This is a genomic window from Yoonia sp. (genome assembly GCF_965660735.1).
GTDB lineage: Bacteria > Pseudomonadota > Alphaproteobacteria > Rhodobacterales > Rhodobacteraceae > Yoonia.
Genome location: NZ_CBFIBD010000002.1, coordinates 155885 through 211251, shown reverse-complemented (window position 1 = coordinate 211251; position 55367 = coordinate 155885). Strand labels below are relative to the sequence as shown.

General features: G+C 60.3%; 57 protein-coding genes (1 of these 57 cut by a window edge). 35 read left to right on the top strand and 22 right to left on the bottom strand.

The window, feature by feature from the left end; genetic code table 11:
* Both ACTG4B_RS02350 and ACTG4B_RS02345 read right to left on the bottom strand, forming a co-directional pair.
* Positions 1 to 386, bottom strand: the 5' portion of a protein-coding gene (locus ACTG4B_RS02350; RefSeq protein ID WP_439154068.1) for a transglycosylase SLT domain-containing protein. Its footprint begins 205 nt before the window's first position; 386 of the gene's 591 nt are visible here — the first part of the coding sequence; the start codon lies at positions 384 to 386; the stop codon falls past the left edge of the window.
* A 75-nt stretch (positions 387 to 461) separates the two neighbouring features.
* Positions 462 to 1343: an AEC family transporter gene (locus tag ACTG4B_RS02345; protein ID WP_439154067.1), complete on the bottom strand. Its 882-nt coding sequence runs from the start codon at positions 1341 to 1343 to the stop codon at positions 462 to 464.
* 80 nt (positions 1344 to 1423) lie between these two features.
* Between ACTG4B_RS02345 and hspQ the strand changes: the two genes are divergently transcribed.
* A complete protein-coding gene (gene hspQ / locus ACTG4B_RS02340) occupies positions 1424 to 1750 on the top strand; it encodes a heat shock protein HspQ (protein WP_439154066.1) in 327 nt (108 codons plus the stop codon).
* A gap of 13 nt (positions 1751 to 1763) precedes the next feature.
* Here the strand turns inward: hspQ and ACTG4B_RS02335 are convergent, their stop codons facing one another.
* Entirely contained in the window at positions 1764 to 2603 is an 840-nt protein-coding gene (locus tag ACTG4B_RS02335) for a fumarylacetoacetate hydrolase family protein (RefSeq protein WP_439154065.1), read from the bottom strand.
* 117 nt (positions 2604 to 2720) lie between these two features.
* Between ACTG4B_RS02335 and yaaA the strand changes: the two genes are divergently transcribed.
* Genes yaaA through ACTG4B_RS02315 form a run of 4 tightly spaced genes read left to right on the top strand, consistent with a single transcriptional unit; the run spans position 2721 to position 4849 of the window.
* On the top strand, positions 2721 to 3494 hold the full coding sequence (yaaA, locus tag ACTG4B_RS02330) for a peroxide stress protein YaaA (protein WP_439154064.1): 774 nt from the start codon (positions 2721 to 2723) through the stop codon (positions 3492 to 3494).
* 60 nt (positions 3495 to 3554) lie between these two features.
* Positions 3555 to 3791 (top strand): Lrp/AsnC ligand binding domain-containing protein, encoded by a 237-nt coding sequence (locus ACTG4B_RS02325; protein ID WP_439154063.1) that lies wholly within the window; start codon positions 3555 to 3557, stop codon positions 3789 to 3791.
* Positions 3792 to 3796: 5 nt separating this feature from the next.
* Positions 3797 to 4567, top strand: coding sequence for an aspartate dehydrogenase (locus ACTG4B_RS02320; protein ID WP_439154062.1), 771 nt, complete (start codon positions 3797 to 3799; stop codon positions 4565 to 4567).
* A 9-nt stretch (positions 4568 to 4576) separates the two neighbouring features.
* On the top strand, positions 4577 to 4849 hold the full coding sequence (locus ACTG4B_RS02315) for a hypothetical protein (RefSeq protein ID WP_439154061.1): 273 nt from the start codon (positions 4577 to 4579) through the stop codon (positions 4847 to 4849).
* Positions 4850 to 4920: 71 nt separating this feature from the next.
* Here ACTG4B_RS02315 and ACTG4B_RS02310 read toward each other — a convergent pair whose 3' ends face one another.
* Positions 4921 to 6096, bottom strand: a complete 1176-nt coding sequence (locus ACTG4B_RS02310) for an acetyl-CoA C-acyltransferase family protein (RefSeq protein ID WP_439154060.1) — start codon at positions 6094 to 6096, stop codon at positions 4921 to 4923.
* 145 nt (positions 6097 to 6241) lie between these two features.
* On the opposite strand from ACTG4B_RS02310, the gene ACTG4B_RS02305 reads away from it, so the two are divergent.
* Genes ACTG4B_RS02305 through selD form a run of 5 tightly spaced genes read left to right on the top strand, consistent with a single transcriptional unit; the run spans position 6242 to position 12965 of the window.
* Complete coding sequence (locus tag ACTG4B_RS02305; RefSeq protein ID WP_439154059.1) at positions 6242 to 6898, top strand: ABC transporter ATP-binding protein; 657 nt, start codon at positions 6242 to 6244, stop codon at positions 6896 to 6898.
* A complete protein-coding gene (locus ACTG4B_RS02300; protein WP_439154058.1) occupies positions 6895 to 9279 on the top strand; it encodes an ABC transporter permease in 2385 nt (794 codons plus the stop codon). Before ACTG4B_RS02305 ends, ACTG4B_RS02300 begins: the two co-directional genes overlap by 4 nt.
* Complete coding sequence (locus ACTG4B_RS02295; protein ID WP_439154057.1) at positions 9269 to 10294, top strand: lipocalin-like domain-containing protein; 1026 nt, start codon at positions 9269 to 9271, stop codon at positions 10292 to 10294. Before ACTG4B_RS02300 ends, ACTG4B_RS02295 begins: the two co-directional genes overlap by 11 nt.
* Positions 10287 to 10844, top strand: a complete 558-nt coding sequence (locus ACTG4B_RS02290; RefSeq protein ID WP_439154056.1) for a pyridoxamine 5'-phosphate oxidase — start codon at positions 10287 to 10289, stop codon at positions 10842 to 10844. The genes ACTG4B_RS02295 and ACTG4B_RS02290 overlap by 8 nt, the downstream gene beginning before the upstream one ends.
* Before the next feature lie 24 nt (positions 10845 to 10868).
* Positions 10869 to 12965: a selenide, water dikinase SelD gene (selD, locus tag ACTG4B_RS02285; RefSeq protein ID WP_439154055.1), complete on the top strand. Its 2097-nt coding sequence runs from the start codon at positions 10869 to 10871 to the stop codon at positions 12963 to 12965.
* On the opposite strand, the gene mnmH is transcribed toward selD, so the two are convergent.
* The 4 genes from mnmH to ACTG4B_RS02265 all read right to left on the bottom strand — a co-directional run bounded on the left by mnmH (position 12952) and on the right by ACTG4B_RS02265 (position 17705).
* The gene (gene mnmH, locus ACTG4B_RS02280; protein WP_439154054.1) at positions 12952 to 14004 is read right to left on the bottom strand and encodes a tRNA 2-selenouridine(34) synthase MnmH; all 1053 of its coding nucleotides are present in this window, start codon (positions 14002 to 14004) and stop codon (positions 12952 to 12954) included. The two genes, selD and mnmH, sit on opposite strands and share 14 nt — an antisense overlap.
* Positions 14005 to 14045: 41 nt before the next feature.
* Positions 14046 to 14819 (bottom strand): metallophosphoesterase family protein, encoded by a 774-nt coding sequence (locus ACTG4B_RS02275; protein ID WP_439154053.1) that lies wholly within the window; start codon positions 14817 to 14819, stop codon positions 14046 to 14048.
* A gap of 69 nt (positions 14820 to 14888) precedes the next feature.
* Complete coding sequence (serA, locus tag ACTG4B_RS02270; RefSeq protein WP_439154052.1) at positions 14889 to 16481, bottom strand: phosphoglycerate dehydrogenase; 1593 nt, start codon at positions 16479 to 16481, stop codon at positions 14889 to 14891.
* 81 nt (positions 16482 to 16562) lie between these two features.
* Entirely contained in the window at positions 16563 to 17705 is a 1143-nt protein-coding gene (locus tag ACTG4B_RS02265; protein WP_439154051.1) for a phosphoserine transaminase, read from the bottom strand.
* Between the two features lie 157 nt (positions 17706 to 17862).
* On the opposite strand from ACTG4B_RS02265, the gene serB reads away from it, so the two are divergent.
* The 3 genes from serB (at position 17863) to ACTG4B_RS02250 (ending at position 20311) form a co-directional block, all read left to right on the top strand.
* A complete protein-coding gene (gene serB, locus ACTG4B_RS02260; RefSeq protein ID WP_439154050.1) occupies positions 17863 to 18738 on the top strand; it encodes a phosphoserine phosphatase SerB in 876 nt (291 codons plus the stop codon).
* A gap of 112 nt (positions 18739 to 18850) precedes the next feature.
* Positions 18851 to 19126: a glucose-6-phosphate isomerase gene (locus ACTG4B_RS02255; RefSeq protein ID WP_439154049.1), complete on the top strand. Its 276-nt coding sequence runs from the start codon at positions 18851 to 18853 to the stop codon at positions 19124 to 19126.
* Between the two features lie 60 nt (positions 19127 to 19186).
* The gene (locus ACTG4B_RS02250; protein WP_439154048.1) at positions 19187 to 20311 is read left to right on the top strand and encodes a trans-sulfuration enzyme family protein; all 1125 of its coding nucleotides are present in this window, start codon (positions 19187 to 19189) and stop codon (positions 20309 to 20311) included.
* 9 nt (positions 20312 to 20320) lie between these two features.
* Here the strand turns inward: ACTG4B_RS02250 and ACTG4B_RS02245 are convergent, their stop codons facing one another.
* Both ACTG4B_RS02245 and ACTG4B_RS02240 read right to left on the bottom strand, forming a co-directional pair.
* Positions 20321 to 20695 carry a rhodanese-like domain-containing protein gene (locus tag ACTG4B_RS02245; protein ID WP_439154047.1) on the bottom strand — a complete coding sequence of 125 codons (375 nt, stop codon included), beginning with the start codon at positions 20693 to 20695 and terminating at the stop codon, positions 20321 to 20323.
* 191 nt (positions 20696 to 20886) lie between these two features.
* Positions 20887 to 21573, bottom strand: coding sequence for a response regulator transcription factor (locus ACTG4B_RS02240; RefSeq protein WP_439154046.1), 687 nt, complete (start codon positions 21571 to 21573; stop codon positions 20887 to 20889).
* A gap of 156 nt (positions 21574 to 21729) precedes the next feature.
* On the opposite strand from ACTG4B_RS02240, the gene ribA reads away from it, so the two are divergent.
* The 3 genes from ribA to ACTG4B_RS02225 all read left to right on the top strand — a co-directional run bounded on the left by ribA (position 21730) and on the right by ACTG4B_RS02225 (position 24065).
* On the top strand, positions 21730 to 22806 hold the full coding sequence (gene ribA / locus ACTG4B_RS02235; RefSeq protein WP_439154045.1) for a GTP cyclohydrolase II: 1077 nt from the start codon (positions 21730 to 21732) through the stop codon (positions 22804 to 22806).
* Positions 22807 to 23018: 212 nt separating this feature from the next.
* Positions 23019 to 23513, top strand: coding sequence for a L,D-transpeptidase family protein (locus tag ACTG4B_RS02230; protein ID WP_439154044.1), 495 nt, complete (start codon positions 23019 to 23021; stop codon positions 23511 to 23513).
* A gap of 69 nt (positions 23514 to 23582) precedes the next feature.
* Entirely contained in the window at positions 23583 to 24065 is a 483-nt protein-coding gene (locus ACTG4B_RS02225) for an RNA pyrophosphohydrolase (protein WP_439154043.1), read from the top strand.
* 40 nt (positions 24066 to 24105) lie between these two features.
* On the opposite strand, the gene ACTG4B_RS02220 is transcribed toward ACTG4B_RS02225, so the two are convergent.
* The 3 genes from ACTG4B_RS02220 to dapE all read right to left on the bottom strand — a co-directional run bounded on the left by ACTG4B_RS02220 (position 24106) and on the right by dapE (position 28857).
* Positions 24106 to 25293, bottom strand: a complete 1188-nt coding sequence (locus ACTG4B_RS02220; RefSeq protein ID WP_439154042.1) for a lytic murein transglycosylase — start codon at positions 25291 to 25293, stop codon at positions 24106 to 24108.
* Positions 25294 to 25391: 98 nt separating this feature from the next.
* Entirely contained in the window at positions 25392 to 27647 is a 2256-nt protein-coding gene (gene rnr, locus ACTG4B_RS02215; RefSeq protein WP_439154041.1) for a ribonuclease R, read from the bottom strand.
* 67 nt (positions 27648 to 27714) lie between these two features.
* On the bottom strand, positions 27715 to 28857 hold the full coding sequence (gene dapE / locus ACTG4B_RS02210; RefSeq protein ID WP_439154040.1) for a succinyl-diaminopimelate desuccinylase: 1143 nt from the start codon (positions 28855 to 28857) through the stop codon (positions 27715 to 27717).
* Positions 28858 to 29042: 185 nt separating this feature from the next.
* On the opposite strand from dapE, the gene ACTG4B_RS02205 reads away from it, so the two are divergent.
* Positions 29043 to 29669, top strand: a complete 627-nt coding sequence (locus tag ACTG4B_RS02205; protein ID WP_439154039.1) for an exopolysaccharide biosynthesis protein — start codon at positions 29043 to 29045, stop codon at positions 29667 to 29669.
* On the opposite strand, the gene ACTG4B_RS02200 is transcribed toward ACTG4B_RS02205, so the two are convergent.
* The 4 genes from ACTG4B_RS02200 to dapD all read right to left on the bottom strand — a co-directional run bounded on the left by ACTG4B_RS02200 (position 29666) and on the right by dapD (position 31497).
* Positions 29666 to 29911: a zf-TFIIB domain-containing protein gene (locus ACTG4B_RS02200; protein WP_439154038.1), complete on the bottom strand. Its 246-nt coding sequence runs from the start codon at positions 29909 to 29911 to the stop codon at positions 29666 to 29668. The genes ACTG4B_RS02205 and ACTG4B_RS02200 overlap by 4 nt on opposite strands.
* Positions 29912 to 30024: 113 nt before the next feature.
* On the bottom strand, positions 30025 to 30351 hold the full coding sequence (locus ACTG4B_RS02195; protein ID WP_439154037.1) for a hypothetical protein: 327 nt from the start codon (positions 30349 to 30351) through the stop codon (positions 30025 to 30027).
* Complete coding sequence (locus tag ACTG4B_RS02190) at positions 30348 to 30623, bottom strand: hypothetical protein (RefSeq protein ID WP_439154036.1); 276 nt, start codon at positions 30621 to 30623, stop codon at positions 30348 to 30350. Before ACTG4B_RS02190 ends, ACTG4B_RS02195 begins: the two co-directional genes overlap by 4 nt.
* 46 nt (positions 30624 to 30669) lie before the next feature.
* A complete protein-coding gene (gene dapD, locus ACTG4B_RS02185) occupies positions 30670 to 31497 on the bottom strand; it encodes a 2,3,4,5-tetrahydropyridine-2,6-dicarboxylate N-succinyltransferase (RefSeq protein ID WP_439154035.1) in 828 nt (275 codons plus the stop codon).
* 85 nt (positions 31498 to 31582) lie between these two features.
* Here dapD and ACTG4B_RS02180 point away from each other — a divergent pair, with 85 nt between their 5' ends.
* Both ACTG4B_RS02180 and ACTG4B_RS02175 read left to right on the top strand, forming a co-directional pair.
* Positions 31583 to 32428: a TIGR00730 family Rossman fold protein gene (locus tag ACTG4B_RS02180; protein ID WP_439154034.1), complete on the top strand. Its 846-nt coding sequence runs from the start codon at positions 31583 to 31585 to the stop codon at positions 32426 to 32428.
* The gene (locus ACTG4B_RS02175; RefSeq protein WP_439154033.1) at positions 32425 to 32907 is read left to right on the top strand and encodes a gluconokinase; all 483 of its coding nucleotides are present in this window, start codon (positions 32425 to 32427) and stop codon (positions 32905 to 32907) included. Before ACTG4B_RS02180 ends, ACTG4B_RS02175 begins: the two co-directional genes overlap by 4 nt.
* Here the strand turns inward: ACTG4B_RS02175 and ACTG4B_RS02170 are convergent.
* Positions 32890 to 33933 carry a LacI family transcriptional regulator gene (locus ACTG4B_RS02170; protein ID WP_439154032.1) on the bottom strand — a complete coding sequence of 348 codons (1044 nt, stop codon included), beginning with the start codon at positions 33931 to 33933 and terminating at the stop codon, positions 32890 to 32892. The two genes, ACTG4B_RS02175 and ACTG4B_RS02170, sit on opposite strands and share 18 nt — an antisense overlap.
* A 208-nt stretch (positions 33934 to 34141) precedes the next feature.
* On the opposite strand from ACTG4B_RS02170, the gene ACTG4B_RS02165 reads away from it, so the two are divergent.
* From ACTG4B_RS02165 to ACTG4B_RS02135, 7 genes are all read left to right on the top strand, one after another.
* Positions 34142 to 35368 carry an ABC transporter substrate-binding protein gene (locus tag ACTG4B_RS02165; RefSeq protein ID WP_439154031.1) on the top strand — a complete coding sequence of 409 codons (1227 nt, stop codon included), beginning with the start codon at positions 34142 to 34144 and terminating at the stop codon, positions 35366 to 35368.
* A gap of 90 nt (positions 35369 to 35458) precedes the next feature.
* Complete coding sequence (locus ACTG4B_RS02160) at positions 35459 to 36376, top strand: carbohydrate ABC transporter permease (protein WP_439154030.1); 918 nt, start codon at positions 35459 to 35461, stop codon at positions 36374 to 36376.
* On the top strand, positions 36369 to 37265 hold the full coding sequence (locus tag ACTG4B_RS02155) for a carbohydrate ABC transporter permease (protein WP_439154029.1): 897 nt from the start codon (positions 36369 to 36371) through the stop codon (positions 37263 to 37265). The genes ACTG4B_RS02160 and ACTG4B_RS02155 overlap by 8 nt, the downstream gene beginning before the upstream one ends.
* Positions 37262 to 38341 carry an ABC transporter ATP-binding protein gene (locus tag ACTG4B_RS02150; protein ID WP_439154028.1) on the top strand — a complete coding sequence of 360 codons (1080 nt, stop codon included), beginning with the start codon at positions 37262 to 37264 and terminating at the stop codon, positions 38339 to 38341. The genes ACTG4B_RS02155 and ACTG4B_RS02150 overlap by 4 nt, the downstream gene beginning before the upstream one ends.
* A complete protein-coding gene (locus ACTG4B_RS02145) occupies positions 38338 to 40713 on the top strand; it encodes a beta-mannosidase (protein WP_439154027.1) in 2376 nt (791 codons plus the stop codon). Before ACTG4B_RS02150 ends, ACTG4B_RS02145 begins: the two co-directional genes overlap by 4 nt.
* 17 nt (positions 40714 to 40730) lie before the next feature.
* A complete protein-coding gene (locus tag ACTG4B_RS02140) occupies positions 40731 to 41477 on the top strand; it encodes a sugar phosphate isomerase/epimerase family protein (RefSeq protein ID WP_439154026.1) in 747 nt (248 codons plus the stop codon).
* A gap of 12 nt (positions 41478 to 41489) precedes the next feature.
* Complete coding sequence (locus tag ACTG4B_RS02135; RefSeq protein ID WP_439154025.1) at positions 41490 to 42608, top strand: Gfo/Idh/MocA family protein; 1119 nt, start codon at positions 41490 to 41492, stop codon at positions 42606 to 42608.
* Between the two features lie 8 nt (positions 42609 to 42616).
* On the opposite strand, the gene ACTG4B_RS02130 is transcribed toward ACTG4B_RS02135, so the two are convergent.
* The 3 genes from ACTG4B_RS02130 to ACTG4B_RS02120 all read right to left on the bottom strand — a co-directional run bounded on the left by ACTG4B_RS02130 (position 42617) and on the right by ACTG4B_RS02120 (position 44670).
* Entirely contained in the window at positions 42617 to 42787 is a 171-nt protein-coding gene (locus ACTG4B_RS02130; protein WP_439154024.1) for a hypothetical protein, read from the bottom strand.
* A gap of 50 nt (positions 42788 to 42837) precedes the next feature.
* Positions 42838 to 44013: a 23S rRNA (adenine(2503)-C(2))-methyltransferase RlmN gene (gene rlmN / locus ACTG4B_RS02125; RefSeq protein ID WP_439154023.1), complete on the bottom strand. Its 1176-nt coding sequence runs from the start codon at positions 44011 to 44013 to the stop codon at positions 42838 to 42840.
* Between the two features lie 129 nt (positions 44014 to 44142).
* On the bottom strand, positions 44143 to 44670 hold the full coding sequence (locus ACTG4B_RS02120; RefSeq protein WP_439154022.1) for an invasion associated locus B family protein: 528 nt from the start codon (positions 44668 to 44670) through the stop codon (positions 44143 to 44145).
* Positions 44671 to 44868: 198 nt separating this feature from the next.
* On the opposite strand from ACTG4B_RS02120, the gene ACTG4B_RS02115 reads away from it, so the two are divergent.
* From ACTG4B_RS02115 to ACTG4B_RS02075, 9 genes are all read left to right on the top strand, one after another.
* The gene (locus ACTG4B_RS02115) at positions 44869 to 45858 is read left to right on the top strand and encodes an asparaginase (protein WP_439154021.1); all 990 of its coding nucleotides are present in this window, start codon (positions 44869 to 44871) and stop codon (positions 45856 to 45858) included.
* A gap of 9 nt (positions 45859 to 45867) precedes the next feature.
* Positions 45868 to 46656 carry an exodeoxyribonuclease III gene (locus ACTG4B_RS02110; protein ID WP_439154020.1) on the top strand — a complete coding sequence of 263 codons (789 nt, stop codon included), beginning with the start codon at positions 45868 to 45870 and terminating at the stop codon, positions 46654 to 46656.
* Positions 46657 to 46665: 9 nt separating this feature from the next.
* Entirely contained in the window at positions 46666 to 47691 is a 1026-nt protein-coding gene (locus ACTG4B_RS02105; protein ID WP_439154019.1) for an alcohol dehydrogenase catalytic domain-containing protein, read from the top strand.
* A 193-nt stretch (positions 47692 to 47884) separates the two neighbouring features.
* Positions 47885 to 48241 carry a ribosome silencing factor gene (rsfS, locus tag ACTG4B_RS02100; RefSeq protein ID WP_439154018.1) on the top strand — a complete coding sequence of 119 codons (357 nt, stop codon included), beginning with the start codon at positions 47885 to 47887 and terminating at the stop codon, positions 48239 to 48241.
* Positions 48241 to 48711, top strand: coding sequence for a 23S rRNA (pseudouridine(1915)-N(3))-methyltransferase RlmH (gene rlmH, locus ACTG4B_RS02095; RefSeq protein WP_439154087.1), 471 nt, complete (start codon positions 48241 to 48243; stop codon positions 48709 to 48711). Before rsfS ends, rlmH begins: the two co-directional genes overlap by 1 nt.
* A gap of 102 nt (positions 48712 to 48813) precedes the next feature.
* Positions 48814 to 50328, top strand: coding sequence for a 2,3-bisphosphoglycerate-independent phosphoglycerate mutase (gpmI, locus tag ACTG4B_RS02090; protein ID WP_439154017.1), 1515 nt, complete (start codon positions 48814 to 48816; stop codon positions 50326 to 50328).
* Positions 50325 to 51404 carry a murein hydrolase activator EnvC family protein gene (locus ACTG4B_RS02085; RefSeq protein WP_439154016.1) on the top strand — a complete coding sequence of 360 codons (1080 nt, stop codon included), beginning with the start codon at positions 50325 to 50327 and terminating at the stop codon, positions 51402 to 51404. The genes gpmI and ACTG4B_RS02085 overlap by 4 nt, the downstream gene beginning before the upstream one ends.
* A 9-nt stretch (positions 51405 to 51413) precedes the next feature.
* Positions 51414 to 52760 carry a S41 family peptidase gene (locus tag ACTG4B_RS02080; RefSeq protein WP_439154015.1) on the top strand — a complete coding sequence of 449 codons (1347 nt, stop codon included), beginning with the start codon at positions 51414 to 51416 and terminating at the stop codon, positions 52758 to 52760.
* A gap of 123 nt (positions 52761 to 52883) precedes the next feature.
* Positions 52884 to 54089 (top strand): PLP-dependent aminotransferase family protein, encoded by a 1206-nt coding sequence (locus ACTG4B_RS02075; RefSeq protein WP_439154014.1) that lies wholly within the window; start codon positions 52884 to 52886, stop codon positions 54087 to 54089.
* On the opposite strand, the gene ACTG4B_RS02070 is transcribed toward ACTG4B_RS02075, so the two are convergent.
* The coding region (locus ACTG4B_RS02070; protein WP_439154013.1) for a glycine cleavage T C-terminal barrel domain-containing protein at positions 54086 to 55367 on the bottom strand (1282 nt) is incomplete at its 5' end. The genes ACTG4B_RS02075 and ACTG4B_RS02070 overlap by 4 nt on opposite strands.

The following is a 55367-nucleotide window of genomic DNA, read 5'->3' as shown; positions in this document are numbered from 1 at the left end:
ATGAAATCCGATGCGTCGTCGATGTTGTCGCGCCGCGCGCGCCGGCCACCAACGCTGTCCTGATATTCTTCCCATGTGCCATCCAGCGCCTGGCTATAGCCAAAGGCCGAAGATTGCCGCCCCACCGGGATCACCCCCAACGCATAGCGATGCGGCGTGCGGTTATTTCCGATGAATTTGCTTTCCTGATAGATGATCGCCATCAGGGACGGAACCGGAACCCCGTATTTCCGCTCGACCTTGCGGAAGGCCCGCAGGTATTCGGGCCGTTCTGACACGATGCTGCATGCGTCATCCAGCTGTCGCGGGGCAGAGTTGTATCCACTCCCGCCACTACAGCTGCCCAAAACCAGCACGGCAATCATCGCGCGAAAGATACTGCTCATCTGCCTCTCGCTTTTGTTTGTTTTTTTCGACCATAGCCGATCATGCCCGATCTGGGAATCCCAAAGAACGGCGGATCAGATCACAAATGCAAGGATCACCGGCAAAGCGAGAACGGCCAGCAGGGTAGAGGCCACAACAAGCCCTGCAACGGGTTGCGCATCTGCCCCGTATTTTTCGGCAAGCAAATAGGATGTCACTGCCACAGGCGTGGCGACCTGCACGATCAGGACCGCAGCCGCGACCGGGTCCAGCCCGAAAAGCCGCGCCGACGCCCAACCTGCGCCCAGACAGATCAGCAGCTTGGCCGCCGACAGCCAGACCGCCTGTGTCATGGCGCGCGTTTCAAGCCGCGCCACAGCCACGCCAAGCGTGATCAGCATCATCGGGATCGCCATCTGTCCGATCAATTCCAGCGCATTCGTCAGAAAGACGGGCGTTTCCCAGCCCTGCCACAAAAACACCGCGCCCAGAACCGTGGCGGCGACCAGCGGTTCCTGCACGACCCGTTTCAGCGATCCGCCCCCTGCCACGATCCAGATCCCAATGGTGAAGGACAAGATCGCCATGACAGCGAAAACAACCACGGCATAACCAAGCCCGATATCGCCAAAGGCGAACAATGCCAGCGGCAGGCCAAGGTTGCCGGTATTGCCGAATACCAACGGTGCCAGATAAGTCGGCACATCAAGACGTGCCAGCTTCACCAGCGCAAAACTGCCAGACATTACAAAGACATAGGCAGCAAGTGATGCCAGTGACAGGGCCGCCAATGCCTCTGGGTCGATTTCGGTTTTCATCAGGGCGACGAAAATCAGGCATGGCACCGAAAGGGTCATCGCCAGTCTGGTAACGAATTCGACCCGGTATTCGAAGCCAAGTTTGACCCAGGCGAAACCAACAGCCGCCAGCAGAAAGACCGGCGCGGTGATATTCAAGACTGTCAGTATGATGTTCACAGACTGTTTCCCTTATTTCTTTGCCCTGCCGGTAGACATCTACGCTGAAAAACCCATATGCTGGACGGGGGTGTAACGTAATGTTTCAGACGCGCGCAAAATATCATTTGGGTCAGGTGGTCCGCCATCGAAAGCATCCTTTCCGGGGTGTTGTGTTCGATGTGGACGCCATGTTTTCCAACACTGATGAATGGTATAACGCCATTCCCGAGGACAGCAGGCCCAAGAAAGACCAGCCGTTCTATCATCTTCTGGCCGAAAATGAGCAGAGTTTTTACGTTGCCTACGTGTCCGAACAAAACCTTGTCGCCGATTATTCGGGTGAACCGGTAGATCACCCTGACCTGGATGACCTTTTTGGTCCGTTCGAGGATGGTCTTTATCCGCTGCAGGTTCAATTGAACTGACCAGCCGCAGGCGTCAGCCTCCAAACGACCGGACCTCCTGCTGCATCTGTCCCAGTCCCGTGATTTGTGCGGTGACAGTATCTCCCGGCTTAAGAAACTCTTTTGGTTTGCGCCCGACACCCACACCGGGCGGCGTGCCCGTGATGATCACATCACCCGGCTGCAAGGTCACGAACCGGCTGACGAAGGCCACGATCTGCGGCACCGTAAAGATCATCGTGGATGTGTTTCCCGACTGCTTGGTGACGCCGTTCACCTGCAACAAAAGCTCCAGCGCCTGCGCATCGGGGATGTCGTCCTGTGTCACCAGCCACGGACCCAAGGGGGCAAAGCTGTCGCAAGATTTACCCTTGACCCACTGCCCGCCGAAATTCATCTGAAAATCCCGTTCAGACACATCGTTGGCGATGCAATAACCCGCCACATGATCCAGCGCCTCCGCCTCGGCTATGTGCTGTGCGGTGCGGCTGATCACGATGCCCAGTTCGATTTCCCAATCGGTCTTGGTCGATCCCTTGGGAATGATGATCGGGTCATGTGCGCCGGTGACCGGGCAGGCCTTCATGAATAAAACCGGGTGTTCCGGGATCGGCATATCCATTTCGGTGGCGTGGTCATGATAGTTCAGCCCGATGCAGAACAACCGGCGGATATCGCGCAGGATCGGGGCATAGTCCCCCTTGATTTCGGGCAGCTGCGAAACGTCCAGCGCGGCTAGCTTTTTCAGCATTGCGGGTGATATCTCGGCCTCGCTCAGATCGTCGACATGGTCGCTCAGATCGCGCAGCGCGCCGTTTTCGTCAACGGCGGCGGGCCGGATTCCATCTTCTGTGCGGATGCGACAAAGCTTCATGTTGGTTCTCCCGAATATTTGCCCCTTGATAGGGCGAACAACTGCCAAGGGCCAGAGGGCTGGTCATCGCAGCATTGCATGTTACATCCCACCCCAGACCAACAAAGGAAACTGCCCATGCTCGTCGTCATTTCGCCCGCCAAGTCACTGGATATGGAGCCGGTCGCGATCACGCCGACACAGCCGGTATTTCAGGACGATGCGGTGCGGCTGGCGAAAACCGCGCGCAACCTGACGCTGACGCAGCTAAAGGATCTGATGCACATTTCCGATGATCTGGCCCGCCTGAACCGCGATAGGTTCAAGGTGTTTCAGGCCGATCCCGCCCCGCAGGCGACCAAACCGGCAGCATTGGCGTTCAACGGTGACACCTATCAGGGGCTGGAGGCGAAAACACTGTCCGAGGACGATCTGCGCTGGGCGCAGGATCATCTGGCGATTCTGTCGGGGCTGTACGGGTTGCTGCGTCCGCTTGATGCAATTCAGCCATATCGGTTGGAAATGGGCAGCCGGTTGAAAACGCGACGGGGTAAGTCGCTGTATGACTATTGGGGCAACACCATCGCAACAGCGCTGAACGCGCAGGCGGCCGGGCAGGGCGCCGATACGCTGATCAATTGCGCCAGTCAGGAATACTTCGGCGCCGCCGACCGCAAGGTGCTGAAACTGCGGGTGATCACGCCCACCTTTATGGAGCTGAAAGACGGCAAGCCGCGCATCGTCAGCTTTTTTGCGAAACGCGCACGCGGGGCGATGGCGCGGTATATCGTGGAAAACCGGCTGACCGACCCGGATGATATCAAAGGGTTCGGCACTGGCGGCTATGCCTATGATGCCGATCTGTCGGACGGCGGCAAATGGGTGTTTCTACGCGATTATCCAACCGCCTGAGGGCTGGCATCTGCCTGATCTTTCTGGTCAACTTGACCCAACGACCAGAAAGGAACCGCGATGCATTGCGTCTTTATTTCGATCCGCTGCCGCCCCGGCACCGCCTATGATGTGGCCGATGCCATAGCACTGCGCGAAATCCATTCCGAACTTTATTCCACCAGTGGCGAATATGATCTGCTCGTCAAGATGTATATCCCCGAGGGCGAGGATGTGGGCAAATACATCAACGCAAACCTGCTGGATGTTCCAGGGATCGAACGGACGCTGACGACCCTGACATTCAAGGCGTTCTAAGGGCGATGCGGATCGCCATCATCGGTCACGGCGCGATTGCCACCTATGTCCGTGCGCATCTGCCGGAAGGTATTTTCGAGGTCGCACAGGTCGTCCGCCCCGGAAAAGACGCATCAGGCGATCCGCCCTGCATCAGCGCGATTGACGATCTGCCCGCAGATGTTCGCCTGCTAGTCGATTGCGGCGGTCACGCGGCCCTTGCGGCGCACGGTCCGGGTGCATTGGCGGGGGGGATCGATGTGCTGACCGTATCGCTGGGTGCGCTGGCGGATCAGGCGCTACATGATCAGCTGTTGGCCGCCGCGCAGACCGGCGGGTCAAAGCTGCAACTGGCCAGTGGTGCAATAGGGGGCCTTGATGCCCTGCGCGCCGCCTGCGTCGGCCCGATGCAAAGCGTGACCTACACCGGCCGCAAACCGCCAGCAGGCTGGCGCGGATCGCCTGCGGATGATGCCCTGGAGCTTGACGCGTTGACCGAGCCGAAAACGCATTTCACCGGCACAGCAAGGCAGGCCGCACTGGCCTATCCCAAGAACGCCAATGTTGCCGCCGCCGTTGCGCTGGCGGGCATCGGGCTGGATACCACGTGGGTGGAACTGATCGCCGATCCGCAAGCGCAGGGCAACACGCACGAAATCCATGCGGTCGGCCAGTTTGGCGAACTGCATTTCCAGATCACTGGCAAGGGCCTGCCCGACAACCCCCGCAGTTCCGCGTTGGCCGCAATGAGCGTGGTATCGGCACTGGCCGAGCGGCAAAAGTCCGTCTTGTTCTAGGCGGCAAATATGAAGATCAGACCCGCGTTCAAGTCAGACGCTTCGAGCATCGCCGCGATATCGCTGGAAGTTTGGCTGGGCACATGTATCCGCCGGGGCGTGAACGCTTTCTTCGCAGAATACGCATTGTCTGAATTCACGACGGACAGGATTGCCGCCTTGGTTGCCGCACCGAATGAGACCTTCATCGTCTCCGAAAACGCAGAGGGCATCGACGGTTTCATCCGGATCACATCGGGCAAATTCGCGCCCATTTCCGCATTCGGGATCAGGCTTATCTGAACAACATTATGACGCGTCAGATAGGCAAGCTCTGGTAGCGGTCGCAAATACCGCTACCCGCCAGCCGCGTATCAGATACGCTCAATCGCGAGCGCGATGCCCTGACCGCCGCCGATGCACATGGTGATCAGTGCGCGCTTGCCGCCGGTGCGTTCCAGTTCATACATCGCCTTGACGGTGATGATCGCCCCGGTGGCCCCCACCGGATGCCCCAGCGCAATCGCGCCGCCATTGGGGTTGACGCGCGCTGGATCGAATCCAAGCTCTTTGGACACGGCCAGCGCCTGCGCGGCAAAGGCCTCGTTCGATTCGATCACGTCGAAGTCGCCTGCTGACAGACCGGTTTTTTCCAGCAACCGGCGCACGGCAGGCACCGGGCCGATCCCCATCACCTCTGGCCGGACCCCGGCGATCCCATAGCCCAGAATGCGGAATTTCGGCGTCAGCCCTGCCTTGGCTGCTGCCTCTGCCGTGGCCAGCACGACGGCACCTGCGCCGTCGTTGATGCCCGATGCGTTGCCTGCGGTCACGCTCCCGTCTTTCTGGAACACCGGGCGCAGACCGGCCAGTGCCTCTGCCGTGGTTCCCTTGGGGTGTTCGTCGCGCGCAAAATCGACCATGTCGCGCTTGACGCGGACCTGCACCGGCGCGATCTGGCTGTCGAAATGGCCCGCCGCAATGGCCGCCGCGGCGCGGCGCTGGCTTTCCAGTGCAAAGGCGTCCTGTGCGTCGCGGCTGATCTGGTGTTCACCCGCCACATTTTCGGCCGTCACACCCATATGCCCGGTGCCAAAGGGACAGTTCAACGCGCCCAGCATCATATCAAGGCTGCGTACATCGCCCATCTTTGCGCCCCAGCGGGCATCGGGTACGATAAAGGGCGCGCGCGACATGTTCTCAGTTCCGCCAGCCAGCCCGAATTCCGCATCCCCAAGCATCAGCGACTGCGCAACAGAGATAATCGCCTGCACCCCCGACCCGCACAGGCGGTTGACGTTCATCGCCGGTGTCGCATCCGGCACGCCCGCCTGTATCGCGGCGACGCGGCTGACATACATGTCGCGTGGTTCTGTGTTGATGACATGCCCAAATGCCACATGGCCGATCTGCGCACCTGTCACACCAGCGCGTTCCAGTGCCGCCTTTGCGGCCACGGTGCCCAGCTCGATCGGCGGCGTGCCCGCCAGTGCCCCGCCAAAGGTGCCGATTGCCGTGCGTGCGCCGCCCAGAATCACGATCTCTTTCATATCAAACGTCCCTTGTTCATTTTCCCCCACCTTACCGCCGGTGATCGTGAGGAACAGCAAAACGTGAGGTCAAAACACTTTATCGTCGCAGAGCCGTTCCCACGCGGCAATCCCGTGTTAGATCAGGATACGGATGCGAGGGAACATGCTGCTGATCGTCAAGGATATTCGCAAGTCATACGCCACGGCTGACGGGCCGTTCACCGTGCTGGATGGGATCAACCTGACGCTGGACGCGGGTGAAACGCTTGCGCTGACCGGCGAGAGCGGCAGCGGCAAAAGCACGCTGTTGCACCTGATCGGCGGCCTGGATACGCCAGACAGTGGGCAGATCCTGCTGAACGACACGGAAATTGCCACCCTTGATGACAACGGGCGGGCGGCGTTGCGGCGTGGCACAGTTGGCGTCGTGTTTCAGCAATTCAACCTGATACCCAGCCTGAAAGTTGCCGATAATATCGCCTTTCAGGCGCGGCTGGCAGGGCGGCATGACCCCGCCTGGACCGCCGTCTTGGCCGACCGTATGGGGTTGACCAAGCAGCTGGGAAAATACCCGGAACAACTGTCTGGTGGCCAGCAACAAAGGGTCGCCATCGCGCGGACACTTGCGCCGAAGCCGCGCCTTGTGCTGGCTGACGAGCCCACCGGCAATCTGGATGAAGCGACTGCCGCCACCGTGCTGGATCTGATGCTGGAACTGGTCGCGCAAACCGGTGCAGGGCTGTTGATGGTGACGCACTCGCAGGCGCTGGCGGGACGGATGCAGCGCCGCCTGCACCTGCGGCAAGGCCGGATCGTATGACAGCCGCGGCCCTGCAAGCGCTATTATCGCATTGGTGGCGCAATCCGTTGCAATTGTTCACGCTGCTGGCAGGGCTGGCGCTGGCGACCGCACTGTGGTCCGGTGTGCAGGCTGTGAATGCCGAGGCGCGCGCCAGCTATGACGCCGCCGCTGCCACGCTGGGCGAAGGGCAATACGACAGGCTGGTCCGCCGCGACGGGCAACCGATGGATCAGGCGACATATATCGCGCTGCGGCGTGCAGGCTGGCTGGTCAGCCCGGTGGTGCAGGGGCGACTGAAAGATGTGCGGATCGTGGGGATCGACCCGCTTACGGCCCCCGGCGGAATCGGACCGGTCAGGCTGGTGCAAGGCGCTGATATCGCGGATTTCCTGACGGGCACAGGGCAGCTTTTCGCAAATGACGTAACGGCGGCGCGACTGCCGGACCTGCCCGTGATCATCAGCCCCGATACCGCGCCCGGCACGGCGATCACCGACATCGGGGTGGCGCAGCATCTGCTGGGCAAGGCAGGCCTGATCGATAGCCTGATCGTCGTGCCAAGCCAGCCACAGGGCCGCCCCCCGCTGGCAGATATCGCGCCCGGTCTGATCCGCCAGCAGGCGCAGGGCGGATCAGACATCGGCAGGCTGACGGACAGTTTCCATCTGAACCTGACCGCCTTTGGGCTTTTGTCCTTTGCCGTGGGGATATTCATCGTCAACGGTGCGATCGGGCTGGCGTTCGAACAACGCCGTCCGGTGATGCGCACGCTGCGCGCGCTGGGTGTGCCGTTACGGCGGTTGGTGGTGCTGATGGCGGCCGAACTGATGATCTTTGCGCTTGTGGCGGGAATATTCGGAGTGGCGCTGGGCTATGTCATTGCGGCGCTGTTGCTGCCTGACGTGGCCGCCACCTTGCGCGGGCTTTACGGGGCGGATGTATCAGGCATGCTGCAACTAAGGCCGGTCTGGTGGGTGTCGGGGCTGGTGATCGCGCTGGGCGGCACCGCCCTTGCTGCCAGTGGAGCGTTCTGGAAACTGGCGCGGATGCCGCTGCTGGCATCGGCGCAACCGCGTGCGCTGGTCATGGCGGCAGGCAAACGTGCACGGGTGCAGGCCCTTGTCGCGACCCTCCTCCTCGCCTTGTCAACCATTCTCATCTTCAAGGCCCAAGGCCTTGCGGCGGGGTTTGCCCTTTTGGGCGCGCTCTTGATTGGCGCGGCACTGGCGCTGCCACTGATCCTTGACCGGGTGCTGGCGCTGGCCAGTGGATTGGCACGGTCGGTGACGGCACAATGGTTCTGGGCGGATACGCGCCAGCAATTGCCGGGGCTATCGCTGGCGCTGATGGCGCTGCTGCTGGCGATGGCGGCCAATGTCGGTGTTTCAACGATGGTGTCCAGCTTTCGGCTGACCTTTACCGCCTTTCTGGATCAGCGGCTTGCATCGGAACTATACGTCAGCACCGACAGTGCGGCACAGACCGATGCGCTGATCGCCTTTGCCAGCACGCGCAGCGATGCCATCTTGCCGATCCAGTCGGCGGATACGCAGGTTGCCGGTTTCCCAACCGAGGTCTTCGGCACCCGCGATCATGCCACCTATCGCGACAACTGGGCGTTGCTGCAAAGCGGGCTGGACCCGTGGGATCGCACCTTTGCCGGTGACGCGGTGCTGATCAACGAACAACTGGCGCGGCGCGCGGGGCTGGCGATTGGTGACAGGATCAGCGTGCAGGATGTATCGCTGACAATTGTCGGAATTTACGGCGATTACGGCAACCCTATCGGGCAGGCGATTATATCAGAGGCGCTGTTCGCGCAGCTTTACCCCGACATCACCCCGCAGCGGTTTGGCCTGCGTATGGCCCGCGCGGACGTACCCGGCTTTGTCGATGCCCTTGAAGCGGCGACAGGCATCCCCGCCAGTCAGACCATCAATCAGGCTGGGATCAAGGCGTTTTCGTTGGCGGTGTTTGACCGGACATTCACCGTCACGACCGCGCTGAACATTCTGACGCTGGCGGTGGCAGGCTTTGCGATCTTGATGAGTCTGCTGACCCTTGCCACCATGCGCGTTCCGCAATTGGCGCCGGCCTGGGCAATGGGGATGACGCGGGCGCAACTGGGCCGGCTGGAGCTGTTGCGTGCAGTGCTGCTGGCGGTGCTGACGGCCATCGTTGCGCTGCCGCTGGGGCTGGTGCTGGCCTGGGCACTGTTGGCCATCGTCAATGTCGCGGCCTTTGGCTGGAAGTTACCGATGTATCTGTTTCCGGGCGATTATGCGCGGCTGGGGCTGTTCGCACTGCTCGCGGCGGTTCTGGCGGCCCTTTGGCCCGCCCGCAGGCTGGCCCGCACGCCGCCTGCCGATCTGCTCAAGGTGTTTTCAAATGAACGCTAAAATACTGATCCTTGCAATGCTTCCGGCGATGGCGCATGCGCAGGGCTTTGCAGGCCTTGGCACGGCTGCCGAAGGCTTCGCTGTGCCGCAGCCCGACCCCACATTCACTTTCCCCGCCGATCATGGCGCGCATCCCGATTACCGGATCGAATGGTGGTATCTGACGGCTAACCTGGCCGCCGCAGATGGCACACCTTACGGTCTGCAATGGACATTGTTCCGTTCCGCCCTTGCCCCGCAGGATGGCACGGGCTGGGATACGCCGCAGCTCTGGATGGGGCACGCTGCCGTGACGACGCCGACGGATCACCATGTCACCGAACGGCTGGCGCGCGGCGGGATCGGGCAGGCGGGTGTCACCGCAGACCCCTTTGCGGCATGGATCGACGACTGGACGCTGCAAGGCGACTGGCAGACAATGCAGATGACCGCGAGCGGCCCTGACTTTGGCTATGAGATGGCGCTGACCGCCCAAGGTCCGCTGGTGTTCCATGGGGAGGATGGTTATTCGGTCAAATCCGCCGCCGGGCAGGCGTCGTATTATTATTCGCAGCCGTTCTTTGACATCGCGGGCACGCTGCGCCTGCCGGATGGTGATGTGACGGTGACCGGGGCTGCTTGGCTGGACCGGGAATGGTCGTCGCAACCGCTGGCGGAAAACCAGACCGGCTGGGACTGGTTTTCGCTGTCGTTCGATGACGGCAACAAATTGATGGGGTTCCGGTTGCAACAGACGGACGGGAAAAATTACACCTCTGCCACGTGGATCACGCCAGATGGTAGCACGACGGCCTATGACGACGGGGCGCTGTTCGCCACGCCGCTGGCGGTGAACGCGCGTGATGTGCCCGTGACATGGCGTGTCGAACTGCCTGCAAGGGGAGTGGATGTGACCGTGCAGGCGATCAACGAAAACGCATGGATGGACACGACCGTACCCTATTGGGAAGGGCCAGTAGCGGTGACGGGCAGTCATGCGGGGCGCGGCTATCTGGAGATGACAGGCTATGACTGACTGGTTCGAAACCCTTGACGGTCTGCATGCGGCCGTTTGGGGCACGTTGTCACGCGGCGTCACCGACGCCAGCCATGTGGCCCGGCGTCCGACATTCGCCACCGTATCGCCCGGCAACTGGCCCGAGGCGCGCACGGTCGTCTTGCGGTCTGCCGACAGGGCGGGGGCCGCGCTGACCATTCACACTGATCTTTATTCTGACAAGATCGCCAGCTTGCGCAGCAGCCCCCGCGCGGCACTGCATATCTGGGACGCGGAACAGGTGCTGCAAATCCGTCTGCAAGCAGATGTGACCATTCAATCGGGGCCCGGGCTATTGCCGCTGTGGGACAGCATCCCCGACCATGCGCAGCAAAGTTATGGGGCCAGACCGCCGCCGGGTCGGCCGATTGCGCAGGCGCTTGATTATGCCAAACGGCCCGATCCCGCAACATTTGCCGTGCTGCACTGTGACCTTGCCTACATCGACGTCGTGCATCTGGGCGCGATCCACCGGAGGGCGTCTTTCTCACGTGATCGTCACTGGGGCGGACAATGGCTTTCCCCCTGACCGGCGCGCCGCTAGAACAGCGCAATGAAGAACTTGCCACTTACCCGCGACCTTGTCCTGATTGGCGGTGGACACACCCATGCGCTGGTGCTGCGCAAATGGGGGATGAACCCTTTGCCCGGTGTGCGGGTAACGGTGATCAACCCCGGCCCGACCGCGCCCTATTCGGGGATGCTGCCGGGGTTCGTGGCCGGGCATTACAGCCGCGACGAACTCGACATTGATCTGGTGAAGCTGGCGCGTTTCGCCGGTGCGCGACTGATCAATGGCTATGCGACGGCGGTTGATCGTGCGGCACAGGTGGTGACGGTGCCGGGGCGTCCGCCCATCGCCTATGACACGCTGGCGATTGATGTGGGTATCACATCGGCCATGCCCGACCTGCCGGGGTTTACCGACCATGGCGTTCCAGCCAAGCCGCTGGGGATGTTTGCCACGCGATGGGATGCGTTCCGCGCAAATGCAAATGACCCGCAAATCGCCATTATCGGCGGGGGTGTCGCGGGGGCCGAACTGGCCATGGCGATGGCCCACGCCCTGCGGAACAAGGCCCCCACCGTGCGGTTGATCGACCGTAGTCGCGCGCTGGCCGATCTTGGCGCTAAGGCACGGCAGAAAATGCTCGCCGCACTGACGGCGCAGAATGTCGAGATTGTCGAGGATGCCGACGTGTCCGAGGTGTTCCCCCAAGGTGTCGTCTTGAAAGACGGGCGCACGATCAGGTCCGATTTCACCACAGGAGCGGCAGGTGCCAAACCGCATGACTGGCTGGCGGGCATCGGGGTGGATATGCATGACGGGTTCATCAGCGTCGATGCCAACCTGCAATCCAGCGACCCCGCAGTTTTCGCGGTTGGTGATTGCGCGCATCTGCGCGAAAACCCCCGCCCCAAGGCGGGCGTCTATGCCGTGCGCGAGGCACCTGTGCTGTTCGATAACCTGCGCGCGGTGCTCTGGGGCGGGCCATTACGGCCTTATAAACCGCAAAACGATTACCTGAAATTGGTGTCCCTTGGCGGCAAATATGCATTGGCGGAAAAATTTGGCACGGCGCGGCAGGGATCGCTGCTGTGGCGTCTCAAGGATCATATTGACCGCAAATTCATGCGCCAATTTGATGAACTGCCTGCCATGCCAGCCGTGAAGGCCCCGCGCAAGGCAGCCTTGGGACTGGTCGAGGCGCTGGGCGACAAACCCATGTGCGGCGGTTGCGGGGCCAAGGTGGGGCGGGCAGCGCTGCAAGATGTGCTGGCCGACTATTTTGGTGATGATGCCGCGATGGTGCAGCCGGGGCAGGTGATGACCACGGACCATCTGCGCAGCCTGACGCCTGACCCGGTGATGATGGCCCGTATAGCCGCCGTGCATGCGCTGGGCGATATCTGGGCGATGGGGGCTGCGCCGCAGGCGGCGACCGCAAGCATCATCCTGCCGCGCATGTCTGCCGAACTGCAACAGCGCACATTGGCCGAGATCATGCAGGCTGCGGCATTGGTCATGACGGAAGCCGGCGCAACGATCATTGGCGGGCATACGTCGCTGGGCGATGAACTGACGATTGGATTCACGATTACCGGCCTGACGGAAACGCCGATCACGCTGGGCGGCGCAAGACCCGGTGACGCGCTGATCCTGACAAAACCGATCGGCAGCGGCACGATCATGGCCGCTGAAATGGCAGGGCAGGCGCGCGGGGCCGACGTGATCGCCTGTCTGGACCTGATGGTGCAATCGCAAGGGCAGGCGGCAGATATCCTGCGTGATGCCTATGCGATGACCGATGTGACGGGGTTCGCCCTTGCAGGGCATTTGCGTGGAATGTGTGATGCGTCGGGGACCGGGGCAGAGGTGATGCTTGACCAGATCCCGTTGATGCCTGGGGCGGCGGAGTTGTCGCAGGCAGGTGTGCGGTCATCGCTGTTTGCCGATAACGCGGCTGGTGCCGGGGTGATTGCGGGGGCGAATTTCGATCTGCTTTATGATCCGCAGACGGCGGGCGGGCTATTGGCTGCTGTTTCCCCCGCGGCGGCCGATGCCACCCTCGCCCGGTTGAAATCGGCGGGCTACACCGCTGCAATCATCGGTGAAATCACCCATGTGCCGGATATCATAGCGCGCTGATCGCTTTTAGCAGGGCATCTGCTGCACGCGCCTGTCCCGCATCATCCAGCGTTTGCGCCTGCACAGTCGCGATTACGGTATGTGTGTCGATCCGGCGCGACTTGGTATAGGCCGGATCATAGTGCTGCGTCATCAGCGCCGCGGCCAGGGCAGGAAAGTCGCCGGCGCGCAAAAGGCCGATCCACCCGTCGACAATGGCGTGACCGCGGATATTGCGCAACGGCGCCAGCCTGCGGGCGACCTCATCGGGGTCGGTGATGATATCGGCATAGGTCTGTGTCAGGTAGTGCGCACGCGCCGCCAGGGGGGCCGTGATCACGACGCGGGGCGCGGCCAGCATGGCCTGCCACAGCGAAGGTGGCAGAGTGATGCGCCCGATCTTGCTGCTTTCCGCCTCGACCAGCACGGGGCGGGCCGGGTCCAGCGCGTGCAGGGCGACCGCAAGCGCGGTTTCAAACCCCTTCTGGCTGGGCTGACCACCGGGCGTGCCCCCCAGCAGTGACCCGCGGTGCGCCGCCAGCGCCTCGAGGTCCAGAACCTGCACGCCTCGCGCGCCTAACCGCGCCAGAATGGCGGTCTTGGCGGTGCCGGTATAACCATCCAGCAGGACCAGCCTGTGCGGTAGCGGATCAATGTGCAGGGCCTTGTTCACAAGGTGGCGGAAACTTTGATAGCCGCCCTGCACAGTCTGCGCCCGCCACCCGATCTGGGTCAGGATCGAGGCAAAAGACCCCGACCTTTGCCCGCCGCGCCAGCAATAGACCAAGGGCCGCCAGCTGCCGTCCTGCGAGGCCAGTGGCCCATCAATATGATCCGCCACATTGCGGGCCACCATCGCCGCGCCGATCTTGCGGGCGTCAAAGGGGCTGACCTGTTTGTAGACCGTGCCGACCTGCGCGCGCTGGGCATTGTCCAGCGCGGGCAAGTTGACAGCGCCGGGGATGTGATCCGTCGCGAATTCAGCGGGCGAACGCACGTCGATCACGGTATCGAACCCGTGGTTCAGCAGGGCATCAAGGGTGTCAAATGCAATCGGCATGACGCTATCTATCCGCAAAGCAGGGTAGGTTGAAACCCACCTTACGGATGAAGAGGCACACGCCCCCGATCCGTCAGCAGCCAGCAATCGCGCCCTTCGAAAACTGCGGGTACCAAGGGGCGCCCATAGCCCGCGCCGCCGTCCAGATCGACGCGGTTGCCGAAATGCTGGGGGCTGTCCAATGCAGTATGGCCATGCACCACAAGCTGCCCGAAATCATCGGCGCTGTTCAGAAAGGGGTCACGGATCCAGATCAGATCATCCTCGGCCTGATCGGCCAGCGCGATGCCGGGGCGCAGGCCCGCATGAACAAACAGCAGGTCATCGGTCTGGTGATACAGCGGCAGGGCATCCAGAAAATCCAGATGCGCAGGTGGCACTGTCGCCTGCGCGGCCTGCACAAGTCCTGCCTGATCCATCGTGGAAAACTGTTCCAGTCGCTCCCGTCCGCCCGTCGGATGATGAAATACCGGATCCCCCGTCACCCCGTAGGAGGCCAGTGTCGTCACGCCGCCAAGGCGCGGATTGATCCAGTGAATACCCGATTTCACCTGGGCGTCATGGGCAATGCCGCGACGGACAAAGCGGCTGAACAGGCGGTCATGGTTGCCGCGCAGACAAACCCAGCGGCATCCGGCATTTTGCCCCGCGATCAATGCATTGATCACACCACGACTGTCGGGGCCACGGTCCGTATAGTCGCCCAGAAACACGACCTGCGCATCTGGCCCGCCATCCCGCGCGATCAGGGCCAGTGCTGCGTCAAGCATGTCTTTCTGCCCGTGGATGTCGCCGATGGCATAGATCGGTTGCATGATATCTCCGGCCTGGGGTGTCCTGCGGGGCGGATTGTTATCCACCCCGCAGGGTCTTTACAAACAGGTTCAGACGTCGAAACGCAGCGGGCGGACCTGCTGAAACTTGCCCGTCGCCTGAAGCGCTGCGATAGCGGTCTCTGGCATCGGTTCATCCACGTAAAGCATCGCGATGGCTTCTCCGGTGGCAGAGGACCGGCCAAGGGTGAAGTTGGCGATGTTCACGTTGTTCTGCCCCAGCGTCGTGCCCAGCACACCGATGATCCCGGGGACGTCCTTGTTAGTGGTATAAAGCATGTGTTCGCCAATCTCGGCCTCGACATTGATGCCCTTGATCTGGATGAACCGGGGCTTTCCGTCGCTGAACACCGTGCCCGCGATGGACCGCTCTCGGGTGTCAGTTACAACCGTAACCTTGATATAGCCTTCGAAAGCGCCGGACTGGTCCTGCTTGGTGGTTGATATTTTCACCCCGCGTTCCTTGGCGATCACAGGGGCGGACACCATGTTCACATCCGGGTTGGCCGTTTTCATGATACCGGCAACCGTCGCTGCGGTCAGCGCCTTGAGGTTCATCTCGGATGCCTCGCCGTCGAACAGAATGTTGATCGCCTTGATCGGCTCATCCGTCATCTGGCCGATGAAATTACCCAGATGGCCGGACAGCTTGATCCACGGCCCCATGATCTTGGCTTCTTCCGCCGTGACCGACGGCATGTTCAGGGCGTTCTGTACGGCCCCTGTCAGCAAATAATCCGACATCTGTTCAGCAACCTGAAGTGCGACGTTTTCCTGCGCTTCGGTTGTCGCTGCCCCAAGGTGGGGGGTCACGACGACGTTTGGCAGGCCGAACAGCGGGTTTTCTGTTGCGGGTTCTTCGGCAAAGACGTCAAAGGCGGCACCGGCCACATGGCCCGATGTCAGCAGATCGGCCAGCGCCTGTTCGTCGACAAGGCCGCCGCGCGCGCAGTTGATGATCCGCACGCCTTTCTTGGTCTTTTCCAGGTTTTCCCGGCTGAGGATATTTTTGGTATCCGCCGTCAGCGGCACGTGCAGCGTGATGAAATCGGCACGCGCCAGCAGTTCGTCCAGTTCCACCTTTTCGACGCCGATTTCGGTTGCGCGTTCTTCCGACAGGAAGGGGTCCATCGCGATGACCTTCATTTTCAGGCCGCGCGCGCGGTCACAGACGATCGAGCCGATGTTGCCCGCGCCGATCACGCCAAGGGTCTTGCCGGTCAACTCGACCCCCATGAATTTCGATTTTTCCCATTTGCCGGCGTGGGTTGATGCGCTGGCTTCGGGGATTTGCCGGGCGACGGCGAACATCATCGCAATGGCATGTTCGGCAGTGGTGATCATGTTGCCGAAAGGCGTATTCATCACGATGATGCCCTTACGAGATGCCGCGTCACGGTCAACGTTGTCGACACCGATGCCCGCACGGCCAATCACCTTGAGGTTGGTGGCCGCATTGATGATTTTCTCGGTCGCCTTGGTGGCGGACCGGATCGCCAGACCGTCGTATTGGCCGATCACTTCCAGCAGCTTGTCCTTGTCCTTGCCAAGGTCGGGCTGGAAATCCACATCGATGCCCCGGTCTTTGAAGATCTGGACGGCAGCAGGCGAAAGTTTGTCAGAGATAAGTACTTTGGGGGCCATGATGGACACTCCTATTGGATCGACCCTGCACGAACAAACCTGTCCGGATTTGTTCGTGGGGCCGAATTTTATGTAGAATTTCTATTGTGCGTTGATCTCGGTTGCGAATGCCCAGGCAAGCCAGGGCAGCATCGCCTCTATGTCCGAGGTCTCGACCGTCGCACCGCACCAGATCCGCAGACCGGCCGGCGCATCACGGTAGGCGCCGATATCAAGCGCGATATTTTCAGCTTCCAGCCGTTTGGCGACGGCCTTTGCAAAGGCTGCGCCGTCCTTGATCCGGTCGTCGGTGAATTTCAGGCAGACCGAAGTGTTCGACCGCGTCGCCGGATCAACTGCCAGGTTGTCGATCCAGTCGTTGGCGGCACAGAAATTCCAGATCGCGCGCGCATTTGCGTTGGCGCGGTGCATCAGCGCATCAAGCCCCCCGATGGACCGCCCCCATTTCAGCGCGACCAGATAATCCTCGACCGCAAGCATGGAGGGCGTGTTGATCGTCTCGCCCTTGAAGATACCTTCGATCAGCTTGCCACCCTTTGTCAGACGAAAGATTTTGGGCAGGGGCCATGCGGGAGTATAACTTTCCAGCCGTTCGACCGCGCGGGGCGACAACACCAGCATCCCGTGGGCCGCTTCGCCGCCCATGACCTTTTGCCAGCTAAAGGTGGTCACATCCAGCTTGTCCCACGGCAGATCCTGTGCAAAGGCTGCTGATGTTGCGTCGCACAATGTCAGGCCAGCGCGGTCGCCGGGGATCACATCGCCCGAGGCGACGCGGACGCCCGATGTCGTTCCATTCCACGTAAAACAGACGTCATTGTCATAGTTCAGCGCGGCCAAATCGACAATCTCGCCGTATTCGGCGGTGTGAACGGTCGCGTCGATTTTCAGCTGCTTGACCACATCCGTAACCCAACCAGCACCAAAGGATTCCCATGCGACCATTTGGGCAGGGCGTTCGCCCAACAGCGACCACATCGCCATTTCATATGCGCCGGTGTCGGATGCAGGCACGATGCCGATGCGATAATCTGCCGGAATGCCCAGAATGTCGCGGGTCAGGTCAATCGCTTCGGCCAGCTTGGCCTTGCCGACGGCAGCCCGGTGCGACCGGCCCAATGCGGCGTCGTTGAGTGATTGCAAATTCCAGACGGGGGGTTTGGCACATGGGCCAGAAGAAAAACGCGGATTTTCCGGCCGCGTTGCCGGTTTGGTCATAACCATTGCTGGTATCCTCACAGATATGCGCCCTTCGTTGGGGAAGGGTGTCCCGCTGCCGCTCATAGACCCAGCCCGCCCCTTTCACAACGGCAAAAATGCAGCTAGACCGCCGCTTGATAGACATTTTGCGACACCCCGCGCGCCGATAGGAAACTTGCCCATGTTCATTGTCACCTTGTTGACCAGCCCGACCGAACGCAGCCTTGATGCCGCACTTGTGGATAGTCTGCGCAATGCCTGGGGCGGGGGTGATGCCACTTGGTTGGCGGTGGACGAGGCGGCTGAATTTTCCATTCCAGTCATGCCTGACAATCGCTGGGATGTCTGGGAAGGCCTGCAACGCGGGTGTGTTGATCTGGTAATTCAGCCGTCGGACAACCGGCGCAAAAAGATGCTGCTGGCGGATATGGACAGCACGATGATCCGGCAGGAATGCATTGATGAACTGGCGGATGAGGCGGGCGTTGGCGCGCATGTGGCTGATATCACAGCCCGCGCAATGAACGGCGAACTGAATTTCGAATCGGCCTTGATTGAACGGGTCAGCCTGCTGAAGGGGCTGCCGGAACCGATGATCGAACAGGTGCTGGACCAACGGATCACCTATATGCCCGGTGGCTATGAACTTGTTGCGACGATGAAGGCGCGTGGGGCCTATGCCGCGCTGGTGTCAGGCGGGTTCACCGCGTTTACATCGCGCGTGGCTGCTGCCCTTGGGTTTGACGAAAACCGTGCCAACACCTTGCTGGTGCAAGATGGCAAGCTGACCGGCGATGTGGCCCGCCCGATCCTGGGGAAAGAGGCAAAGGTGCAGGCGCTTGTCGAAATCACGCAGCGGCTTGGTATTGCGCGGGCGGATGCGCTGGCTGTCGGTGATGGCGCCAATGATCTGGGTATGCTGGGCCAGGCGGGTACCGGCGTGGCACTGCATGCGAAACCTGCTGTGCAGGCCCAGTGCGATATCCGGATCAACCATGGCGATCTGACGGCGCTATTGTTTATCCAGGGCTATGGGCGCGATACCTTTGTGACCTGACGCCGGCACGACCTGTCCGGCAGGCCCGATTGCGTCAGGTCAATCGGAACGCGGCGTTATTGTGCTTAGACAGTTCCATACGATCGAACTGTCCGGCAATAGGAGAACCGCCATGAAACCGTTCATCTTGACTTCCGCCAGTGTTGCCATGCTGCTTTTGGCGGGCTGCGAAAACCTGACGACTGAACAACGGACCGTCGTCGGTCTGACCGGTGGGGCTGCCGCAGGTCTGATCACGGCGGATATTCTGGATGCCGATAACGACTGGCGCCTGATCGCTGCCTTGGCTGGTGCTGCGGCTGGCACGATTGTCGCGCAGAACGAGGCCACTGACCAATGCGCCTATGCCCGTGGTGATGGCACCTATATTCTGGCGCCCTGCCCCTGATGTGCGGTGCTGGCGGGTTTGTCGCTTGCATCCGTTCATCTCCCCGCGCCAAATAGGCGTATGACCAGAGCAAGAAAACCCGCAACTATCGCCGCCCATGCCGCAGGCACCATTGATCCGCAATCGGGTGGGGTGGTGCCTGCGTTGCAGCCATCAACGACCTATCTGCGCGATGAAAATTATGCCCTGATCCGGCCTGACAACATCTATGCCCGCGACAACAGCGACAACCTGCGCCAGGCCGAGACCGTGTTGCAGCGGCTGGAAAATGCGCAGGATACGTTACTTTTTCCGTCGGGCATGGCCGCCATTGCCGCCGTATTTCGCACCCTGCCGAACGGGGCCGGCGTTATTGTGCAGTCGGGCATCTATTGGGGCACCACCCAGTGGGTGCGCGATTTTTCCGCGCGTCGCGACATTACCCTGACAGAGGTGGATGCCGATGACCTGCTCTCAGCCTGCCAGACCCGACAAGCGGCACTTGTGTTCATTGAAACCCCGTCCAACCCGTGGCTCAAGACCGTCGATATCGCGGCACTGGCGCAGGCAAGCGACGCAACGCTGGTGGTCGATGCAACAGCGGCGACGCCCATCCTGATGCAGCCTTTGGCGCTGGGTGCGGATATCGTGATGCATTCCGCGACCAAGGCAATCAACGGCCATTCCGACGTGCTGGCCGGGGTGTTGTCGACAAATGCGCCCGAGGCCCGAATATGGGACGATATCCGCACCGACCGCAAGACCGCCGGTGCGATCCTTGGCCCGTTCGAGGCGTGGCTGCTGACCCGCGCGATGCGCACCCTGCCGCTGCGGGTGGAACGGATGTCGCAGAACGCGCAAGCGCTGGCCACGTTTCTGCTGGGACATGATCAAGTTGAAGACGTGTTCTATCCCGGTTTGCCGCACCATCCCGGGTATGAAATTGCACAGCGGCAAATGTCGGGGGGGTACGGCAGCCTGATGTCGGTTTTGGTCACGGGCGGGCGTGAAAACGCGTTGCGCATAGTGGGCCGGTTGCAGCTATTCCTGCGCGCCACATCGCTGGGCGGGGTCGAAAGTCTTGTGGAACACAGGCACACGATTGAACCGCACACCGGAATTCCCGAAAACCTGATCCGCGTATCCGTCGGGATCGAGGATATCAGCGACCTGATCGCGGACTGGGATCAGGCGCTGAAAAGGTGACTGGCTAAATCACGCCTCGGTCGGGCCGCCTGCGGCCTTCCAGTCGCCGATGCCACCGACGTTGATGACATTCTTGTAACCCATGTCTTTCAGGGTCTTGCCGGCAAGTGCGGCCTGACCGCCCGCACCGCACACAAGGCACAGTTCGGCGTCTTTTTGAAAGATCGGGTTGTGAAATTGCATGTCCGGGTCTGCGGCAAATTCGATAAAGCCACGTGGCACGCGATGCGCACCCGCAATGGTGCCGGATTTTGCGATATCGCCGCTGTCGCGCACATCCACAAAGGTGGCGTCACCGGCGGCGTGTTTGGCGATCGCCTCTTCGGTCGTGATGCGCACGACTTCGGCGTTGGCGTGTTCAAGGTAATCTTTTGCAGATTTCATGGCGTATTTTCCCCTGTTATCTTGTGTGCGACATAGGGTGAGCCTGCGGAAAAACCAGCGTTGTGCAAGAAAAAAGCCCGGGCACAAGGCCCGGGCAAGTCCAACAGGGAGGTGGTGATAAGAACCCGATCACCGGCGGGAACAGGAAACGTATGTGTGATCTTGGCCAAAACCCCGATCAAGTCAGATCGTTATGCCACCAATCTATAACCGCCAGATTCGGTCACAAGAAGGCGGGCATTGGACGGATCTGGTTCAATTTTTTGGCGAAGACGATAAATATGTGTCTCTAATGTGTGCGTTGTCACGCCTGCATTATAGCCCCAAACCTCGTGCAGCAGCACATCACGGGCGACGACACCTTCGGTTGCGCGATACAGGAATTTCAGGATATTGGTTTCCTTTTCCGTCAGGCGCACCTTCTTATCGTCTTCTGTGATCAGCATTTTCTGGGCTGGCTTGAACGTATAGGGCCCAAGCTGGAACACCGCGTCTTCTGATTGTTCATGGGTGCGTAACTGGCTGCGAATCCGGGCCAGCAGCACCGGAAACTTGAACGGTTTGCTGACATAATCATTTGCACCCGCATCAAGCCCCAGAATTGTGTCCGAATCACTATCCTGAGCGGTCAGCATGACAATCGGGCATTTCACGCCCTGTTTGCGCAGAACGCGGCAGAGCTCGCGGCCGTCCGTATCGGGCAGGCCGACATCAAGGATCATCAGATCATAAAGCTGTTCCTTGGCCTTGACCAAGGCACTTGCCCCGTCGTCGGCTTCGAAGACGTCGAAATCTTCGGTCATCAAAAGTTGTTCACCCAGCGCCTCGCGCAGGTCGTCATCATCGTCGACAAGCAGAATTTTTTTGAGCTGTCCCATGACACCCTCCATGATTGTTACACAAGAAATGTGGTGCAGACACGTATCCGACAAGCTGTCGTGCAATTCTTTCACACGGACGTGTGATTTGGCGGGTAAATGTTTCACTTTGGATGCAAAATGACTATCTCATGAAACAAACAAGGATAAGATCGCATGGGATTTTCCCCTGACATTACCGAACGGCTGGCCCGCGCCCGTGCTGATTTGCGCATGGGCGTGCCTGTTGTGCTGGATGGCGGGGTGGTTGTTCTGGCCGCTGAAACGCTTGATGCGGCGCGGTTGGCGCATTTGCGCACCCTTGGCGGCACCCCGGTTCTGGCGGTGACAAACTGGCGTGCTGAAACGCTCAAGGCGCGCGCCTATGACGGGGATATCGCGCGGATTATCCTGCCGCCTGACGCAACGCTGTCGTGGGTGCGGGCCGTGGCCGACCCCGCCGATGACCTGCGTGCCCCGATGAAGGGGCCACTGCAAACCGCGCGCGACGGGGCCGCCGACCTGCACCGCGCCGCGATTGCCCTGACCAAGGCGGCACGGTTGTTGCCTGCCGCCGTGGTGCTGGACGTTGATGATGCCGCCGGTTTTGCCGCCGCCCACGATCTGACGCTGGTCCCCGCCGATGCGGCGCGCGATACCGGCCTCAGCCCGCTGCACCCGATCATCAGCGCCCGCCTGCCGCTTGAGGTGTCAGAGGCGGGGCGCCTGCACATTTTCCGCCCCGAGGACGGGGCCGAAGAACATTACGCCGTCGAAATCGGCAAACCCGACCGGTCCCGGCCGGTCCTGTCGCGGCTGCATTCGGCCTGTTTCACCGGCGATCTGCTGGGGTCGCTGAAATGCGACTGCGGCCCGCAATTGCGCGGTGCGCTGGCACAGATGGGGGCCGAAGGGGCGGGGGTGCTGCTGTATCTGAACCAGGAAGGGCGCGGGATCGGCCTTGCCAACAAGATGCGTGCCTATTCGCTTCAGGATCAGGGGTTCGACACGGTCGAGGCGAACCACCGGTTGGGTTTCGAGGACGACGAACGCGATTTCCGGATCGGGGCCGAGATTTTGAAGCGCATGGGGTTCTCGTCGGTGCGCCTACTGACGAACAACCCCGCCAAGGTGGCCAAGATGGAACACTGCGGCATCAAGGTGGTGGAACGCGTCCCCCTGAAAGTGGGCGAGAACCGGCATAATCATCATTATCTGGCGACGAAGGCGGCGAAGTCAGGGCATTTGTTGTGAGGGTCTGGTTTCCGTTTTGCGACCCGGCTGCCCCGGGCACGGAAACACGCCAGAGGCACTGGGCCATCGCCGATCTTGGCACGCCGATGCAAATATTCTTCAAGGGTGCACCATAAAACGCCAAGAATACCCATCTGATCGCCAGCCCGCAGGCTACCGATGGCGCTATATTGGGTTCCATGACTGTTGACGAGACGCAGGATTTTGCCTCCATGACCCCCACCGACCTTGTCCTCACCCCCACCCACCTGCGGTTCCAGAACCGGCGTTTTCCCTGCACCATCGGGCGCGGGGGGCTGACCAACCGCAAGAAGGAAGGCGATGGCGCGACGCCGTGCGGCACGCACCGCATTGTCGGGATGCTCTATCGGCGCGACCGCATGGCGAATCCGGCCGATTGGGCGCTGCCGATCAAACCCTTTGATCTGTGGTCCGACGATATCCGCGACCCTGATTACAACATGATGGTGCGCGCGCCCCACCCGTTCAGCCACGAACGCCTGCGCCGTGCTGATCCGATGTATGATCTGATCATCCTGACCGACTGGAACTGGCCCTATGCGGTCAAGGGGCGCGGTTCGGCGATTTTTATCCATCAATGGCGCGGGCCCGGGCGGCCCACGGCGGGGTGTATCGGGTTGCGCCGCGATCATCTGCGTTGGATCGCCCCGCGCATCCGTTACCAAACGCGGCTTGTTATCGCATAGCCATTCATGTTTCAGGTAATCAGACCTTGTAACCACGAGGCAGCACCAATGAAATACCAAGGCCCTTTCATGACACCTGACGATATCGCACAACTTCCCTATCGCCCCTGTGTGGGCATCATGCTGGTCAATCCGCGCGGGCATGTGTTCGTCGGCCAACGGATCGACCGCGACCAGGACGCCTGGCAGATGCCCCAAGGCGGCGTGGACAAGGGCGAAAGCACGCGCGACGCCGCCCTGCGCGAGTTGCAGGAAGAAATCGGCGTGTTGCCAAACCTTGTCAGTATCGAGGCCGAAACACCGGGGCTGATCCCGTATGACCTGCCGCACGATCTGGTGCCCAATATCTGGAAAGGCCGCTATCGCGGGCAGGAACAGAAATGGTTCCTGATGCGGTTCCACGGGACCGACGGCCAGATCAATATCGCCACTGCACACCCGGAGTTTTCCGCGTGGAAATGGATGCCGCCCGAAGAATTGGTCGCGTCCATCGTGCCATTCAAACGGGCGGTCTATGAAAAGGTGCTGACCGCGTTTCGTGCCAAGCTCTGACGTGCTGACCCCAAGCGGTTAGCCGACCCGCCCCGGTTGTTTAACGCAATCGTTCAAGTAATGACACCGACGCATAGCCATCGGGCACGATTCCACGGCTGCGTTGATACGCCTTGATCGCGGCGCGGCTGTTCGGGCCGATCCTGCCATCGACCCCTTGGGTCGAAAACCCTGCCGCTGTCAGGCGCTGTTGCAGTTCCACCCGCTCGGCCCGCAGCAGTCCGCGTTCACCGGCGGGGAAAGCCGTTTGAAACGGCCCCATCCCCCTGATCCGGTCGGCAAGATGCCCGACGCCGATGATATAGGCTTCGGCGTTGTTGTAACGCCCGATGACATCGAAGTTTCGGAACACCAGAAAGGCCGGACCACCGGCACCGGTCGGCGTGATCAGCGATGCTTCGCCGTAATTCGGCACGGGTTGCCCATCGACGCCGCGCACCCCTTGCCGGGTCCATGCGGCGGGCGACCGTTTCACCGCACGACCGGTCTGTTCAAAATCAAAACCGGGCGGCAGCCGCACCTCGACCCCCCAGGGTTGGCCCTGTTGCCAGCCATAGCGGCGCAGATAGGCTGCGGTCGATGCCAGTGCATCGCTGGGGTCATCGGCCCAGATATCACGGCGGCCGTCGCCGGTAAAATCCACGGCATAGGCCTGATAAGAGGTCGGGATGAACTGCGTATGGCCCATCGCCCCGGCCCATGATCCGGTCAAGTTGCGCGGGGCTACATCACCGTTTTGCAAGATACCAAGTGCTGCCACAAGTTGCTGTTCAAAAAACCGCCCCCGCCGCCCGTCAAAGGCCAGCGTGGCAAGTGTGGAAATCAGCGGTGTATCGCCGCGGCGCGCGCCATAGTTGCTTTCCATGCCCCAGATCGCAGTGACGACATTGGCATCCACGCCAAAAGTTGCCTGAACCCGCGACAGCAACCCGGCATATTGCTGCATCATGGACCGGCCATTGCTGACGCGCGCGTCAGATGCGGCTGTCGCCATATACTCCGCCAGGGGTCTGACAAATTCCGCCTGATTGCGGTCGCGATTGATGCTGTCGGGCAGGTATTGCGCCCCGTCAAAGGCCGCGGTGATAGTGCGGTCCGATATGCCCGCTGCCCGCGCCCGAGGCCGAAACCCTGTCACCCAATTGGCAAAGGCGTTTGCCTGTGCACTGGCTGAGCCGGCCACCCCAAGTGAAACCAGTCCTGTTGCGATAAATTGCCTGCGATACATGCCCGAACCCTCTGGCTTTTGTTTTCCGGCAGCATACCGCAAACTGCTTGTCGTTGAAATCAACTCTGCGACAGTCTGCGGGTTTCCACCGATCAGGCTCAGGTTCGGCGCCGTTTGACCTTGCGGGCCGTTTTTGCGGCCTTCTTTTTCGCGGACCCTACCTTGCGGCGCGGGGGTTTGCCGCGCGCCTTGGACGGGCCGCGCGGCACGGCGCGGTCATCAAGCCGGATCAGTTCCACGATCAGACCACCGGTGACGGGTGACGCCTCGACCAGTTTGACGGTTGCGCGCTGGCCAAGGGCCACGATCATGCCCGTATCGGCGCCCATCAGTGTCTGGGTTTCCGGATCATAGTGAAAATATTCGTTGCCCAGCGTGCGGATCGGGATCATCCCGTCTGCACCCGTTTCATCAAGTTTCACAAAGACCCCGAATTTGGCGATCCCGCTGATCCGGCCCGTCATTTCCACGCCCACACGATCCGACAGGAACGCGGCAAGATAGCGGTCGGTCGTGTCCCGTTCGGCGGCCATGGACCGGCGTTCGGTATCGCTGATCTGCTGGGCGGTCTCAGACAGATGTTCGATGTCCCATGGCGACAGCCCGTCCTTGCCCCAGCCATGCGCGGCGATCAGTGCGCGGTGCACGATCAGGTCGGAATAGCGCCGGATGGGTGATGTGAAATGCGCGTAAGCCCGCAGGGCCAGTCCGAAATGGCCAAAGTTTTCAGGGTTGTAATAGGCCTGCGTCATCGATCGCAGCGTCGCCATGTTGATCAGTTCATCGTTGTCAGTGCCTTCGGCTTGCGCCAGCAGCCGGTTCAGATGCGCGGTTTTCAGCACCTGCCCCTTGGCCAGCACCAGACCGGACGCCACGGCGACTTCGCGCAGGGCATCCAGCTTTTCGGGGGAAGGTTCCTCGTGGACGCGGAACAACAGGGGAGATTTCTTTTCGATCAGGGTTTCGGCGGCGGCGACATTGGCCAGCACCATGAATTCCTCGATCAATTTATGCGCATCCAGCCGGTCCTTGAAATTGACTGACACGACCTTGCCGTCCTCATCCAGCACGATCCGGCGTTCAGGCAGGTCAAGGTCCAGCGGCTGGCGTGCCGCGCGCGCCTTGGTCAGGGCGTCATAGGCTGCATAGATCGGGCGGATGATATCATCCATCAGCGGCGCGACCTTGTCGTCGGGGGCGCCGTCCATGCCATCCTGCACCTGCTGATAGTTAAGCGAGGCCACAGATTTCATCATCCCGCGGTGAAACTGATGGCTCAGCTTCTGGCCATGCGCGTCGATCCGCATCGAAACGGCGATGCAGGCCCGTTCCACGCCTTCGTGCAGCGAACATAGGTCCCCTGAAAGCCTGTCGGGCAGCATCGGCACGACACGGTCGGGGAAATAGGTGGAATTGCCGCGCTTGCGGGCCTCGTGGTCCAGCGCGGAGCCTGGCCGCACGTAATGCGCCACATCCGCGATCGCGACCCAGATGATGAAACCGCCCGCGTTGCGCGGGTCAGGGTCGGGTTCGACATAGCAGGCATCATCACGGTCGCGGGCATCGACGGGGTCGATGGTAATCAGCGGCAGATCGCGCAAATCCTCGCGGTCTTTCAGGCCGGCGGGTTTGGCGGCGTCTGCCTCTGCGATCACCTCATCGGGGAAATGATCGGGAATGCCGTGCTGGTGTATGGCAATCAACGATACTGCGCGTGGCTCAGTCGGATCACCAAGGCGTGCCATGACGCGGGCCTTGGGCAGACCCATACGGCCCTTGGGCCCGGTCTGTTCGGCCTCGACCAGTTCGCCATCCTTGGCGCCGCCGGTGGCGCCTGCTGGCACGACCCACTGCCGGTCGGCACCCTTGTCGATAGGCAGCACACGCCCCCCTTCGGACCCGGCGCGATAGACGCCCAGTATCCGCATCGGGTTGGTGCCGATCCGGCGGATCATGCGGGCGGTGTGGCTGTGGTCCTCGGTCTTGTCGACGGTCAGACGGCCCAGGATTCGGTCACCCTGACCAAGTGCCGGATCGCTGGACCGCAGCATCATCAGAATGACAGGTTCGGGGCCTTGCCCGGTCCATTCCAGCGGACGCGCATAAAGATCGCCATCTGCGTCCGGGCCGGTGATTTCCAGCACGGATACCGGTGGCAGATCCTCGGCGTCGCGATAGGAACTGCGCCGCTTGGTCAGCTTGCCCGCCTCTTCCAATTCCTTGAGAATACGCTTGAGGTCGATGCGCGCCGCGCCCTTGATCCCGAATGCCTTGGCGATATCGCGCTTGGCTGTCTTGGTAGGGTTTTGTGCGATCCATTCAAGGATCTCGGATTTGGAAGGGATGCTGGTCATCATATTGCCTAACATGGGGTGCGGGGCGCGTCATCTCAATTGGGGGGCAGGGGGAACTTGTTCCAGCCTATGAAAAATAATCCGTCAGGATGCGTTTATAAATCGCCTTTAGCTGGATGATCTGATCAACAGCGACCCGTTCATCGACCTGGTGCATCGTTTTGCCCACCAGTCCGAATTCCACTACCGGGCAATGGTCCTTGACGAACCGCGCATCCGAGGTGCCCCCCGATGTGGACAGAACCGGCGTGACCCCCGTTTCTGCCTTTACCGCCGCCGCGACCAGATCGGACAGGTCACCGGGGGGCGTCAGGAAACTTTCGCCCGACACCTTAACCTTGATATCCAGATCAACATCGTACTCTTCCGCAATTTTGCCTGCTTCCGCGCCGATCCAGTCGACGACGGACTGGCTGGAATGGGCTTCGTTGAACCGGACGTTCACCGTGGCCCGGCAACTTGCCGGGATCACATTGGTCGCGGTGTTACCAGTGTCAAAGGTCACGACGGCCAGCGTCGAGGGATCGAAATGCGCGGTGCCCTTATCCAGTTCATGCGACGACAGCCGGTCCACCAGCCGCGCCATGGCCGGGATGGGGTTGTTGGCGCGATGCGGATAGGCCGCATGCCCCTGCACCCCGCGCATCGTCAGCCACAGCGTTACAGACCCGCGCCGGCCGATCTTCATCGCCTCGCCCATCACATCGGGGCAGGTGGGTTCGCCCACCAGACAGACCGCCATCGCCTCGCCATTGCGGGCCATCCAGTCAAGAAGCGCGGTGGTGCCATGCAGCGCATCGCCTTCCTCGTCCCCGGTGATCGCCAGGATGACCGCACCGTCGGGGGGCGTATCAATGACAAAATCAATCGCAGCGGCGGCAAAGGCCGCAACACCGGATTTCATATCCGTAGACCCGCGCCCGTAAAGATACCCATCCTTGATTTCGGCCCCGAACGGCAGCACCGACCAGTCGTCTTCATTGCCCACAGGCACCACGTCGGTATGACCATTGAACCCGAATGACCGGTTCGCCCCTTGCCGCCCCCAGCGGGCAAACAGGTTCGGCACACCGCCGCGATCAACGCGGGTGCAGTCAAACCCTGCATCGCCCAGCAGATGTTCAAGCAGCACCAGTGCGCCGCCTTCGGTGGGGGTGACAGACGGACAACGGACCAGATCAGCGGTCAGGGCAACGGGATCAACAGGCATCTGGAAACTCCTTTGGGGCAGGGATAGCCCGCAAGCCCGGTGGATGCAATTTGCGGTGCTCACCGTGTCCCTGCCTTTTGGGGCGGGAAAGCCGGGAACGTGGTAATTTTACAGGAATGCGCGCTTTACTTGGTTGTAGTCATGCGCCCGACATAGGATGAGATACGGCAAACCACAGGATCGCAATGAAGAAAGCAAATCCAAACGGGAAACGGCCATCCCTGTCAATGCCGATCCTGCGCACCGCGCGGGCACAGCATCGGGCAGGGGAACTGACGCTGGGCAACCTTTTGTCCGCATTGGGCGAGGCATCGTTCGGATGGGCGATCGTGGTGTTTTCATTGCTGACCTTGTTGCCAATGCCGCCGGGGTCATCGGTGATCACGGCGCTGCCGGTTCTGGTAACAACCGGGCAGATGATGCTGGGGTTTTCCTATCTCCGGTTGCCGGGGCGGCTGGCACGCATGCGGTTGAACCCGGATAAACTGCGCCGGACCGTGCTGCGCCTGCGCCCGGTGACACGGCGTCTGGAACGGGTGCTGACGCCGCGCTATCCGATGCTGTTTGCGCGCCGGTTCGCGCAGCCATTCGGGTTGATGGTGTTTGTCATTTCGTTCGCATTGTTCCTGCCGGTCCCGCTGAGCGGCTGGTTTCCGGCAGTATCGTTGTTCATCGTGGGCGTCGGCATCGTCGAAAGGGACGGGGTCGTCACCGCTGTTGGCCTGAGCCTGGGCGCTGTGTCGGTTTTGCTGACACTCCTGATCATGACGTCGCTTGCCGCAGGGGCAGGCGTGTTTATGGATCCGACCTAAAAGTCGAATAATTCGCCAAGGAACGAGTCACGCTTTTTCTTGCGAGGACGCGCGCCATGCCCGTCGTGTTCATCACGCCCATAAGACGGGTCAGCCGCGGGCGCGGCAGGTGCCGAACGGTCGATGATCTTGTCCAGTTCACCGCGGTCAAGCCAGACACCCCGACATTTGGGACAGTAATCTATTTCCACGCCGCTGCGTTCCGCGATCACAAGCGTTTCACCGTCAATCGGACATTGCATTTGGATACCTCGTTCTAAAATGCTGTTGGACAACAGACATAAGAAAGCCGGCGGTTTTTCCAACCTGCCTGTATGCCGATCTTGCTGTGGTGGATTGCCGCGCAACGCGGCGGTTACTTGTCGAAAAACGGCGTCATCTGCGCAACGATGACGCTGTTTTCATCCAGCGCGCGCTGCATCAGGGCCTTTTCCTCGTCGGAAATGTCGTGCCCCTCGGCCAGTCGTTCCTCTAGCGTGCCATAGCCGGATACGTCCAGCGGCGCGAGGTCGGCCTGTTTGAGGATCGCGACGGTTTCGCGCACCGCCTCTGCCTCGTCCACGCCGCTGGCATAACACATCAGCGCGGCCCCTGTCGCGCCTTCGGGCAACCCGTCACCCGCAGTGCGCCCGACCTCGATCAGCAGGGTAAAGACCTGCTGGCGGCTAGGTTTCCTGATCATTCCTTATCCTCCCAACGCGAACGGACCGCCCATATGGTCGAAATCACGATCACCGTTTGCAGCGGCACATAGATCAGCAGCATCAGAAAGACGATGGTCCAGAACAGCGAAAATTCCATCAGGTAGACAAAGGTGAGCGCGGGTTGCCAGAGCATCCACAGCAGTCCGCCGATCAACACGATATCCGCCGCAACCAACACCCAGGCTTCGCGGAACGACGGACGTCTGCCCTCCGCGATGCGCTTTCTGGCCTGCGTGCGGCTAAGGATCATGTAAAGCGTTTCCAGTTCATTTGACGGTGCGGTCTGGTCTGAAACGCTAGTCGCGCAGCAGTTCGTTGATGCCCGTCTTGGACCGTGTACGTTCGTCCACGCGCTTGACGATGACGGCACAATAGAGGTTCACGTTGTTTTTCGATGGCATGGACCCTGCGACGACGACGGAATAGGGCGGCACCTCGCCATACATGACCTCTCCGGTTTCGCGGTCTACGATCTTGGTGGACTGGCCGATGAAAACGCCCATGCCCAATACGGACCCTTCGCGCACGATGCAGCCTTCGACAACTTCGGACCGTGCGCCGATGAAACAGTTATCCTCGATGATGGTCGGCCCGGCCTGCATCGGTTCCAGCACGCCGCCGATCCCGACGCCGCCAGACAGGTGCACGTTCTTACCGATCTGGGCGCATGACCCCACGGTGGCCCAGGTATCGACCATTGTGCCGCTGTCGACATAGGCACCCAGGTTCACAAACGATGGCATCAGCACGACGCCCGGCGCGATATAGGCCGATCGGCGCACAACCGCGTTGGGAACGGCACGAAAGCCCGCCTCGCGGAATTCATCATCGCCCCAACCGGCAAATTTGCTGTCGACCTTGTCCCACCAGCCAGAGGCCTGCGGCCCGCCGGACTGGAATTCCATGTCCTTGATGCGGAATCCCAGAAGCACGGCCTTTTTGGCCCATTGGTTTACATGCCACGACCCGTCGTCCTGTTTTTCCGCCACCCGCAATGCGCCGCTGTCCAGCGCGTTCAACGTATCTTCGATGGCTTCGCGGGTCTCGCCGGTGGTGGCGGGGGTAATCTGATCGCGGGTGTCCCACGCGGCTTCGATTGCGGTCTCAAGGGCGGCGTTGGACATGGGCGGTCTCCAATTTCCTATATTCGGCTGTTGGAACGCGCTATAGACCGGAAAACCCTAAAAGCGCAATGCGAGGAACAGCAGTATGCACGACGACCGACGCCACCCGTTTCGCGACAGCCAGCAAGACCGGGAGGCCGCGACCCATTTTCCTGATACCCCACAGACACGGGCACCGTCGTACAAACTGGCCTTTACCGACGAAGAATTCATGCTGCGCGATGAATTGCGGCCCGTCCGGTTGCAGCTTGAGCTTCTCAAGCCCGAACTGTTGATGAATGAGGCAAAGGTCAATTCGACCATCGTGCTGTTCGGCGGTGCGCGTATCCCCGAACCCGCCAAAAAGGACAGGGCGCGGACGCAGGCGCTTGCCGATCTTACGAAGTATTATGACGAGGCGCGGCGCTTTGCCCAGATCATGACGGCCAAATCGCTGGCCAATGGCGGCACTGACAATGTCATCGTCACCGGCGGCGGCCCCGGCGTGATGGAGGCGGGCAATCGCGGTGCGGCGGATGCTGGTGGCAAATCCATCGGTTTTAACATCGTGCTGCCGCACGAACAGTCGCCGAACGAATACGTCACGCCGGAATTGTGTTTCAATTTTCACTACTTCGGCATCCGCAAGATGCATTTCCTGATGCGCGCGTCGGCGGTCTGCGTGTTTCCCGGTGGCTTTGGCACGCTTGATGAAATGTTCGAGGCGCTGACGCTGATCCAGACCGGACGCATGGCGCAGGTGCCATTTTTGCTGTTTGGGCGGGCATTCTGGGAAACGATCATCAACTGGGATGCACTGGCCGATGCGGGCACGATTTCCCCTGATGATCTGAAACTGTTCCGTTTCGTTGAAACCGCAGAAGAGGCGGTGACGGCATTGGATGACTGGGCCGGCAAGGGCGAAAAGCGCGGGGCGATTCCGGGGCGATGAAACCGGCGATCATGGTCATGGGCGTGTCGGGTGCCGGCAAATCAACCGTTGGGGCGGCACTGGCGACGGCGCTGGGCGCTGTTTTTCTGGACGGCGATGATTATCACCCGCAAGCCAATGTCGATCACATGGCGGCCGGTCATCCGCTGACAGATGCGATGCGCTGGCCCTGGTTGGACAGACTGGGCGCGGCGGTGCAGGCGGCGCGGGCTGACCATGCGGTGGTATTTGCCTGTTCGGCTTTGAAACGCAGCTATCGGGAATATTTGCGTGCGGCGATACCGGGGTTGCGGGTTGCCTACCTTGATGCGCCGCAATTGCTGGTGGCTGACAGGTTGGCGCAGCGGCGGGGGCATTTCATGCCTGCGAACCTTTTGAACAGCCAGTTCGCAACCCTTGACGCACCACGCGATTGCATCAGCGTTTCAATAGATCAGCCCATCACGGCAATTGTCCAGGACTTATGCGGGCGGCTTTGACGGGATTTCAAGATGCTGCATCGGGGGTGCATCCGGGTCGCGGATAGCCTGAATGGCGGCCTTGGCCAGAAACGCGCCTGCTGTGCCGACCTTTTCCGAAATGGTCATGATATCTGCGCGGAACAGCTTCAGGAACGGGATGGCTTCCTTGGTGAAAACGTCGATTTCCTTGCCGACGGTCGCGCCCTGCTGTTCCAGCCCGGCCACCGCAGCCATGGCGGATGACGTTGACGCCGTGATGATCGCGTCAATCGTGGGATCGGCGCGCAAGGTGTCCCTGACGTATGTCACGACCTCTTCGCTGGTGCTGTCGCTGGTCACCTGTTCGGCAAGAATCACGGACACGCCACGTTCTGTGGCAACATCCATGACCCCGGCGATCATGTGCTGGGCATAATTCTGTGCGGGTGGCGGGGCGATCAGCAGCAGCCGCTTGCGGCCCTTGTCAGCCAGTTGGCCGGTTGCCAGCCGTCCAAAGGCGTTATTGTCGAAATCATAATAGGGGTGCCTGTCAGACCAGTCGCTGCGACCGTGGGTGGCAAATGGAAACCGCTTGTCCATCAGATAGGCGACGCGGGGGTCCTGTGGTGTGACCTGATTGAAAATCACGGCATCCGCCGATCCGGTTTCCACGATATAGCGCAGCGGTTCCAGGGGGTCCTGATCGGGAAAGAACGGGGTGACGATAAGGTGAAAGGGCGTGTCGCGCAGCCCGCCTGCGACGGATGAAATCAGACGCGCGGTGTGGTTCATGATGTCATGTTCGGTTGGCATCACAAGGCTGATCACATTGGTCCGCCCGGTGCGCAGGCGGACACCGGCACGGTTCGGCACATAGCCGATTTCCTGTGCGATCTTGCGCACCAGCGTTTTCGTGCGCTGCCCGATATCGGGGGCGTCATTCAGCGCGCGCGACACGGTCGGCACTGCCAGTCCGCTAATGCCGGCAATGGTTTTCAACGTCGGCTTGACGGTCTTTTTCGGGCCTTTGTCTGTCACATCAGCCCCTGTTTTGCGTTGCGCCATGGCGTTGCCTTTCTTGCTCTGGCGGCAAATCTGGTCGCCCATCATGGCCGATCCAGAAGAAATCCGCCACCAAAAACAACATAAAGTCAGTCATTTAGTTACCGCTAACAGTTCTGGCGGACGGGTATGGTGAAAATTTCTTGCGAGGTTAATCTAAATCGTTATAGAATTTTCTACAACGATTTAGAACCACAGGGAGGACAGAATCGTGAAATTGACAACACAACTCTTGGCGGCCACTGCGCTTGTCGGCGCATCGGCGGCATCCGCTGTCGAACTTGAGGTTACCCACTGGTGGACGTCAGGTGGTGAGGCGGCAGCCGTATCCAAGTTTGCCGACGCCTGGAATGCGACCGGAAATACATGGGTTGATGGCGCGATTGCCGGGTCCGGTGGCACGGCGCGTCCGATCATCATTTCACGTATCCTTGGTGGTGACCCTATGGCAGCCACACAGTTGAACCACGGGCGGCAGGCCGAAGAACTGATCGAGGCAGGTCTGATGCTTGACCTGACAGACGTGGCCGAGGCTGGCGGCTGGACGGATATCGTCAATCCGGCTGCGCTGCTGGACAGTTGCACGCTGGACGGTCGCATTTACTGCGTGCCGGTCAACATCCATTCGGCGCAATGGATGTGGCTAAGCCATGATGCCTTTGAAAATGCCGGTATTGATGTGCCCGCCGACTGGAACGCATTCGTGGCGGCGGCACCTGCGCTGCGGGACGCGGGTGTTTTGCCATTGGCCATGGGCCAGCAAGGCTGGCAGCAAAACCTTGCCTTTGGCGCGATCACCATTGCTGTCGCGGGTCTGGGGCCATGGCGTGAAGTGACCGTGAACAAGAACGCCGATGTGGCAGCGGGCCCTGAATATGCCGCCGTTTTCGAAGCGGTCGCAAATGCGCGTGAACTGGCGCGCGGGTCGGATGTGCAGGACTGGAATCAGGCGACCAACATGGTCATCACCGCCAGTGCCGGTGCGCAATTGATGGGTGACTGGGCGCAAGGTGAATTTTCTGTCGCAGGTCTGGTCGAGGGGCAGGATTATTCCTGCCTGCCAGGTCTGGGTCTTAACGCGATCCTCGACACCGGTGGGGATGCTTTCTATTTCCCTGTGAATGACGACCCTGAAATCACCGCAGCGCAAAAAGAACTTGCCGCGCTGCTGATCTCACCCGAGGTGCAGGTTTCGTTCAACCTTGCCAAGGGATCGCTGCCGGTGCGCGGCGACATCGACATGGCCGCCGCAAACGGGTGTATGCAAAAGGGTCTGGAAATCCTTGCAGATGGTGGCGTGCTGCCATCAGGGGACCAGTCCCTGTCAGCCGATACGCAGTTGCAGATCGAGGACCTGATGGCGCAATTCTGGTCCAGCGACATGCCTGCCGATGAAGCACAGGCAAAATACGCCAGTATCATCGCCAGCGCTGACTAGGCCCGACCGCGCAACGTGATCCGGGTCCGGCATTGCGCCGGGCCCGCTTGCATATGCTTTGCGCGCCCCAAAAAAAATGGAGCCGACAAGATGACACTTGTATCGGATATTCCGGCGCAGACCCACAAACGCCCGCCGCGCCTGTTTCACAACCTGATGGCCAAGATCGCCTCGATCCCGATGATCTTGACTGCCGTGGTGGTTTTTCTGGGCGGCACCACATGGACGGTCGTCTATTCCTTTACCGGATCGCGGATGCTGCCCCGCACGAATTGGGTCGGACTTGACCAGTATGAACGACTGTGGGCATCCGACCGCTGGATTATTTCGATCAAGAACCTTGCGCTTTACGGCGTCTGTTCGATGATCTTTACGCTGGTCGTCGCCTTTACGCTGGCAGCGCTGCTTGATCGCAAGATCCGGTTCGAAGGCGCGTTCCGCACGATTTTTCTTTATCCCTTTGCCTTGTCATTTGTCGTCACCGGTCTGGCATGGCAATGGATACTGAACCCCGATTTCGGCCTGCAAAGCGTTGTGCGCAGCTGGGGCTGGGAAAGTTTTACGTTCAACCCGCTGAACGATCCCGACACGGTGATGTTCGGCCTGCTGATTGCGGGGCTGTGGCAGGGCACCGGGCTGATCATGTGCATCATGCTGGCCGGTCTGCGCGGCATTGACGAAGACATCTGGAAAGCCGCCCGCGTCGACGGGATTGGCACGATCAAGACATATCTGTTGGTCATTATCCCGATGATGCGGCCCGTGTTCATCACGTCGCTGGTGCTGATCGCCAGCGGCATCATCAAGCTTTATGATCTGGTCGTCGCCCAGACCAACGGCGGCCCCGGTATCAGTTCCGAAGTGCCCGCCAAATACGTGATCGAATACATGTTCCGCGCCCAGAACCTTGGGCAGGGGTTTGCCGCATCCACCATGATGCTAGTGTCGGTCGTGATCATCCTGATCCCATGGGCCTATCTTGAATTCGGAGGCCGGAAGAATGGCTGATATCGCACTGCACGGCCCACGCGGGGCAAAACCCAAAAAGGTGTTCAGCCGCGGCAATATCATGGTTTACGGCACGCTGATCGTGGTCAGCATGTACTACTTGTTGCCACTATACGTGATGGTCGTCACATCGTTGAAGGGGATGCCGGAAATCCGCATGGGCAACGTGTTTGGCCCGCCGATGGAAATCACATTCGAGCCCTGGGTAAAGGCATGGTCAGGCGCCTGCACCGGCATCAACTGTGATGGGCTATCGCGGGGGTTCTGGAATTCGGTGCAAATCCTGATCCCGTCGGTTCTGTTGTCGATCACGATTGCATCCATCAACGGCTACGCACTCGCGAACTGGCGATTCAAAGGGTCAGAGGTGTTTTTCACCATCCTGATCATCGGCGCCTTCATTCCCTATCAGACGATGCTTTATCCCATCGTGATCATGCTGCGCGAAATCGGGCTGATGGGCGATTTATGGGGGCTGGTTCTGGTGCATACCGTGTTCGGGATGCCGATCCTGACGCTGCTGTTCCGCAACTATTTCACATCCGTGCCCGAGGAATTGTTCAAGGCCGCCCGCGTTGACGGGGCCGGGTTCTGGGGGATCTATTTCCAGATCATGCTGCCGATGGCGCTGCCGATTTTTGTGGTCGCGATTATCTTGCAGGTCACCGGCATCTGGAACGATTTCCTGTTCGGCGTGATCTATACCAAACCGTCGACATACCCGATGACGGTCCAGCTCAACAACATCGTGAATTCCGTCCAGGGGGTCAAGGAATACAACGTCAACATGGCGGCAACGCTACTCACCGGCCTTGTGCCACTTGTCATCTACTTCGCTTCGGGCAAACTGTTTGTCCGCGGCATCGCAGCGGGGGCCGTCAAAGGATGAGCTATTCTGTCGAAATCAAGGAACTGGATCTTGCATTCGGGGCCGTGAAGGTTCTGCAAAAGCTGACCCTGAACATCCACGAAGGCGAATTTCTGGTGCTGCTGGGGTCGTCGGGCTGTGGCAAATCAACCCTGCTGAACTGTATCGCCGGACTGCTGGAAGTCACGGACGGGCAGATTTTCATCAAGGACAAGAATGTCACATGGGCCGAACCCAGCGAACGCGGGATCGGCATGGTGTTCCAGTCCTACGCGCTTTATCCGCAAATGACGGTCAAGGGAAACCTGTCGTTCGGTCTGAAAAACGCCAAGGTGCCCAAGGCAGAAATTGAAAAGCGTGTGGCGCGGGCGGCGGAAATTCTTCAGATTGCACCGCTGCTGGATCGCAAGCCCGGCGCGCTGTCGGGTGGACAACGCCAGCGGGTGGCCATCGGGCGGGCACTGGTGCGCGATGTCGATGTATTCCTGTTCGATGAGCCGCTGTCGAACCTTGACGCCAAACTGCGCGTCGATCTGCGCGTCGAACTGAAACGCCTGCATAACCAGCTGCAAAACACGATGATCTACGTCACCCACGACCAGGTCGAGGCGATGACACTGGCCGACCGGATAGCCGTGATGAAAGGGGGCAAGATCATGCAGTTGGGCAGCCCCGATGAAATCTATAACCAGCCACGCAACCTGTACGTCGCAGATTTCATCGGCAGCCCTTCGATGAACTTTCTCGAAGGGCAACTGGAAGGTGGCACGTTTAAGGTCGATGATATGGTGATGCCGATGTCCGGCTATCAATTCGCGGATGGCCAGACGGCCGACCGGCCCGCCGTGATCGGCATCCGCCCCGAGCATGTGGTGACTGGCCCGTTGGCCGCTGATGCCCCGCTGCAATTCGATGCTACGATTGATCTGGTGGAACCGATGGGGTCAGACACACTGGTCTATGCCAAGCTGGGGCGGCATCTGTTCCGCGTGCGCATGGACGGGCAGGCCCGGGTGAAAGCCGGTGAAACGCTGCCCATCGGAATTGATCCATCGCGCGCGTCCCTGTTCGACAAAAAAACCGAGGACCGCCTTTGATTCACCTAGACCTGGCCGGGGAATGGGCGTTGTCGGATGACAGCGGCAGCCATTCCTGCGCCATACACCTGCCAACCGACGGCATCAGTGCCCTGCATGACGCGGGCCTGATCCCGGATCCCTATTGGGGGCGCAATGAATACGATCTGCGCTGGATCGCGGAACGTGCCTGGACCGCGACGCGGGCTTTCGACCTGACCGAAACGGAGGTTGATGTAGTGCTGTCGGGCGTCGATACTATCGCCACGGTGACGGTGAACGGGCAAATTGTGCTGAGGTGCGAAAACGCATTCCGCAGCTATCGTGTGAGCCTGTCGAATGTGGCCCGCCTGGGCAGGAACGAGATTTCTGTTACCTTTCATTCCGCAATCAGGGTGGCGGCGGAAAAACAGGCGGCGCATCCGTTCTACCTGCCCTATCAGGACAGCAACAACCCGATCCCCAACGGCAATATGTTGCGCAAGCCGGCTTGCGATTTCGGTTGGGACTGGAACATCGCACTGGCGCCCTTCGGCATCTACGGGGTGATGGCGATTGAACCTGGCCGTGCCCCCCGGATTGTCCGTGTGTTGGTCGCGCAGGATCATGGCAGTGAAGGCGTGACGCTGGCGATCACCGCCCATGTCGCGCAGTATGCGGGCCCTGTCACTGCGACGATTGCGGGGCAAAGCCTGTCGGCTATGTGCACGGGCGGTTTGGCCCACCTGACGGCACATATTGGCGACCCGCAATTGTGGTGGCCCGCAGGGCAGGGCGCCCAGCCGCTTTATGATCTGACAATGACCGCAGGCACCGACACGGCGCACCGTCGCATTGGCCTGCGCCGCATTGGGCTGATCACGGATAAAGACGACGCTGGCCTTGGCTTTAAGTTTCGCGTGAATGATCGCGATGTCTTTGCCAAAGGGGCAAACTGGATCCCTGCCGATGCGCTGGCCGGGCGGATTACCCCCGCCAAAACCCGCGACCTGCTGCAATCTGCGGTGGATGCAAATATGAACATGATCCGCATCTGGGGCGGGGGCCGGTACGAAGCCGACTGGTTTTATGACCTGTGCGATGAATTGGGCCTGATGGTCTGGCAGGATTTCATGTTTGCCTGCAACATCTACCCGTCTGACGATGCGTATCTTGCCAATGTGCGTGCGGAAGTCGTTGAAAACGTCGCCCGCATCCAGCATCACGCCTGCCTTGCGCTTTGGTGTGGTGACAATGAACTGATCGGATCGCTGAACTGGTTTGCAGAAACCCGCGCCAACCGCGATCGCTATCTGGTGAACTACGACCGGCTGAACCGATGTATCGAGGTGGCTTTGAAAGACACCGATCCAGCGGCAAACTGGTGGCCATCATCCCCGTCGCCGGGGCCGCTGGATTTCGGTGACGCGTGGCATGACGATGGGTCTGGCGACATGCATTTCTGGTCGGTCTGGCATGAAGGCCGCGACTTTGACCACTACCGCGATGTCAGTCCGCGTTTTTGTTCCGAATTCGGCTTTCAAAGTTATCCGTCGCTGAACACCATCAATCGTTTCGCGGCCCCCGAGGATCAAAACATCGCGGCCCCGGTTCTGGAGTCGCACCAGAAAAACGCCGGCGGCAACGCGCGCATCGCGGAAACGATGTTCCGCTATTTCCGCTGGCCGACAAAATTCGCGAATTTTGTTTACCTCTCCCAGATCCAGCAGGGGCTCGCAATAAAAACCGCTGTGACGCACTGGCGTGGTTTGAAGCCGCATTGCATGGGGGCGCTGATCTGGCAGTTGAACGACACATGGCCGGTCTGTTCATGGGCGTCGCTGAACTATGGCGGCGACTGGAAACTGCTGCATCATATGGCGCGGCATTTCTTTGCGCCCCTGCTTGTCACGGCGGTTCCGATGAATGACCGGATTATGCTGCGTGTCGTCAATGACGCCCCGATGCCCTGCGATGTGAAGATCAGCGCCTTCGCCGTCGCGATGGATGGCGCCCTGCGGCTCTTGGGGCAGGTAAGAACCGACGCCGGGCTGAATGCCAAGGATGCGCTCAGCGTGCCATTGGCCGACCTGCGCGCCAATGAAATGTTGCATTTCAGCTGGACCACCCCGGATGGCCGGACCGGCAGCGACACCTTCGCACCCAAACCCTACAAATCCTTTGATCTGCTCCCCCCCGTGCTGACCCATCGCGTCCAGGGACATCAGATCAGCATCACCGCACAAAACCTGGCACTGTTCGTCACGGTCGAGGCAAGTGCGCCAGGTCGGTTCGACGACAACGCATTTACCCTGCTGCCCGGGCAGAAACGGTTGGTGACATTCACTCCGACCGACCCGGACATGAGCCCCGTTTTCACGCTGCGCGATCTGCACAGCGCAACCTATGACTAACCGTAAAGGACACAGCCATGCCCCGTATTTCCTATCAGCTTTACTGTTCGCGCAACTTTCCCCCCGTTGAAAAGACGCTGCAAATGCTGGCCGAAACCGGTTTCACCGAAGTCGAAGGTTATGGTGGGCTGTTCGGCGATCTTGATGCGCTGCGTGCCGGACTGGATGCAACCGGGTTGCGCATGACCAGTGCCCATGTCGGGCTGGAGATGGTCGAGAATGATGCCGGCGGCACCCTTGCCATCATGAAGGCGCTGGGCTGTGAAAAATTGTTCGTACCGCATCTGATGCCCGATGCGCGGCCGACAGATGCGGCGGGGTGGACGGCCTTTGGCAAAAGGCTGGCTGCGGCTGGCAAGCCGTTTCAGGCGGCGGGGCTGATTTTTGGTTGGCACAACCACGATTTCGAACTGGTGCCCACCGATACCGGCGCGCTGCCGCTGGACCTGATTGCCGCGGCCTCTGACGATCTGATGCTGGAACTTGATCTGGGTTGGGTGCGCCGCGCAGGACACGACCCGGTTGAGCGGATCAACAAATACGGAGGCCGGATTGCAGCGGCGCACGTAAAGGATATCGCGCCCGATGGGCAATGCAGCGACGAAGACGGCTGGGCCGACGTAGGAGAAGGCATCATGCAGTGGCCCGCGATCCATGCGGCGATGCAGGCCGCTGGCGTCGATCACTATGTCATCGAACACGACAACCCCAGCGATCACGCCCGTTTTGCCCGGCGCAGCCTTGCCGCAATCAATAATTTCTAAAGGAATATCCACATGACACAGCTTGGCGTCGGCATCATCGGATGCGGCAATATCTCGACGACCTACCTGCGATTTGCGCCGGTTTTCAAATCGCTGGCGCTGCGGGCCGTGGCCGATATCAACATGGATGCCGCCAATGCACGTGCGGCAGAATATGGCGTGCGGGCGGATACGGTAGATGATCTGCTGACTGCCCCGGATGTTGATGTCGTTGTCAATCTGACGATACCGGCTGTCCATTACGCCGTGACGCGCCGCATCCTTGAGGCGGGAAAGCACGCCTATTCCGAAAAGCCGTTGGTGCTGACGCTGGAAGAAGGCGAATCACTGCGCGAACTTGCTGCAGCGAAAAACCTGCGGGTCGGGTCTGCGCCTGATACGTTTCTTGGTGGGGCGCACCAACAGGCACGCGCCGCGATCGATGCGGGCGATGTGGGCCGGATTATCGGCGGCACCTGCCATGTGATGAGCCACGGGATGGAAGCATGGCACCCCAACCCCGATTTCTTTTTTCAGCCCGGCGCAGGCCCGGTTCTGGATATCGGTCCCTATTACATCACCAACCTGATCCATTTGATCGGCCCTGTGAAATCCGTGGCATCGCTGGCCACGGCGACGTTTGGCGAACGGATCATCGGGAATGGCGCGCGTCAGGGCGAAGCGGTGCCTGTTGATACGCCCACCAACATCCACGCGCTGCTGGAATTCGTAAACGGCGCGACCGTGACGCTGGGGGCAAGCTGGGATGTCTGGGCACATCGGCATGCGAATATGGAACTTTATGGCTCGGACGGGTCACTGTTCATTCCCGACCCCAATTTCTTCGGCGGCACAGTCGAAATTGGCACCCCAAATGGCGAAATCACCGCACTCTCCGCGTGGGATCACCCCTTTGGCGTGCCAAACCAGAACGACCGTGCAAACTATCGCTGTGCCGGACTGGCCGATATGGCGACCGCGATAGCGGACGGCCGCGACCATCGCTGCAACATCGACCTTGCCGTTCATGCAGTGGACGTCATGACGGGGATACTGCGCGCCGGGGCAGAGCGGCGTTGGGTGGATATGACAACCACGTGCGCCCAACCCGCGTCACTGTCACCCCAAGAGGCGCACGCGCTTTTGGTGTAAGTGATCCGTCAGGCTGCAACAGGTTTGTTGATGCGATGCCGCGCCAACCGGGCGCGGCGTTGAAAGTCATTGCGCAACGCCTCGCATACAATCCGGTGGATTTCCGCGTCATCGCGGCCCCCCAGATGTTGCAGGGCGTCAAGAATTTCGGGCGGCAGGCCAAGTGTGATATGTTTCATGACCCTGTTTCACCACAGAATGGTGAATATTCAGTTAGCCATGATCACAATTACAGTCCGGCATCCTGGGCGATCTGTGCCTTTGATTTGCGCGCCCGTTCGGTCGCCGATTTCAACTGACCGCAGGCGGCCATGATGTCCTCGCCGCGTGGCGTGCGGATGGGCGATGCATATCCGGCCTTGTAGATGATATCGGCAAAGGCGCGGATGCGGTTGTTCGATGATCGCTTGTAAGGGGCGCCGGGCCATTCGTTGAAGGGTATCAGGTTGATCTTGGCGGGGATCCCGTCGATCAGCTTGATCAAGCGGCGCGCATCTTCGTCGCTGTCGTTCACGCCGTCCAGCATCACGTATTCAAATGTGATCCGCTCGGAATTACTGACCTTTGGATAACTGCGCAAAACGTCCAGCAGATCGGCAATTGGCCAGCGTTTGTTGATGGGCACCAGATTGTCGCGCACCTCGTCCGTGGTGGCGTGAAAGGAAATCGCCAACTGACAGCCGATCTCCTGTGCCGTGCGTGCAATTTCCGGGACCACCCCGGATGTCGACAGGGTAATCCGGCGGCGGGACAACTGGATCCCGTCAGGGTCCATGGCGATCTTCATCGCGTCGCGCACGTTTTCAAAATTATACAGCGGCTCGCCCATGCCCATCAAAACGATGTTGGATAGCAGGCGCGTTTCATCCTTGGGCGCGCCGGGCACGGGCCATTCGCCCAGATCGTCCCGCGCAACCATGACCTGCCCGATGATTTCGGCCGCAGTCAGGTTGCGCACCAGTTTCTGCGTGCCCGTGTGGCAGAACGAACATGTCAGTGTGCACCCCACTTGGGATGAAATACACAAGGTGCCGCGATCGGTTTCCGGGATATAGACCACCTCCACCTCGTGCCCGCCTGCGATGCGCACCAGATACTTGCGGGTGCCATCGGTCGAGACCTGTCGGCTGACCACCTCGGGGACTGCGACAATAAATGTATCGGCAAGCATGGCGCGGTAATCCTTGGCCAGATTGGTCATCTGGTCAAAATCCCGCACCCCCCAATGATAAATCCACTGCCAGATCTGGCCGACACGCATCTTGGCCTGCTTTTCAGGCGTGCCTGCGGCAATCAGCGCATCACGCATCGCGTCGCGGGACAATCCGACAAGGTTCTGGGGCCCCTCCGGCGTTTTGCGCGGAATGGTTAACACGTCTTGGGTGATCGGTGCCTTGATATCCATTTCGGTGCTCCGGTAAAGGGATCAAACACGCCATATAGAAGGCGCGGGCCGAATTCACAAGAAACCCGCCCGTTTCTTCCGAGTATAAATATCCCCGCCGGAGGCACGCGTTTTCCAAGGGAAAATGCGTTACCCTGCGCAGCGGCTCGCGGCTTCCTCGACGGCGGCGGTAAAGCCCAGCAAGCTGAACGTGTCCTGCGTCTGCGTGCCGCGGCCCGACTGGCCTGTGACAACCGCATCCGCGCCACGCTTCATGGCCTCTACGAATTTCACGTCGTCTTCTGGCGTGGCGGGCCATGCGGTTTCGTTTTCTGTGAACATTTGAAACGTGGTGCCGTCAATTTCGACCGACACGGTGGACCCGCTGGCAAAAGGATAGCCGCCCGCGAACATCACCTGCCCGGCCACGTTCTGTTCCGGCCGGTAGAACACGATCAGGCGAATATCGCCGCGGCGGACCGATACGGGTTCGCCGTCGCGGGTGTTCAATGTTTCCTTGGGCGCAGAAACTGCCCAGCATTCATTCGGGTCCGTCTCGACAAAGACGCTCCAATCCGTATTGGCGGCAACGCGGTTTTCGCTTTCCTGCGCGGTCGCCATGCCAGCCCCCGCAAGAGCCGCGAAAATACCAATCGTCCGAGAAATTTTCAAAATCATTCTACAGCCTCCAAGCTGTCCCTTGCCTCTGGTCGTCCCGCTTTGCCCGTGGTGCATCTGGTGACACCTTTTCGGGTGGCGGGGCATGTTTCAACTCGATACCCATAGCACTAGCAAAAAACCGCCCGCAGGGGAAAGCCCCCAAAGAATGTGGTTCGGTCATGAAAATGAAATCTGAACAAACCAAAAGGCAAAAGAATGGCGAATCCTGTTGATCTGGTCGAAATCTGGCGCGGCGATCTGTGCGAGTCCGTCCACCGCGGTCACGCGGTTGTGTGCGACGACGCGGGGCAGATCGTCGCGGCATGGGGCGATCCGGAGGCGGTCATCTATCCGCGGTCTTCCTGCAAAATGGTGCAGGCGCTGCCGTTACTGGAAAGCGGGGCGGGTGCGCATCTTACCGACGAGCAGCTGGCGCTGGCCTGCGCATCACACAATGGGGCGGCGATCCATACGACCCGCGTAAATGCTTGGCTGGCCGATCTTGGGTTGGGTGATGATGATTTCCGCTGTGGCCCGCAGATGCCCGATGACCGCACGGCACGCGAGGCGCTGATTTGCAGCCATGAAAGCCCGTGTCAGGTTCACAACAACTGTTCGGGCAAACATGCGGGTTTTCTGACGCTCAACAAACATCTGCGCGGCGGGCCGAATTATGAACTGATTGACCATCCGGTGCAGCAGGCTGTCAAATCCGCATTCGAAGAGGTCACACAGGAAACCAGCCCAACCTTTGGGATCGACGGCTGTTCTGCCCCGAACCACGCCTGCACCGTGCATGGGCTGGCCCGTGCCATGGCGTTTTTCGCCAGTGCGCCCGACCGGTCCGACACGCGCAGCGCGGCGGCCACAAAGCTGACCCACGCGATGATGACCTATCCTGCATTGGTGGCGGGCGAGGGGCGCGCCTGCACCGACCTGATGCGGGCAATGGACCACAAGGTCGCCATCAAGACCGGGGCCGAAGGGGTGTTCATCGCCATCATCCCCGAAAAGCGCCTGGGCGTTGCCTTGAAAATTTCCGACGGTGCCACACGTGCCAGCGAAAGCGCAATTGCGGCGGTACTGGTGAAACTCGGCGTGCTGGACCCCGCGCACCCGGCCGCCATCGCGCGGATGACGCCACTGATCCGAAACCGGCGCGACACCGCCGCGGGTGTCATCCGCCCCGCCGCTACTTTGCTTTAAGGAACACAGATGACCTTTACCCTTGCCACATGGAATATCAACTCTGTCCGCCTGCGCGAAGACATCGTGGCGCGCCTGATGCACGACGAATCCCCCGATGTCTTGTGTCTTCAGGAATGTAAAAGCCCGGTGGACAAGATCCCGCTGGATCAGTTCCGCGCGCTTGGCTACACCCACATGGTCGCGCGCGGTCAGAAAGGATATAACGGCGTCGCCATCCTGTCCAAGCAGCCCATCGTCGAGGCAGGGGCAGCGGATCACGCCCAGCTTGGCCATGCCCGCCACATTGCCGGGCAGTTGGAAAACGGCGTGACGATCCACAATTTCTATGTGCCGGCAGGGGGTGACGTTGCCGATCGTGCGGTGAACGAAAAGTTCGGCCAGAAACTGGACTATCTGACGGACATGCGTGACGCGTTTCGTGCTGACAAGCCGCAGAAATCCATCCTTGTGGGCGATCTGAACATCGCCCCGCGCGAAGACGACGTCTGGGACCACAAGAAATTGCTCAAGGTGGTCAGCCATACGCCCATCGAGGTGGAACATTTCGCAGAGGTCATGGCGGCAGGCGACTGGGCCGATGTGACCCGCGCCGATATTCCTGTCGGGCAACTGTACAGTTGGTGGTCGTACCGTGCCAAGGATTGGGATGCCGCCGACAAGGGCCGCAGGCTGGATCACATCTGGGCCACGGCTGACATCAGGAACGCCGGACACTCCAGCCGAATCCTGCGCAGCGCACGCGGCTGGGACAAGCCCAGCGACCACGCGCCGGTTTTTGCCACCTTTGACCTTTAGGAACATATCATGACCTTGCCTGACACGATGCGCGCCCTGATCCAGTTGCATGACGGCTATGCGGGTTCGCAGACCGGCCCCGAGATCGAGGATATGTCGCCCTATGTGGCCTTGCAGGACATTCCCCTGCCCGTCCCCGGCAAGGGGCAGGTGTTGATAAAGGTGCATCTGGCGGCGGTGAACCCGTCGGACATCCACTTTATCAAGGGCGAATATGGCCAGCCCCGTATCAAAGGTGTGCCCGCCGGGTTCGAAGCCGTTGGCGAGGTTGTCGCCGGTGATACCCCGCTTATTGGCCAGCGCGTCAGTTTCTTTGCAACCGCATCAGGCACATGGGCCGAATATGCGTTGACCGATGCCAGCGGGCTGGTGCCCTGCCGGGCGGATCTGGCTGAAACGGACGCGGCAGGGCTGCTGGTCAATCCGCTGACCGCAATGGCGATGGGCGATATACTGCGTGACAGCGGCGCGGACAGTTTCATGTTGAACGCCGCAGGGTCACAGTTGGGCAAGCTGCTGATCGCGCTGGGGCGCGACTACGGGATCAAGCCGATTGCAATTGTTCGCCGCGCTGCGCAGGCGGATGCGCTGAAAAAACTGGGCGCGGCGGCAGTGATCGTAACCGGCGACCCAGACCCGCTGGAACAAGCCCGGACGATTTTCAAATCGCTTTCTCCACGCATCCTTTTGGACGCGGTCGGTGACCAGATTACGTCCGATCTGTTCTTTGCAATGCCTGCCCATGCGCGGTGGATCAGCTATGGCAAACTGTCGAACGCGGCGCCGGCGCTGACGCAGATGGGCCAGTTCATCTTTCAGGACAAACAGATCGAAGGATTCTGGCTGACCCGCTGGATGAAGCAGGCCGATCCTGCGCGCATCCCCGAAGCCTTTAGCGATATCCAGCGACGATTCGTAACGGGCAGGTGGACCACCGATGTCGCCGGGATCGTGCCGCTGTCAGATGCGCCGGGCCGTTTGCCGGCTGTCTTGGCGCAGCCCGACGGAAAGGCCTTTATCGACCCCCGTCAATGACCGCAGTCAATACATCTGGTGGAATTGCGGTTACATGCAAAGTAAGATCGCTGTGTTTTATTGAAAAACCCGGCGATGGTTGCTATTTTGACTTATGCCCTGCGCCGGGGTCATGACGGCGCGCTGTCAGGAGGACAATGCACTGTCTCTTTCCACCACGGTTGTTGATGCAGCCAATACAGGGGTTCATGGTATGAAAGCCCTGAAAACCGCGACCAGCGAAACATTGCTGGCTGCCGTTCTGAAATCTCTTGATGATGACAAGGCCGAGGATGTCGTGCAGATCAATCTGCGGGGCAAATCCGAAATGGGCGATTACATGGTCATCGCTTCCGGCCGCTCCAGCCGGCAGGTGACGGCTATTGCCGAAAAACTGGCGGATCGGCTCAAGCAGGAATTCGGCGTGATCGCCAAGACCGAAGGCAAGGATACGGGCGACTGGGTGCTGGTCGATACGGGCGATGTGATCGTTCATGTCTTCCGACCAGAGGTGCGTGAATTCTACCAGCTTGAAAAGATGTGGCAGCCCGGGACGGCGACACCCGCCTGATGCGCGTCCATATCTGCGCGGTGGGCCGGCTGCGGCAGGGCCCCGAGCGTGACCTTTATGAAGATTACCTGACCCGGTTCGACCGGACCGGGCGTCCCCTTGCTCTTGGGCCTGCGCAGCTGATCGAGGTTGAGGACAAGAAAGGTGGCGGTATGGCCGCCGAAGCAGGACTTCTACAACGGGCGATTCCCGATGGTGCCCTGATCTGTGCGCTGGATGAGCGGGGCAAGGTCATGTCATCGCCCGCGTTTGCCGACCAGCTGGGCAACTGGCGCGATCAGGGGCGGCAGGATTTGGCCTTTGTGATTGGCGGCGCGGACGGTATTGACCCGGCGCTGCGGTCGCGTGCTGATGCCAGTCTGAGCTTTGGCAATATGGTCTGGCCGCATATGCTGGTGCGGGTCATGTTGGCAGAACAGCTTTACCGCGCGGCCTCCATTTTGGCTGGCGGACCATATCACCGGGCATAGTTCCGCCACTTGCGGGAGTTTTTTGGCCGGGATGAAGGCGTATCTGTTCCCCTTTGGTCTGCGCTGCGGTAGGTCGGAACGGAAAGAAAAAGGAGTGCTCTGATGTCGGCACCAAAGCCTGTCGTTCTTTGTATCCTCGATGGTTGGGGACTGCGCGCGGAACCCGCGGGCAATGCGCCCAAGTTGGCACATACGCCGCATTTCGATGCGGTCATGCAGGGTGCGCACGCGCAGCTTGTGACCCACGGCAATGATGTTGGCCTGCCGGCAGGCCAGATGGGCAATTCCGAGGTCGGGCACACGAATATCGGCGCGGGCCGGATTGTGGCGATGGATCTGGGTCAGATTGATCTGGCGATCGAGGACGGTTCGTTTGCCCGTCAGGATGCGATTGCCAGGTTCATCATGCAGTTACAAAAGACAGGGGGCACGGCCCATTTGATGGGTGTGGTGTCGGATGGTGGAGTGCACGGGCATATCGATCATATTGTTGCCGCGGCCACGGCGGTCTGTGATGCGGGGGTGCCGGTGGCCATTCACGCGATCACTGACGGGCGCGATGTTGCGCCATCGTCGGCCCGTGATTTTATCCGTGATTTGCAGAATCGCCTGCCGCAGACTGCACGGATCGTCACCGTGATCGGCCGCTACTACGCCATGGATCGCGACAACCGATGGGAGCGCGTCAAAACCGCCTATGATGCGATGGCGTTGGGCAAGGGAAGCCGTGCGTCATCTGCAGAGACAGCACTGGATGCGGCCTATGATGCGGGCAAGACAGATGAATTTGTTCCTGCCACGGTGATCGGGGACTATGCCGGTTTTGCGCAGGGCGACGGATTTTTCTGCCTCAACTTCCGGTCTGACCGCGCACGAGAGATTTTGGCAGCCATTGCCGACCCTGCGTTTGACGGGTTCGCGCGCGACAAACCCGACCTTGCGGCCCTGCTTGGCATGGTCAGCTATTCCGACCGGCATGACGTATGGTTCGACATCGTTTTTCCCAAGCGCGACATCCAGAACACGCTGGGGGCATGGGTTGCAAAACACGGGTTGCGCCAGTTCAGGCTGGCCGAGACGGAAAAATATCCGCATGTGACGTTCTTTTTGAATGGCGGCAAGGAAACGCCAGAGGCGGGCGAGGACCGTTTCATGCCCAAATCGCCCAATGTGGCGACATATGACCTTGCCCCGGAAATGTCCGCTTCTGACGTCACAGCGGCCTTCGTCAAGGCGATTGAAGACGGCTATGACCTGATCGTGACCAACTATGCCAACCCGGATATGGTCGGTCACACGGGTGATCTTGGCGCGGCGATCAAGGCTTGCGAGACGGTGGATCAGGGGCTGGCGCAGGTGTTGCAGGCCTTGCAGGCCGCTGGTGGGGCAATGGTGTTGACCGCGGATCATGGTAATTGCGAGATGATGATCGACCCCGAAACAGGCGGACCGCACACCGCGCACACGCTGAACCCTGTCCCCGTCGCATTGGTTGGCGGACCTGCGGGCGCGCGGCTGCGTGACGGGCGGCTGGCTGATCTGGCGCCGACGCTGCTTGACCTGATGGGGCTGGACCTGCCGCCCGAAATGACTGGCCAAAGCCTGATCGTCAGATGAGGCTTGTGGTACTTCTGGTTTTGCTGGCGCTGCCGGTGTCCGCGCAAAGCCCTGGCGACGCGGCACAGGTCGCGGCCAACCAACTGGAAGCCGCACAGATGCGCATGTCCGAAGCCCGCGGCGCGCGTGACCGTATTGCCGCATTGACTGAAACAGTGCAGGCCTACGAGGCGGGTTTGGCCGCCCTGCGCGACAGCCTGCGCAGCGTCACCGGCCGCACGGCAGAGCTGGGCGGCGAACTGGCCCGCAACCGCACGGAAATCGCTGTGTTGATTTCAGCGCTGCAGAATATCGGAAGAACCCCCGCGCCGGTGCGGTCAACCCATCCCGACGGGCCGCTTGGTGCTTTGCGTGCCGGCTTGATGGTGGCCGATCTGACGCCTGCGCTTCAGACCCGGTCGGCCACGCTTTCTGCGCAGGTGAAAGAGTTGGAGCGGCTACGCACGCTTCAGCAGGATGCGATCGCAATGCTGACCGACGGGATGCGCGGGGCGCAGACGGCCCGCGCAGCACTTGGGTTGGCAATAGCGCAGCGAACTGACCTGCCTCTCCGGTTTCAGGATGACCCGATCCAGACGGCCCTGCTGCTTGCCAGCACCGACACGCTCGAAGCGTTTGCCAACGGTCTGTTTGCAGGTGCGCCCAATGTCGAAACAGACGTCAGGGCCGCAGGCAATCTGCCGCTACCCGTTGCCGGGGCGGTCGTGCCGGTTGATGGTCGTCCGGGCATTGCGATCCGCGCAGTGCCACGGGCGCTTGTTACGGCACCGGTGGCCGCCACGATCCTGTTTCGCGGCCCGCTTTTGGATTATGGCACCGTGATGATACTTGAACCGGCGCCTGACGTGCTATTTGTTCTTGCAGGATTGGCCGAGGTCTTTGGCGAACCGGGTGAAATCCTGGCGGCCGGTGCGCCACTGGGGCTATTGGGGGGGGAACAGCCGGATGTTGACAGTATTTTGAACCAAACGGATGAGAATACCCCCGAAGATCAGCGTCAGGCTCTTTATCTTGAGGTCAGGGACGGGCAAAGTCCCGTTGATCCGGGCATCTGGTTTGCGATCGACAAGGAATAGGACACGGATATGAAAAAGTTGATGATGGCCGCTTTTGGTGGCGCGGCACTGGGACTGATGGCAAGTAGTCAGCTGGCTGGTCCGCTTTTGGCGCAAGAGGCCGAAAACAAGGCGAGCATTTACGAACAACTTGACCTGTTTGGTGACATCTTTGAACGCATCCGGGCCGGCTATGTCGAGGACGTTGACGAAAAGGAATTGATCGAGGCTGCCATCAACGGCATGCTGACATCGCTTGATCCGCATTCCAGCTATCTGTCCGCCGATGATGCCGCCAAGATGCGTGTGCAGACGTCAGGAGAATTTGGCGGATTGGGAATCGAGGTGACGCAGGAAGATGGCTGGGTCAAGGTCGTATCGCCCATGGATGGCACCCCGGCCGATGCAGCGGGCATTCTGGCGGGTGATTTCATCACCGCCGTGGATGGTGAAAGCGTGATGGGCCTGACGCTGGATGATGCGGTGAACCTGATGCGCGGACCTGTCGGGTCAGAGATCATCATCACCGTCGTCCGCGAAGGTGAGGTGGAACCGTTCGATGTGTCGCTGATCCGTGATACGATCAAGTTGACGGCCGTGCGCAGCCGAACCGAGGGCAATGCCGTGGTGTTGCGCGTGACCACTTTCAATGAACAGACCTATCCAAATCTGCGCGAGGGTCTGGCAGAACAGATCGCCGATGCGGACGGGATCGACAATATCGACGGGATCGTACTGGACCTCCGCAACAACCCCGGCGGTCTGTTGAATCAGGCGATTTTCGTGTCCGATGCATTTCTGGATGCAGGTGAAATCGTATCCACCCGCGGGCGCAACATCGCGGATGGCGAACGCTTCAACGCATCCGAAGGCGATCTGGCCGAAGGCAAACCCATTGTTGTCTTGATCAACGGCGGGTCCGCTTCGGCGTCTGAAATCGTTGCTGGCGCCTTGCAGGATCATCGCCGGGCGATTGTTGTGGGTACCAAATCCTTTGGCAAGGGATCGGTCCAGACCGTGGTGCCTTTGCGGGGGGATGGCGCGATGCGCCTGACGACAGCGCGTTATTACACGCCTTCGGGCCGGTCCATTCAGGCGCTGGGGATTTCCCCCGATATCATCGTCGAACAGCCGCGTCCAAGCCAGGTTGCCGAGGAAGAGGACGACAGCACACAGCGCCAGCGCTCTGAGGCGGACCTGCGCGGGGCATTGAATAACGATAGCCTGACAGAGGACGAGATTCGCCAGATCGAAGAAGACCGCGCCCGCGCCGAGGCTGCGGCCCAACTGCGCGAAGACGATTATCAGCTGGCCTATGCCATTGATATCCTGAAGGGACTGAACGCCCTTGGCCCATTGGCGGACAACCGAAACTAAGCATGTTGCAGTAGGGTGGGATGAAACCCACCCTATTTGCAGCGATTGCATATACGTCAGCAATATTGACTTAGCTAGATAATCGGGCATTCTTTGCGCAATGATTGCATTGCGGGGGTGCGAATGGAGTGGCAACAAGTCTTTTCAACGCGGATCGCGCGGATGAAGGCATCAGAGATTCGCGAGCTTCTCAAACTGCTGGATCAGCCCGGCATCATTTCTTTTGCGGGCGGGATACCGGACCCACGACTCTTCCCGGACACTGCATTTCAAGACGCATACAGCGCGATATTTTCTGACGGTGCAGGGGCTGAAGCCCTGCAGTATTCCGTCAGCGAAGGTTATACGCCCCTGCGCGACTGGATCGCGGGCGAGATGGGCAGGCTGGGCGTGCCCTGCACCCGTGACAACATCTTGATCACATCGGGATCGCAGCAGGCGCTGGATTATCTGGGTAAACTGATGCTGTCGCCCGGCGACACTGCGTTGGTTGGCTGGCCGACCTATCTGGGCGCGCTTGGGGCATTCAACGCCTATGAACCCCGCTATGATCGGTTGTCGCCGCAGGGCAACCGATCCGCACAGGATTACGCCGATGCGGCAGAGGCTGCCGGGGGGCGGGTCAAATTCGCCTATATGTCAGTTGATTTCGCCAACCCCACGGGCGAGACACTTGACCGTGCAACCCGCGAGCGGATGATCGACCTTGCCGACACTCTTGATATTGCTGTGATCGAGGACGCCGCCTATCAGGCATTGCGCTATGAAGGCGAAGAGATCCCGCCGATCCTTGCGCTGGAAATCGCCCGCAAAGGTAGTATCGACGCTTGCCGCACGCTTTATTGCGGCAGTTTTTCCAAGTCGCTGGCGCCAGGTCTGCGGGTGGGCTGGGTCTGTGCGGCAAAGCCTGCGATCAGCCAGCTTGTCCTGATGAAACAGGCCGCCGACCTGCATTCATCGACCATCAACCAAATGGCCATTGCAGAGGTGGCCAGCACTGTCTTTGACAGCCATGTGGCGATGTTGCGCGACACCTATCGTGCGCGGCGCGATGCGATGCTGGCGGCCTTGGCAGCGCACATGCCGCCAGGAGTGACATGGATAAAGCCCGAGGGTGGCATGTTCATCTGGTTGACCCTGCCGGCAAGGATGGACGGTGCCGACCTGCTGGCGCGATCCTTGGAAAACCAGCGCGTCGCCTTTGTGCCCGGCCGCGCCTTTCATGCCGATGGATCAGGTGGCAACACGATCCGGCTCAGCTTTTCTCTGGCCGATCCCGTCACGATTGACGAAGGCATCAAACGGCTGGGGGCGTTGCTGTCAGCTTAGGCTTTGGCGTGCGCCGCGTCTGGATCGTAGAACGGCCTCACCTGCGCCATTGCCCGAACGCGCGTGCCCATGACGTCGATTTCATAGGTGCCGGTCAGCATGTCCTGCACCGTTTCGCCGGGGCAGGGCACATAGCCCATGCCCATCGCCGCGCCCAGATGGTGCCCATAGCCGCCCGATGTCAGATGCCCCACAACCTGCCCGTCGCGCAGGATCGGTTCGTTGTGATAAAGCAGGGGTGCGGGGTCGGTCAGCATGAATTGCACCAGCCGCCTGTCCAGTCCCGCATCCCGTTTGCGCAGCACCGCATCGCGACCGATGAACGCGGACTTGCCGGTTTTCACCGCGAAGCCAAGCCCCGCCTCCAGCACGTGATCTTCGCAGGTGATGTCATGGCCGAAATGCCGGAATCCTTTTTCCAGTCGCGCACAGTCCATCATGTGCATCCCACAGAGTTTCAGGCCCATGTCGCGCCCGGCCGCGTCCAGCACCTCGAACACATGGGCGGCCATGTCGGCGGATACATATACTTCCCATCCCAGTTCACCCACATAGGTGACGCGATGCACACGGGCCAGCGCCATGCCAATCTCGATGACCTGGGCCGTGCCAAATGGATTGATGGCGTTGGAAAAATTATTGGGCGATACTTTCTCCAACAGCTTGCGGCTGTTTGGCCCCATCACCGCCATCACCGCCTCGCCTGCTGTCATGTCGGTGATGACCACGTTGAAATCGTCCGCATGGCGTTGCATCCATGTCTGGTCGGCCAGCCGCGTAGCCGCAGGTGTCACGACCAGGTAAGTGGTTTCAGACAGGCGTGTGATGGTCACATCCGCCTCGATCCCGCCGCGTGGATTCAGGAACTGACTATAGACGATCCGGCCCACCGGCACATCATACTGTCCGCCCGCGACATGGTTCAGAAACGCGGTTGCGTCGCGCCCTTCCACCCTGATCTTGCCGAAGGACGACATGTCATACAAGCCGACATTACTGCGGATCGCGGCCAGTTCTGCGGCCACATTGCCAAAGAAATTCTGCCGCTGCCATGAATATTCATAGGCCGGGGTTTGTCCTGGTTCTGCAATCCAGTTTGCCCTTTCCCACCCCGCCAGTTCACCCATGACAGCACCTCTGTCCAGCAGATGCTGATGGAACGGCGAGCGCCGGATTCCGCGCGCAGTGGCCTTTTGGCGGTAAGGGAAGTGATCGGCATAAAGCAGACCCAGTGTTTCCTTTGACCGTTCGAACAGATAGGTCTTGTTTCCCTGAAAC

What these genes read in the sequence shown, in the direction of transcription:
- ACTG4B_RS02200 (WP_439154038.1), bottom strand. Translation starts at nt 29,911, where the DNA reads ATGCAATGTCCGATTGACGGTGAAACGCTTGTGATCGCGGAACGCAGC.
- gpmI (WP_439154017.1), top strand. Translation starts at nt 48,814, where the DNA reads ATGTCGGCACCAAAGCCTGTCGTTCTTTGTATCCTCGATGGTTGGGGA.
- ACTG4B_RS02220 (WP_439154042.1), bottom strand. Translation starts at nt 25,293, where the DNA reads ATGTATCGCAGGCAATTTATCGCAACAGGACTGGTTTCACTTGGGGTG.
- ACTG4B_RS02140 (WP_439154026.1), top strand. Translation starts at nt 40,731, where the DNA reads ATGCCCCGTATTTCCTATCAGCTTTACTGTTCGCGCAACTTTCCCCCC.
- ACTG4B_RS02290 (WP_439154056.1), top strand. Translation starts at nt 10,287, where the DNA reads ATGACTGACTGGTTCGAAACCCTTGACGGTCTGCATGCGGCCGTTTGG.
- ACTG4B_RS02310 (WP_439154060.1), bottom strand. Translation starts at nt 6,096, where the DNA reads ATGAAAGAGATCGTGATTCTGGGCGGCGCACGCACGGCAATCGGCACC.
- ACTG4B_RS02115 (WP_439154021.1), top strand. Translation starts at nt 44,869, where the DNA reads ATGGCGAATCCTGTTGATCTGGTCGAAATCTGGCGCGGCGATCTGTGC.
- dapD (WP_439154035.1), bottom strand. Translation starts at nt 31,497, where the DNA reads ATGTCCAACGCCGCCCTTGAGACCGCAATCGAAGCCGCGTGGGACACC.
- ACTG4B_RS02150 (WP_439154028.1), top strand. Translation starts at nt 37,262, where the DNA reads ATGAGCTATTCTGTCGAAATCAAGGAACTGGATCTTGCATTCGGGGCC.
- ACTG4B_RS02130 (WP_439154024.1), bottom strand. Translation starts at nt 42,787, where the DNA reads ATGAAACATATCACACTTGGCCTGCCGCCCGAAATTCTTGACGCCCTG.
- ACTG4B_RS02295 (WP_439154057.1), top strand. Translation starts at nt 9,269, where the DNA reads ATGAACGCTAAAATACTGATCCTTGCAATGCTTCCGGCGATGGCGCAT.
- ACTG4B_RS02080 (WP_439154015.1), top strand. Translation starts at nt 51,414, where the DNA reads ATGAAAAAGTTGATGATGGCCGCTTTTGGTGGCGCGGCACTGGGACTG.
- ACTG4B_RS02325 (WP_439154063.1), top strand. Translation starts at nt 3,555, where the DNA reads ATGCATTGCGTCTTTATTTCGATCCGCTGCCGCCCCGGCACCGCCTAT.
- ACTG4B_RS02075 (WP_439154014.1), top strand. Translation starts at nt 52,884, where the DNA reads ATGGAGTGGCAACAAGTCTTTTCAACGCGGATCGCGCGGATGAAGGCA.
- ACTG4B_RS02195 (WP_439154037.1), bottom strand. Translation starts at nt 30,351, where the DNA reads ATGATCAGGAAACCTAGCCGCCAGCAGGTCTTTACCCTGCTGATCGAG.
- rnr (WP_439154041.1), bottom strand. Translation starts at nt 27,647, where the DNA reads ATGACCAGCATCCCTTCCAAATCCGAGATCCTTGAATGGATCGCACAA.
- serA (WP_439154052.1), bottom strand. Translation starts at nt 16,481, where the DNA reads ATGGCCCCCAAAGTACTTATCTCTGACAAACTTTCGCCTGCTGCCGTC.
- rsfS (WP_439154018.1), top strand. Translation starts at nt 47,885, where the DNA reads ATGAAAGCCCTGAAAACCGCGACCAGCGAAACATTGCTGGCTGCCGTT.
- ACTG4B_RS02110 (WP_439154020.1), top strand. Translation starts at nt 45,868, where the DNA reads ATGACCTTTACCCTTGCCACATGGAATATCAACTCTGTCCGCCTGCGC.
- ACTG4B_RS02225 (WP_439154043.1), top strand. Translation starts at nt 23,583, where the DNA reads ATGACACCTGACGATATCGCACAACTTCCCTATCGCCCCTGTGTGGGC.
- ACTG4B_RS02180 (WP_439154034.1), top strand. Translation starts at nt 31,583, where the DNA reads ATGCACGACGACCGACGCCACCCGTTTCGCGACAGCCAGCAAGACCGG.
- ACTG4B_RS02160 (WP_439154030.1), top strand. Translation starts at nt 35,459, where the DNA reads ATGACACTTGTATCGGATATTCCGGCGCAGACCCACAAACGCCCGCCG.
- dapE (WP_439154040.1), bottom strand. Translation starts at nt 28,857, where the DNA reads ATGCCTGTTGATCCCGTTGCCCTGACCGCTGATCTGGTCCGTTGTCCG.
- serB (WP_439154050.1), top strand. Translation starts at nt 17,863, where the DNA reads ATGTTCATTGTCACCTTGTTGACCAGCCCGACCGAACGCAGCCTTGAT.
- mnmH (WP_439154054.1), bottom strand. Translation starts at nt 14,004, where the DNA reads ATGCCGATTGCATTTGACACCCTTGATGCCCTGCTGAACCACGGGTTC.
- ACTG4B_RS02315 (WP_439154061.1), top strand. Translation starts at nt 4,577, where the DNA reads ATGAAGATCAGACCCGCGTTCAAGTCAGACGCTTCGAGCATCGCCGCG.
- ACTG4B_RS02240 (WP_439154046.1), bottom strand. Translation starts at nt 21,573, where the DNA reads ATGGGACAGCTCAAAAAAATTCTGCTTGTCGACGATGATGACGACCTG.
- ACTG4B_RS02255 (WP_439154049.1), top strand. Translation starts at nt 18,851, where the DNA reads ATGAAACCGTTCATCTTGACTTCCGCCAGTGTTGCCATGCTGCTTTTG.
- ACTG4B_RS02230 (WP_439154044.1), top strand. Translation starts at nt 23,019, where the DNA reads ATGACCCCCACCGACCTTGTCCTCACCCCCACCCACCTGCGGTTCCAG.
- ACTG4B_RS02120 (WP_439154022.1), bottom strand. Translation starts at nt 44,670, where the DNA reads ATGATTTTGAAAATTTCTCGGACGATTGGTATTTTCGCGGCTCTTGCG.
- ACTG4B_RS02205 (WP_439154039.1), top strand. Translation starts at nt 29,043, where the DNA reads ATGAAGAAAGCAAATCCAAACGGGAAACGGCCATCCCTGTCAATGCCG.
- rlmN (WP_439154023.1), bottom strand. Translation starts at nt 44,013, where the DNA reads ATGGATATCAAGGCACCGATCACCCAAGACGTGTTAACCATTCCGCGC.
- selD (WP_439154055.1), top strand. Translation starts at nt 10,869, where the DNA reads ATGAAGAACTTGCCACTTACCCGCGACCTTGTCCTGATTGGCGGTGGA.
- ACTG4B_RS02190 (WP_439154036.1), bottom strand. Translation starts at nt 30,623, where the DNA reads ATGATCCTTAGCCGCACGCAGGCCAGAAAGCGCATCGCGGAGGGCAGA.
- ACTG4B_RS02085 (WP_439154016.1), top strand. Translation starts at nt 50,325, where the DNA reads ATGAGGCTTGTGGTACTTCTGGTTTTGCTGGCGCTGCCGGTGTCCGCG.
- ACTG4B_RS02300 (WP_439154058.1), top strand. Translation starts at nt 6,895, where the DNA reads ATGACAGCCGCGGCCCTGCAAGCGCTATTATCGCATTGGTGGCGCAAT.
- hspQ (WP_439154066.1), top strand. Translation starts at nt 1,424, where the DNA reads ATGTTTCAGACGCGCGCAAAATATCATTTGGGTCAGGTGGTCCGCCAT.
- ACTG4B_RS02245 (WP_439154047.1), bottom strand. Translation starts at nt 20,695, where the DNA reads ATGAAATCTGCAAAAGATTACCTTGAACACGCCAACGCCGAAGTCGTG.
- ACTG4B_RS02105 (WP_439154019.1), top strand. Translation starts at nt 46,666, where the DNA reads ATGACCTTGCCTGACACGATGCGCGCCCTGATCCAGTTGCATGACGGC.
- ACTG4B_RS02155 (WP_439154029.1), top strand. Translation starts at nt 36,369, where the DNA reads ATGGCTGATATCGCACTGCACGGCCCACGCGGGGCAAAACCCAAAAAG.
- ACTG4B_RS02135 (WP_439154025.1), top strand. Translation starts at nt 41,490, where the DNA reads ATGACACAGCTTGGCGTCGGCATCATCGGATGCGGCAATATCTCGACG.
- ACTG4B_RS02170 (WP_439154032.1), bottom strand. Translation starts at nt 33,933, where the DNA reads ATGGCGCAACGCAAAACAGGGGCTGATGTGACAGACAAAGGCCCGAAA.
- ACTG4B_RS02265 (WP_439154051.1), bottom strand. Translation starts at nt 17,705, where the DNA reads ATGGTTATGACCAAACCGGCAACGCGGCCGGAAAATCCGCGTTTTTCT.
- ACTG4B_RS02175 (WP_439154033.1), top strand. Translation starts at nt 32,425, where the DNA reads ATGAAACCGGCGATCATGGTCATGGGCGTGTCGGGTGCCGGCAAATCA.
- rlmH (WP_439154087.1), top strand. Translation starts at nt 48,241, where the DNA reads ATGCGCGTCCATATCTGCGCGGTGGGCCGGCTGCGGCAGGGCCCCGAG.
- ACTG4B_RS02250 (WP_439154048.1), top strand. Translation starts at nt 19,187, where the DNA reads ATGACCAGAGCAAGAAAACCCGCAACTATCGCCGCCCATGCCGCAGGC.
- ACTG4B_RS02320 (WP_439154062.1), top strand. Translation starts at nt 3,797, where the DNA reads ATGCGGATCGCCATCATCGGTCACGGCGCGATTGCCACCTATGTCCGT.
- ACTG4B_RS02335 (WP_439154065.1), bottom strand. Translation starts at nt 2,603, where the DNA reads ATGAAGCTTTGTCGCATCCGCACAGAAGATGGAATCCGGCCCGCCGCC.
- yaaA (WP_439154064.1), top strand. Translation starts at nt 2,721, where the DNA reads ATGCTCGTCGTCATTTCGCCCGCCAAGTCACTGGATATGGAGCCGGTC.
- ACTG4B_RS02275 (WP_439154053.1), bottom strand. Translation starts at nt 14,819, where the DNA reads ATGCAACCGATCTATGCCATCGGCGACATCCACGGGCAGAAAGACATG.
- ribA (WP_439154045.1), top strand. Translation starts at nt 21,730, where the DNA reads ATGGGATTTTCCCCTGACATTACCGAACGGCTGGCCCGCGCCCGTGCT.
- ACTG4B_RS02305 (WP_439154059.1), top strand. Translation starts at nt 6,242, where the DNA reads ATGCTGCTGATCGTCAAGGATATTCGCAAGTCATACGCCACGGCTGAC.